This window comes from Ruegeria sp. P10, assembly GCF_056534925.1.
Genome location: NZ_JBQERJ010000009.1, coordinates 110,439 through 165,791, shown reverse-complemented (window position 1 = coordinate 165,791; position 55,353 = coordinate 110,439). Strand labels below are relative to the sequence as shown.

57 protein-coding genes (2 of these 57 running past the window's edge) are annotated in these 55,353 nt (G+C 59.4%); 31 read left to right on the top strand and 26 right to left on the bottom strand.

Annotated features, from left to right (window positions below; genetic code table 11):
- The 6 genes from ACR0FB_RS16050 to ACR0FB_RS16025 all read left to right on the top strand — a co-directional run.
- A protein-coding gene (locus ACR0FB_RS16050; protein WP_171722736.1) for a F0F1 ATP synthase subunit delta crosses the window boundary here: on the top strand, positions 1-518 show its 3' portion. The gene continues 43 nt to the left of window position 1, outside the view; the window shows 518 of its 561 coding nt (coding positions 44-561); its start codon lies beyond the left edge, outside the window; it ends in the stop codon at positions 516-518.
- A complete protein-coding gene (atpA, locus tag ACR0FB_RS16045; protein WP_152459013.1) occupies positions 519-2,057 on the top strand; it encodes a F0F1 ATP synthase subunit alpha in 1,539 nt (512 codons plus the stop codon). It abuts the gene before it with no gap.
- A gap of 15 nt (positions 2,058-2,072) precedes the next feature.
- Positions 2,073-2,951, top strand: coding sequence for a F0F1 ATP synthase subunit gamma (locus ACR0FB_RS16040; RefSeq protein WP_171634503.1), 879 nt, complete (start codon positions 2,073-2,075; stop codon positions 2,949-2,951).
- Positions 2,952-2,969: 18 nt separating this feature from the next.
- Positions 2,970-4,394: a F0F1 ATP synthase subunit beta gene (gene atpD / locus ACR0FB_RS16035; protein WP_152459011.1), complete on the top strand. Its 1,425-nt coding sequence runs from the start codon at positions 2,970-2,972 to the stop codon at positions 4,392-4,394.
- Positions 4,395-4,406: 12 nt separating this feature from the next.
- Entirely contained in the window at positions 4,407-4,817 is a 411-nt protein-coding gene (locus ACR0FB_RS16030; RefSeq protein WP_480621267.1) for a F0F1 ATP synthase subunit epsilon, read from the top strand.
- Between the two features lie 114 nt (positions 4,818-4,931).
- Positions 4,932-5,282 (top strand): H-type lectin domain-containing protein, encoded by a 351-nt coding sequence (locus tag ACR0FB_RS16025; RefSeq protein WP_171634501.1) that lies wholly within the window; start codon positions 4,932-4,934, stop codon positions 5,280-5,282.
- A 44-nt stretch (positions 5,283-5,326) separates the two neighbouring features.
- Here the strand turns inward: ACR0FB_RS16025 and rpiB are convergent, their stop codons facing one another.
- Together rpiB and ACR0FB_RS16015 are read right to left on the bottom strand one after the other, a co-directional pair.
- Complete coding sequence (gene rpiB, locus ACR0FB_RS16020; protein ID WP_171634498.1) at positions 5,327-5,776, bottom strand: ribose 5-phosphate isomerase B; 450 nt, start codon at positions 5,774-5,776, stop codon at positions 5,327-5,329.
- Positions 5,777-5,879: 103 nt separating this feature from the next.
- Entirely contained in the window at positions 5,880-6,899 is a 1,020-nt protein-coding gene (locus ACR0FB_RS16015; RefSeq protein WP_117872500.1) for a ribose-phosphate pyrophosphokinase, read from the bottom strand.
- A gap of 107 nt (positions 6,900-7,006) precedes the next feature.
- On the opposite strand from ACR0FB_RS16015, the gene ACR0FB_RS16010 reads away from it, so the two are divergent.
- Both ACR0FB_RS16010 and ACR0FB_RS16005 read left to right on the top strand, forming a co-directional pair.
- Positions 7,007-7,609: a 2-hydroxychromene-2-carboxylate isomerase gene (locus ACR0FB_RS16010; RefSeq protein WP_171722737.1), complete on the top strand. Its 603-nt coding sequence runs from the start codon at positions 7,007-7,009 to the stop codon at positions 7,607-7,609.
- Positions 7,606-8,439 (top strand): alpha/beta fold hydrolase, encoded by an 834-nt coding sequence (locus tag ACR0FB_RS16005; RefSeq protein WP_480621265.1) that lies wholly within the window; start codon positions 7,606-7,608, stop codon positions 8,437-8,439. The genes ACR0FB_RS16010 and ACR0FB_RS16005 overlap by 4 nt, the downstream gene beginning before the upstream one ends.
- On the opposite strand, the gene ACR0FB_RS16000 is transcribed toward ACR0FB_RS16005, so the two are convergent.
- The 3 genes from ACR0FB_RS16000 to ACR0FB_RS15990 are packed head-to-tail and all read right to left on the bottom strand — an operon-like array spanning position 8,426 to position 10,861.
- Positions 8,426-9,460 (bottom strand): threonine aldolase family protein, encoded by a 1,035-nt coding sequence (locus ACR0FB_RS16000; RefSeq protein ID WP_480621263.1) that lies wholly within the window; start codon positions 9,458-9,460, stop codon positions 8,426-8,428. The genes ACR0FB_RS16005 and ACR0FB_RS16000 overlap by 14 nt on opposite strands.
- Positions 9,460-9,933 (bottom strand): YcgN family cysteine cluster protein, encoded by a 474-nt coding sequence (locus ACR0FB_RS15995; protein ID WP_171206268.1) that lies wholly within the window; start codon positions 9,931-9,933, stop codon positions 9,460-9,462. Before ACR0FB_RS15995 ends, ACR0FB_RS16000 begins: the two co-directional genes overlap by 1 nt.
- Entirely contained in the window at positions 9,914-10,861 is a 948-nt protein-coding gene (locus tag ACR0FB_RS15990) for a bifunctional riboflavin kinase/FAD synthetase (RefSeq protein ID WP_480621261.1), read from the bottom strand. Before ACR0FB_RS15990 ends, ACR0FB_RS15995 begins: the two co-directional genes overlap by 20 nt.
- Positions 10,862-11,121: 260 nt before the next feature.
- On the opposite strand from ACR0FB_RS15990, the gene ACR0FB_RS15985 reads away from it, so the two are divergent.
- Together ACR0FB_RS15985 and ACR0FB_RS15980 are read left to right on the top strand one after the other, a co-directional pair.
- The gene (locus ACR0FB_RS15985; protein WP_171634484.1) at positions 11,122-11,703 is read left to right on the top strand and encodes a methylenetetrahydrofolate reductase C-terminal domain-containing protein; all 582 of its coding nucleotides are present in this window, start codon (positions 11,122-11,124) and stop codon (positions 11,701-11,703) included.
- Entirely contained in the window at positions 11,700-12,689 is a 990-nt protein-coding gene (locus ACR0FB_RS15980) for a methylenetetrahydrofolate reductase (protein ID WP_152459000.1), read from the top strand. Before ACR0FB_RS15985 ends, ACR0FB_RS15980 begins: the two co-directional genes overlap by 4 nt.
- 75 nt (positions 12,690-12,764) lie before the next feature.
- Here ACR0FB_RS15980 and ACR0FB_RS15975 read toward each other — a convergent pair whose 3' ends face one another.
- The 5 genes from ACR0FB_RS15975 to ACR0FB_RS15955 all read right to left on the bottom strand — a co-directional run bounded on the left by ACR0FB_RS15975 (position 12,765) and on the right by ACR0FB_RS15955 (position 17,508).
- A complete protein-coding gene (locus ACR0FB_RS15975) occupies positions 12,765-13,208 on the bottom strand; it encodes a MaoC family dehydratase (RefSeq protein WP_117872517.1) in 444 nt (147 codons plus the stop codon).
- 101 nt (positions 13,209-13,309) lie between these two features.
- Positions 13,310-14,185 carry a TIGR01459 family HAD-type hydrolase gene (locus tag ACR0FB_RS15970; protein ID WP_480492157.1) on the bottom strand — a complete coding sequence of 292 codons (876 nt, stop codon included), beginning with the start codon at positions 14,183-14,185 and terminating at the stop codon, positions 13,310-13,312.
- Between the two features lie 102 nt (positions 14,186-14,287).
- Positions 14,288-15,364, bottom strand: a complete 1,077-nt coding sequence (locus ACR0FB_RS15965) for a DUF389 domain-containing protein (RefSeq protein ID WP_480492155.1) — start codon at positions 15,362-15,364, stop codon at positions 14,288-14,290.
- Between the two features lie 132 nt (positions 15,365-15,496).
- Positions 15,497-16,417, bottom strand: a complete 921-nt coding sequence (locus tag ACR0FB_RS15960) for a manganese-dependent inorganic pyrophosphatase (RefSeq protein WP_171634476.1) — start codon at positions 16,415-16,417, stop codon at positions 15,497-15,499.
- 110 nt (positions 16,418-16,527) lie between these two features.
- Positions 16,528-17,508 (bottom strand): TraB/GumN family protein, encoded by a 981-nt coding sequence (locus tag ACR0FB_RS15955; protein WP_480621259.1) that lies wholly within the window; start codon positions 17,506-17,508, stop codon positions 16,528-16,530.
- Positions 17,509-17,618: 110 nt separating this feature from the next.
- On the opposite strand from ACR0FB_RS15955, the gene ACR0FB_RS15950 reads away from it, so the two are divergent.
- From ACR0FB_RS15950 to ACR0FB_RS15925, 6 genes are all read left to right on the top strand, one after another.
- Positions 17,619-18,293: a DUF2161 domain-containing phosphodiesterase gene (locus tag ACR0FB_RS15950; protein WP_171118784.1), complete on the top strand. Its 675-nt coding sequence runs from the start codon at positions 17,619-17,621 to the stop codon at positions 18,291-18,293.
- A gap of 152 nt (positions 18,294-18,445) precedes the next feature.
- Entirely contained in the window at positions 18,446-18,733 is a 288-nt protein-coding gene (gene groES, locus ACR0FB_RS15945; RefSeq protein WP_010441779.1) for a co-chaperone GroES, read from the top strand.
- Positions 18,734-18,786: 53 nt separating this feature from the next.
- Entirely contained in the window at positions 18,787-20,430 is a 1,644-nt protein-coding gene (gene groL / locus ACR0FB_RS15940) for a chaperonin GroEL (protein ID WP_480621257.1), read from the top strand.
- A 243-nt stretch (positions 20,431-20,673) separates the two neighbouring features.
- Complete coding sequence (locus ACR0FB_RS15935) at positions 20,674-21,516, top strand: DMT family transporter (protein WP_171634468.1); 843 nt, start codon at positions 20,674-20,676, stop codon at positions 21,514-21,516.
- Positions 21,517-21,554: 38 nt separating this feature from the next.
- The gene (locus ACR0FB_RS15930; RefSeq protein WP_480621255.1) at positions 21,555-22,328 is read left to right on the top strand and encodes an esterase/lipase family protein; all 774 of its coding nucleotides are present in this window, start codon (positions 21,555-21,557) and stop codon (positions 22,326-22,328) included.
- Positions 22,325-23,476 carry an alpha-D-ribose 1-methylphosphonate 5-triphosphate diphosphatase gene (locus tag ACR0FB_RS15925; RefSeq protein ID WP_480621253.1) on the top strand — a complete coding sequence of 384 codons (1,152 nt, stop codon included), beginning with the start codon at positions 22,325-22,327 and terminating at the stop codon, positions 23,474-23,476. Before ACR0FB_RS15930 ends, ACR0FB_RS15925 begins: the two co-directional genes overlap by 4 nt.
- Before the next feature lie 67 nt (positions 23,477-23,543).
- On the opposite strand, the gene ACR0FB_RS15920 is transcribed toward ACR0FB_RS15925, so the two are convergent.
- The 4 genes from ACR0FB_RS15920 to ACR0FB_RS15905 all read right to left on the bottom strand — a co-directional run bounded on the left by ACR0FB_RS15920 (position 23,544) and on the right by ACR0FB_RS15905 (position 26,152).
- Entirely contained in the window at positions 23,544-24,611 is a 1,068-nt protein-coding gene (locus ACR0FB_RS15920) for a 5-(carboxyamino)imidazole ribonucleotide synthase (RefSeq protein WP_480621251.1), read from the bottom strand.
- A 2-nt stretch (positions 24,612-24,613) separates the two neighbouring features.
- On the bottom strand, positions 24,614-25,369 hold the full coding sequence (locus tag ACR0FB_RS15915) for an NAD(P)-binding domain-containing protein (protein WP_480621249.1): 756 nt from the start codon (positions 25,367-25,369) through the stop codon (positions 24,614-24,616).
- Entirely contained in the window at positions 25,366-25,851 is a 486-nt protein-coding gene (gene purE, locus ACR0FB_RS15910; RefSeq protein WP_171634452.1) for a 5-(carboxyamino)imidazole ribonucleotide mutase, read from the bottom strand. Before purE ends, ACR0FB_RS15915 begins: the two co-directional genes overlap by 4 nt.
- A gap of 76 nt (positions 25,852-25,927) precedes the next feature.
- Positions 25,928-26,152, bottom strand: coding sequence for a YdcH family protein (locus ACR0FB_RS15905; protein WP_152458986.1), 225 nt, complete (start codon positions 26,150-26,152; stop codon positions 25,928-25,930).
- Between the two features lie 163 nt (positions 26,153-26,315).
- Between ACR0FB_RS15905 and ACR0FB_RS15900 the strand changes: the two genes are divergently transcribed.
- The 3 genes from ACR0FB_RS15900 (at position 26,316) to ACR0FB_RS15890 (ending at position 27,934) form a co-directional block, all read left to right on the top strand.
- The gene (locus ACR0FB_RS15900) at positions 26,316-26,729 is read left to right on the top strand and encodes an Hsp20 family protein (protein WP_058275530.1); all 414 of its coding nucleotides are present in this window, start codon (positions 26,316-26,318) and stop codon (positions 26,727-26,729) included.
- Between the two features lie 5 nt (positions 26,730-26,734).
- Positions 26,735-26,959, top strand: coding sequence for a DUF1150 family protein (locus ACR0FB_RS15895; RefSeq protein WP_171168916.1), 225 nt, complete (start codon positions 26,735-26,737; stop codon positions 26,957-26,959).
- Positions 26,960-27,043: 84 nt separating this feature from the next.
- A complete protein-coding gene (locus ACR0FB_RS15890; RefSeq protein WP_480621247.1) occupies positions 27,044-27,934 on the top strand; it encodes a PhzF family phenazine biosynthesis protein in 891 nt (296 codons plus the stop codon).
- Between the two features lie 51 nt (positions 27,935-27,985).
- On the opposite strand, the gene ACR0FB_RS15885 is transcribed toward ACR0FB_RS15890, so the two are convergent.
- The 4 genes from ACR0FB_RS15885 to trxB all read right to left on the bottom strand — a co-directional run bounded on the left by ACR0FB_RS15885 (position 27,986) and on the right by trxB (position 33,715).
- Positions 27,986-28,822, bottom strand: a complete 837-nt coding sequence (locus tag ACR0FB_RS15885) for a hypothetical protein (RefSeq protein WP_171634446.1) — start codon at positions 28,820-28,822, stop codon at positions 27,986-27,988.
- Between the two features lie 126 nt (positions 28,823-28,948).
- Entirely contained in the window at positions 28,949-30,670 is a 1,722-nt protein-coding gene (locus ACR0FB_RS15880; RefSeq protein ID WP_171634444.1) for a bifunctional sulfate adenylyltransferase/adenylylsulfate kinase, read from the bottom strand.
- 196 nt (positions 30,671-30,866) lie between these two features.
- Positions 30,867-32,558, bottom strand: a complete 1,692-nt coding sequence (locus ACR0FB_RS15875) for an adenylate/guanylate cyclase domain-containing protein (RefSeq protein WP_480621245.1) — start codon at positions 32,556-32,558, stop codon at positions 30,867-30,869.
- A 215-nt stretch (positions 32,559-32,773) separates the two neighbouring features.
- A complete protein-coding gene (gene trxB / locus ACR0FB_RS15870) occupies positions 32,774-33,715 on the bottom strand; it encodes a thioredoxin-disulfide reductase (RefSeq protein WP_210092735.1) in 942 nt (313 codons plus the stop codon).
- 227 nt (positions 33,716-33,942) lie between these two features.
- Here trxB and ACR0FB_RS15865 point away from each other — a divergent pair, with 227 nt between their 5' ends.
- Positions 33,943-34,443 (top strand): Lrp/AsnC family transcriptional regulator, encoded by a 501-nt coding sequence (locus ACR0FB_RS15865; RefSeq protein ID WP_152458979.1) that lies wholly within the window; start codon positions 33,943-33,945, stop codon positions 34,441-34,443.
- A 119-nt stretch (positions 34,444-34,562) separates the two neighbouring features.
- Here the strand turns inward: ACR0FB_RS15865 and ACR0FB_RS15860 are convergent, their stop codons facing one another.
- From ACR0FB_RS15860 to lgt, 5 genes are all read right to left on the bottom strand, one after another.
- Positions 34,563-35,345, bottom strand: coding sequence for a Hint domain-containing protein (locus tag ACR0FB_RS15860; RefSeq protein WP_171722752.1), 783 nt, complete (start codon positions 35,343-35,345; stop codon positions 34,563-34,565).
- Positions 35,346-35,679: 334 nt separating this feature from the next.
- Positions 35,680-35,808: a hypothetical protein gene (locus ACR0FB_RS15855; protein WP_256367481.1), complete on the bottom strand. Its 129-nt coding sequence runs from the start codon at positions 35,806-35,808 to the stop codon at positions 35,680-35,682.
- Positions 35,809-36,075: 267 nt separating this feature from the next.
- Positions 36,076-36,834, bottom strand: coding sequence for a peptidoglycan editing factor PgeF (gene pgeF / locus ACR0FB_RS15850; RefSeq protein ID WP_480621243.1), 759 nt, complete (start codon positions 36,832-36,834; stop codon positions 36,076-36,078).
- Positions 36,831-37,898, bottom strand: coding sequence for a class I SAM-dependent methyltransferase (locus ACR0FB_RS15845; protein WP_480621241.1), 1,068 nt, complete (start codon positions 37,896-37,898; stop codon positions 36,831-36,833). The genes pgeF and ACR0FB_RS15845 overlap by 4 nt, the downstream gene beginning before the upstream one ends.
- Positions 37,895-38,782 (bottom strand): prolipoprotein diacylglyceryl transferase, encoded by an 888-nt coding sequence (gene lgt, locus ACR0FB_RS15840; protein ID WP_480621239.1) that lies wholly within the window; start codon positions 38,780-38,782, stop codon positions 37,895-37,897. Before lgt ends, ACR0FB_RS15845 begins: the two co-directional genes overlap by 4 nt.
- Positions 38,783-38,879: 97 nt before the next feature.
- Here lgt and ACR0FB_RS15835 point away from each other — a divergent pair, with 97 nt between their 5' ends.
- The 5 genes from ACR0FB_RS15835 to ACR0FB_RS15815 all read left to right on the top strand — a co-directional run bounded on the left by ACR0FB_RS15835 (position 38,880) and on the right by ACR0FB_RS15815 (position 42,086).
- On the top strand, positions 38,880-39,128 hold the full coding sequence (locus tag ACR0FB_RS15835; protein WP_152458974.1) for an accessory factor UbiK family protein: 249 nt from the start codon (positions 38,880-38,882) through the stop codon (positions 39,126-39,128).
- A gap of 321 nt (positions 39,129-39,449) precedes the next feature.
- Entirely contained in the window at positions 39,450-39,950 is a 501-nt protein-coding gene (locus ACR0FB_RS15830) for a type III secretion system chaperone family protein (protein WP_152458973.1), read from the top strand.
- Between the two features lie 39 nt (positions 39,951-39,989).
- Positions 39,990-40,805 carry a pyrroline-5-carboxylate reductase gene (gene proC / locus ACR0FB_RS15825; protein WP_171634418.1) on the top strand — a complete coding sequence of 272 codons (816 nt, stop codon included), beginning with the start codon at positions 39,990-39,992 and terminating at the stop codon, positions 40,803-40,805.
- Positions 40,798-41,136, top strand: coding sequence for a tRNA-binding protein (locus ACR0FB_RS15820; protein ID WP_171634415.1), 339 nt, complete (start codon positions 40,798-40,800; stop codon positions 41,134-41,136). The genes proC and ACR0FB_RS15820 overlap by 8 nt, the downstream gene beginning before the upstream one ends.
- On the top strand, positions 41,136-42,086 hold the full coding sequence (locus ACR0FB_RS15815) for a 2-hydroxyacid dehydrogenase (RefSeq protein ID WP_480621237.1): 951 nt from the start codon (positions 41,136-41,138) through the stop codon (positions 42,084-42,086). Before ACR0FB_RS15820 ends, ACR0FB_RS15815 begins: the two co-directional genes overlap by 1 nt.
- Here the strand turns inward: ACR0FB_RS15815 and ACR0FB_RS15810 are convergent.
- On the bottom strand, positions 42,083-42,661 hold the full coding sequence (locus ACR0FB_RS15810; RefSeq protein WP_480621235.1) for a thymidine kinase: 579 nt from the start codon (positions 42,659-42,661) through the stop codon (positions 42,083-42,085). The genes ACR0FB_RS15815 and ACR0FB_RS15810 overlap by 4 nt on opposite strands.
- Before the next feature lie 354 nt (positions 42,662-43,015).
- On the opposite strand from ACR0FB_RS15810, the gene ACR0FB_RS15805 reads away from it, so the two are divergent.
- Both ACR0FB_RS15805 and ACR0FB_RS15800 read left to right on the top strand, forming a co-directional pair.
- Complete coding sequence (locus ACR0FB_RS15805) at positions 43,016-43,477, top strand: hypothetical protein (protein ID WP_152458969.1); 462 nt, start codon at positions 43,016-43,018, stop codon at positions 43,475-43,477.
- A gap of 166 nt (positions 43,478-43,643) precedes the next feature.
- On the top strand, positions 43,644-45,446 hold the full coding sequence (locus ACR0FB_RS15800; protein ID WP_480621233.1) for a hypothetical protein: 1,803 nt from the start codon (positions 43,644-43,646) through the stop codon (positions 45,444-45,446).
- Between the two features lie 18 nt (positions 45,447-45,464).
- Here ACR0FB_RS15800 and ACR0FB_RS15795 read toward each other — a convergent pair whose 3' ends face one another.
- Complete coding sequence (locus ACR0FB_RS15795) at positions 45,465-46,589, bottom strand: beta-ketoacyl-ACP synthase III (RefSeq protein WP_171722760.1); 1,125 nt, start codon at positions 46,587-46,589, stop codon at positions 45,465-45,467.
- Between the two features lie 159 nt (positions 46,590-46,748).
- On the opposite strand from ACR0FB_RS15795, the gene ACR0FB_RS15790 reads away from it, so the two are divergent.
- From ACR0FB_RS15790 to ACR0FB_RS15775, 4 genes are all read left to right on the top strand, one after another.
- Entirely contained in the window at positions 46,749-47,216 is a 468-nt protein-coding gene (locus ACR0FB_RS15790) for a MarR family winged helix-turn-helix transcriptional regulator (protein WP_171634400.1), read from the top strand.
- Positions 47,213-48,250 carry an efflux RND transporter periplasmic adaptor subunit gene (locus tag ACR0FB_RS15785; RefSeq protein ID WP_480621231.1) on the top strand — a complete coding sequence of 346 codons (1,038 nt, stop codon included), beginning with the start codon at positions 47,213-47,215 and terminating at the stop codon, positions 48,248-48,250. Before ACR0FB_RS15790 ends, ACR0FB_RS15785 begins: the two co-directional genes overlap by 4 nt.
- 11 nt (positions 48,251-48,261) lie before the next feature.
- A complete protein-coding gene (locus ACR0FB_RS15780) occupies positions 48,262-51,303 on the top strand; it encodes an efflux RND transporter permease subunit (RefSeq protein WP_480621229.1) in 3,042 nt (1,013 codons plus the stop codon).
- A gap of 248 nt (positions 51,304-51,551) precedes the next feature.
- Positions 51,552-52,412: a hypothetical protein gene (locus tag ACR0FB_RS15775; protein WP_171634393.1), complete on the top strand. Its 861-nt coding sequence runs from the start codon at positions 51,552-51,554 to the stop codon at positions 52,410-52,412.
- Positions 52,413-52,465: 53 nt separating this feature from the next.
- Here ACR0FB_RS15775 and carB read toward each other — a convergent pair whose 3' ends face one another.
- Positions 52,466-55,353, bottom strand: partial view of a carbamoyl-phosphate synthase large subunit gene (carB, locus tag ACR0FB_RS15770; protein ID WP_480621227.1) — the 3' portion only. It continues 457 nt past the right edge of the window; 2,888 of the gene's 3,345 nt are visible here — the last part of the coding sequence; its start codon lies off the right edge, out of view; its stop codon occupies positions 52,466-52,468.

The window sequence follows — 55,353 nt, the reverse complement described above, 5'->3', positions numbered from 1 at the left end:
ATGCCACCGCGGTCTTCGAGATCGCAAAAGAGAACAACGACCTTGCAGGTCTGGAATCCGGCATCAATGATCTGGCAGCCGCGCTGGACGACAGTGCAGAGCTGCGCGACCTGATCGCTTCGCCGCTGGTTTCCCGCGCTGAACAGGAAGGCGCGATCACTGCGATCGCAGACAAGATGGGTCTGAACGCCATCCTGCGCAACACGCTGGGTCTGATGGCGCAGAAGCGTCGCCTGTTCGTCGTGCCGCAACTGCTGAAGGTTCTGCGCGACATGCTGGCTGATGAGCGTGGCGAAGTGACCGCGGATGTCGCCTCGGCCAAGGCGCTGACCAAGACGCAAATGGAAAAACTGTCCAAGACGCTGTCTGAGCGCGTGGGCAAGACCGTAACTATCAATGCGACCGTGGATGAAAGCCTCATCGGCGGTCTTGTCGTTAAAGTGGGCTCGAAAATGATCGACAGTTCGATCCGTTCGAAGCTGAACTCCCTACAGAATGCAATGAAAGAGGTCGGATAAATGGGAATCCAAGCTGCAGAGATTTCTGCAATCCTGAAGGACCAGATCAAGAATTTTGGTCAGGAAGCCGAAGTGGCCGAGATCGGTCGCGTGCTGAGCGTCGGTGACGGGATTGCCCGTGTATACGGTCTGGACAATGTGCAAGCCGGTGAGATGGTCGAATTCCCCGGCGGCATCATGGGCATGGCGCTGAACCTGGAAAGCGACAATGTCGGTGTCGTTATCTTCGGTTCCGACCGTGACATCAAAGAAGGTGACACCGTCAAGCGTACCAACTCGATCGTGGACGTTCCGATCGGTGACGAGCTGCTGGGCCGCGTTGTGGACGGTCTGGGCAACCCGCTGGACGGCAAAGGCCCGATCAACGCAACCAAGCGTGGCGTTGCAGACGTAAAAGCGCCCGGCATCATCCCGCGTAAATCGGTTCACGAGCCGATGGCAACCGGCCTGAAATCGGTTGACGCGATGATCCCGATCGGCCGTGGCCAGCGTGAGCTGATCATTGGTGACCGTCAGACCGGCAAAACCGCCGTTGCTCTGGACGCCATCCTGAACCAGAAAACCTACAACGACGCAGCAGGCGACGACGAGTCGAAGAAACTGTACTGCGTTTACGTAGCGATCGGTCAAAAGCGTTCGACCGTTGCGCAGCTGGTGAAGAAACTGGAAGAGTCCGGTGCGATTGAATACTCGATCGTTGTGGCCGCAACCGCTTCGGACCCGGCACCGATGCAGTTCCTGGCACCCTACGCCGCAACTGCGATGGCTGAATACTTCCGCGACAACGGCCGCCATGCGCTGATCATCTATGATGACCTGTCGAAACAGGCTGTGTCTTATCGTCAGATGTCGCTGCTGCTGCGTCGTCCGCCCGGACGTGAAGCCTATCCTGGCGACGTTTTCTACCTCCACTCCCGTCTGCTGGAACGTTCGGCGAAGCTGAACGAAGACTTCGGCGCGGGTTCGCTGACCGCTCTGCCGGTTATCGAAACTCAGGGTGGTGACGTTTCGGCGTTTATTCCAACCAACGTGATCTCGATCACCGACGGCCAGATCTTCCTGGAAACCGAACTGTTCTATCAGGGCATCCGTCCTGCCGTGAACACCGGTCTGTCGGTTTCGCGTGTGGGCTCTTCGGCCCAGACCAACTCGATGAAGTCGGTTGCGGGTCCGGTTAAACTGGAACTGGCTCAGTACCGCGAAATGGCGGCCTTTGCGCAGTTCGGTTCAGACCTCGACGCCGCAACCCAGCAGCTGCTGAACCGTGGTGCGCGTCTGACCGAGCTGATGAAACAGCCGCAGTACTCGCCGCTGACCAACGCTGAAATCGTCTGCGTCATCTTCGCAGGTACCAATGGTTACCTCGACAAGATCGATGTGTCCGACGTTGGCCGTTACGAAGCTGGCCTGCTGGCGCACCTGCGTGGCAAGCACGCGGATCTGCTTCAGTGGATCACGGACGAAGACCCCAAGATCAAGGGTGACGCTTCCGACAAGATCAAGGCTGCGCTGGACGAATACGCCGCAACCTTCGCTTAAGGGAGAGGCGGGCATATGCCAAATCTTAAGGACCTTAAAAACAGGATCGAGTCGGTCAAATCGACCCGCAAGATCACCAAGGCCATGCAGATGGTCGCGGCTGCAAAACTGCGCCGCGCCCAGGAATCTGCCGAAGCCTCGCGCCCCTATGCCGAGCGGTTCAATGCCGTGATGGCAGGGCTGGCGGCTTCGGTCGGGGGCAGCGACAGCGCCCCCAAGCTGCTCCGTGGTACGGGCAGTGACGATGTCCATCTGCTGGTTGTCATGACAGCTGAACGCGGCCTCTGCGGCGGCTTCAACTCGAACATCGCCAAGCTGGCCCGCCAAAAGGCGGAAGAGCTGCGCCTGAAAGGCAAGACGGTCAAGGTTCTGACTGTCGGCAAGAAGGGCCGCGACGCGCTCAAGCGTGATTTTGGCGATCTGTTCGTTGGACATATCGACCTGAGCGAGGTCAAGCGCATTGGGTACAACAACGCGCAAGACATCGCCAAGGACGTCCTGTCTCGCTTTGACGCGGGTGAGTTCGACGTTGCCACGATCTTCTACTCGAAGTTCGTCAACGTCGTGACCCAGATCCCGACGGCGCAGCAGGTCATCCCCGCCTCGTTCGAGGGCGAAGCGGCGGGTGACGACAGCGGTGCCATCTTCGATTACGAGCCCAGCGAAGAAGCCATTCTGGCCGACCTGCTGCCCAAGGGGGTTGCGACTGCGATCTTCTCGGCTCTGCTCGAAAACGGAGCGTCTGAACAGGGTGCACGGATGTCCGCGATGGACAACGCGACACGCAACGCGGGTGAGATGATCGACAAGCTGACGATCCAGTTCAACCGCTCGCGTCAGGCCGTGATCACCAACGAGCTGATTGAAATTATTTCCGGCGCCGAAGCGCTGTAAGAAAACCGGAGACGAAACATGGCGAATGCAAAAGGCAAAGTCACACAGATCATCGGGGCCGTCGTCGACGTGCACTTCGAAGATCAGCTGCCTGAAATTCTGAACGCGCTGGAAACCACCAACAACGGCAAGCGCCTGGTGTTGGAAGTTGCTCAGCACCTGGGTGAAAACACTGTCCGCACCATCGCGATGGACGCGACCGAAGGTCTGGTCCGCGGCGAGGCCGTGACCGACACCGGCGCACCGATCTCGGTTCCGGTCGGCAACGCCACCCTGGGCCGCATCCTGAACGTGGTCGGCGAACCGATCGACGAAAAGGGCCCGGTCGAAGCCACCGAAACCCGCGCCATCCACCAGCCCGCGCCCGAGTTCGACGAACAGTCGACCGAGTCGGAAATTCTGGTGACCGGCATCAAGGTCGTTGACCTGCTGGCCCCCTACGCCAAAGGCGGTAAGATCGGCCTGTTCGGCGGTGCCGGCGTTGGTAAAACCGTTCTGATCATGGAACTGATCAACAACATCGCAAAAGTGCACTCGGGCTTCTCGGTGTTCGCGGGTGTTGGTGAACGGACCCGTGAAGGGAACGACCTGTACCACGAGATGATCGAATCGAACGTGATCAAGCCCGACAACCTGTCGGAAAGCCAAGTGGCCCTGGTGTACGGTCAGATGAACGAGCCTCCGGGTGCGCGTGCACGTGTCGCTCTGACCGGTCTGACCCTGGCGGAACAGTTCCGTGACCAGTCCGGTACCGACGTTCTGTTCTTCGTCGACAACATCTTCCGCTTTACGCAGGCGGGTTCCGAGGTGTCGGCTCTGCTAGGTCGTATTCCTTCGGCCGTGGGCTACCAGCCAACACTGGCCACCGACATGGGCGCCCTGCAGGAACGCATCACCTCGACCAAGTCGGGCTCGATCACATCCGTGCAAGCGATCTACGTGCCCGCGGACGACCTGACCGACCCTGCGCCGGCAACCTCGTTTGCGCACCTCGACGCGACCACCGTTCTCAACCGTGCGATCTCGGAAAAGGGTATCTACCCGGCGGTTGACCCGCTCGACTCGACCTCGCGTCTGCTTGACCCGGCCATCGTTGGTGAAGAGCACTACAAGGTTGCGACCGACGTTCAGCAGATCCTCCAGCGCTACAAGTCGCTACAGGACATCATCGCCATCCTTGGCATGGACGAACTGTCGGAAGAGGACAAACTGACCGTGGCCCGTGCCCGTAAGATCGAACGCTTCCTGTCGCAGCCGTTCGACGTGGCCGAAGTCTTCACCGGTTCGCCCGGCGTTCAGGTTCCTCTGGATGTGACCATCGCGTCGTTCAAGGCCGTTGTGGCCGGCGAATACGATCACCTGCCCGAAGCGGCCTTCCTGATGGTTGGTGGCATCGACGAAGTGATCGCCAAAGCGGAGAAGATGGCCGCAGAAGCCGCCTAAGGAGTATCCCTGATGGCAAACACGATGCAATTCGACCTCGTCAGCCCCGAGCGGAGCCTTGCTTCGCTTCAGGCGAGCGCGGTCCAGATTCCCGGCGCGGACGGGGACATGACGGCGATGCCCGATCATGCCCCCACCATCACCACGCTGCGCCCCGGTCTGCTCAAGGTCGAGGCACCCGAAGGGTCCAGCGAATACCTGGTCACCGGCGGGTTTGCCCAGATCAACGGCGACAGCCTGTCAGTTCTGGCCGAAAAGGCCATCCCGGTGGCGGAAGTAACCCGCGCGCATCTGGACGAGCTGATCGCCGAGGCACGCGCCTCGCACGAGGTGGCGAAGGAAAACGGCGAACAGACCATTGTCGACGATGCAGCCAAGCTGCTGGCCGACATGGAAGCGCTTGGAGCGCATATGAGCCTGTAACGGGCCCACTAGTGAAAAATTTGAGCGGCCTCGCAATTGCGGGGCCGTTTTTTTGTCGTGCTTTTGCCGAAATGCCGGGGTAAGTTGCGGGAATTCAAGAATAATGATGATAAGATGAAAAAGTTTCTAACCCATCCCATTGGAATTGAGCAGGGTGAAAATGTCCTGTTCTCGGAGTTTGCCGAAGGCGGCGATATGTGGACCGGGCAGGGGCCGCGTGAACGCCGCGCAAACATTCGGTTCAAAGAAGCATTTCGGACCCCGCCTATGGTGCAGATCGGGATCTCGCTGTGGGATGTCGACACGTCCTCGGCGCTGCGCGCAGAGGTTCAGGCCGAACATATCACTGCCGAGGGTTTTGACGCAGTATTCCGGACCTGGTCCGACACTCGGATTGCTCGCATCCGGGCAAGCTGGACCGCGATAGGAGAGGTGGCACACCCGGACGACTGGAATATATCCTGATCCGGGTTCGCCATGTTTTCAGGCGTTTGAACGACTGATTGGGTTCAGTCGTCCTGCGCTTCGATCATGTCCACGCGTGTGGCGTGGCGGCCGCCTTCGAATTCGGCATTCAGAAACGCGTCAACGATGTCCAGCGCCAGACCCTCACCGACAACCCGCGCGCCAATCGACAGCATGTTGGCGTTGTTGTGCTGGCGGATCATGCGGGCCGAGAATGCGTCGGAACAAACGCCACAGCGAATGCCGGGCACTTTGTTCGCAGCCATCATGATACCCTGCCCAGTGCCGCAGAGGACGATACCCAAGCTGCAATCGCCCGAGGCAACGGCCTGCGCCGCAGCCTTGCCGTGCTTGGGGTAATGGGTGCTTTCCGGGGTTGTCGGGCCGATATCAACCACGTCCCAACCTTGCTGTGCGATGTGGTTGGCCACGGACTGGCGCAGCTCGATCGCCGCGTGATCGCTGGAAAGAACAATACGTTTATTGGCAGTCATGGAGGTGATTCCACTTGTGTCGCCGATCGCACCCACTGGTCAGATATCCGCGCAATCGGTATTTCAGATATCAGGGGGCGACATGTTTGGCCGCCCCTGTTGCTCAATCCATCTGATACATGGATTCGTAGATCGGGGTCAGCGTCTTGTCTTCGAACAGCGAAGACACACTGGTTCCGTTCCAGATATTCAGGATCGCCTGGGTGAAGATCGGCGCAGTCGGAACGATGCGGATGTTCTTTGCCTTCAAAATCTCTTTGGTCGGCTGGATCGTGTCGGTCAGCACCAGCGACTTCATGACCGAGTTCGTCACCCGCTCGACCGCGGGGCCGCTCATGACACCATGCGTGATGTAGGAGTGAACTTCCTTGGCGCCATTGTCCAACAGGACCTGCGCGGCCTTGCAAAGTGTTCCGGCGGTGTCACACATATCGTCGACGATCAGGCAGATCTTGTCCTTCACATCTCCGATAACGGTCATTTCAGCGACTTCGCCTGCTTTCTCACGCCGCTTGTCAACGATCGACAAAGGGGCATTGATGCGCTTGGCCAGTTCACGCGCGCGCGCCACGCCGCCCACGTCGGGTGAAACCACCATGATCTCATCCAGATTGTCCTTGAACTGGTTTTTGACATCCAGCGCAAAGATCGGCGAGGCGTACAGATTGTCGACGGGCATATCGAAAAACCCCTGAATCTGCGCGGCATGAAGATCCATCGTCAGAATCCGCTCGATCCCTGCGCCGGTCAGCATATTGGCCACCAGCTTGGCGCTGATGGGCGTGCGGGCCTTGGTGCGGCGATCCTGGCGGGCATAGCCGAAATAGGGGATCACGGCCGTGATCCGTTGCGCCGACGAGCGGCGCAGTGCGTCGGCGATGATCAGCAGCTCCATCAGGTTGTCGTTGGCCGGGTTCGAGGTCGGCTGGATAATGAACATATCCTCGCCGCGTACGTTCTCGAACACTTCGACGAAGATCTCGCCATCGTTGAACCGTTCGACGCGTGCATCGACCAATCCCTGGTCGACACCGCGATACAGGCTCATGCGACGGGCGATGGTTTTGGCAAGTGGAAGGTTGGCGTTCCCAGCGATAAGCTTGGGTTCGTGAAGTGTCGGCATCGGCTGAGGTCCCCGGGCAGCAATGGCAATGTGACAGATTCGTGATGTTGACACCGCTTAGCATGGCCTTACCGTCCCGCAAAGGTAACGCAGCGGAGAAAGTGAACATGACCCGGATTGACTACTTTTTTGCGACAATTTCGCCCTACAGCTATCTTGCGGGGAACCGGCTGGAAGAGATTGCGGCGAAACACGACGCAACGATTAACTACAAGCCGCTGGACATCATGGCCCTGTTCGCACGTACCGGGGGCACGCCGCCGAAAGACCGTCATGTATCGCGCATCGAATACCGCGCTCAAGAGTTGCTGCGCCAATCGAAGAATCTGGGGATGGAGTTCAACCTGCAACCGGCGCACTGGCCGACCAACATGGCGCCGTCCTCCTATGCGATCATCGCCGCGATCAAGGATGGTTCGGGCGACGTGGGCAAGTTGTGCCAGTTGATACTGCGCGCCTGCTGGGCCGAAGAAAAGGACGTCGCTCAGGATGATGTGATCCGGGACTGCCTGGCAAATGCCGGGTTTGACCCGGAACTGGCCAACAGCGGTCTGCTGGTCGGGGCCGAAACCTATGCCGCCAATCTGGAAGAAGCCGTGGATCGCGGCGTGTTCGGCGCGCCGTTCTACATCACGCCGGATGGTCAACGCTTCTGGGGGCAGGATCGCCTGGATGATCTGGATCGGCATCTGTCCGAGATCGATGGATGACAGCCCCGACGGCGATGCAATCCGGTTTCGTGAGACGATTGGGTGACGGAGGGCGCAATTTGCTTGCCCTTCATTGCACCATTGCACATTCCGGCGCGTGGTCCGGCCTGGCCAAGGCATTGGATGGCAGCGTGTGTCTTGTTGCACCGGACATGCTGTCTCATGGGCGCAGTCCGGATTGGGACGGTCAAAGCGATTTCTTTGACGCTGTGACAGAGCTGGCGGCGGTCGAATTGACCGAGCCCACGGATCTGGTCGGCCATTCCTTTGGGGCGATCGTTGCGCTCAGACTGGCCATCGAGCACCCGGACCGTATTCGAAGTTTGACCCTGATTGAGCCTGTGTTCTTTGCGGTGGCAAAACAGGACGCGCCCGGTTTCTACGATCAGCACCTGCGAGAGTCCCAGCCGATTGAAGCAGCGTTCCAAGCAGGCGACGAAGCGCTGGCCGCGCGGTTGTTCAACCGGATGTGGAGCTCTGGCATCAGCCCCAAATGGCATGACCTGCCAGAGCGGACGCGCGCCAGCATGGTACGTGGGATTCATGTTGTTCCCGCGTCTTATCCCGTTCTGTACGATGACCGGGAAGGGTTGCTTGACCCCGACAGATGCAAGCGCGTATCGATGCCAACCCTGTTGCTGAGCGGATCAAAGACCCACCCGACGATCCCCGCAATCTGTAAAGGATTGCAGCGTCGTCTGCCGAACGCACGCCATGAAGTCGTTCAAGATGCGGGGCATATGCTGCCCATTTCGCACCCCCTTGAAACCGCCGTGCTGCTTCAGGAGTTCTGGAAAGCTGGCCACGGGGCGGGTGTTACAACAGGCTGAGAAACTGATCGATCTCGGCTGTTCCGATCGACCAGTCGCAGACCAGTCTGCACGCAAGGCTTTCATCGTCATCGTCACCTTCCAGCTCGGCCCCCCAAAGGTGGTAGATTGCCCCGGCCTCATGCAGCTGTTTGTGCTTCGCGCGTGAAAAAGCGGCAAAGACCATATTGGCCTGCGGTTCGTGCAGGAACTCGGCCCCTTTTGCACGCAAGCCATCGGCCAGCCGGGCACAGTTTGCATTGGCCTGACGCGCCAGCTTCAGCCACAGATCATCATCAAGATAGGCCGCCATCTGAGCGGACAGGTAGCGATGCTTGGAAAACAGATGCGCCCCGCGTTTGCGCCGCAGCTCGAATTCCCAGGCCTTGCTCTCGTCAAAGAACACCACGGCCTCGACGCCCATCAGGCCGTTTTTGGTACCACCGAAGCTGACTGCATCCACCCCGGCTTTCCATGTCATGTCAGCCGGAGAGCAATTCAGGGCTACCAGGGCATTGCTGAACCGGGCCCCATCCAGATGGACGGGCAAGCCATATTCCTTTGCGACCCCGCACAGCGCCTGCAACTCCTCCAGCGAATAGACCGATCCGCGCTCGGTGACCTGGGTGATCGACACCGGCCCGCGCTGCGGCCCGTGAACACCACGGGTTTCTTCGCCCAAGATGGACCCGCGCAGCGCGTCCGGCGCCATCTTGTCACCGCCGGGAACAAGGGTCAGCTTGGCCCCGGTGTAAAACTCGGGCGCGTTGCACTCGTCTTCGTGAATATGGGCAACCGGAGAGCAGAAGATCGTTTCCCAAGGGTTGGACAATGTGGCAAGAGCCAGAGAATTTGCCGCTGTCCCCGTCGCCACCAGATAGACGGCCGCCCCCGGAGCTTCAAAGATGCTGCGAATGCGGTCACGCACCTCGTTCATCATCGTGTCGGCGCCATAGGCCATCTGATAGCCCTTATTGGCCTCGGCCAGTTTGGCCATGACCTGCGGGTGAACCGGCCCGGAATTGTCAGATGCGAAATACATCAGCTAGGCTCCTCGATAATGTAGTCTTCCCACTCTTCCATGGGGGTTTCGAACTCGGACACCGTGCGCCCTCGGACCGACACGCCTGCGGCGTGCACGGTTTCCGGCGTACCAGACAACAATGGGTGCCAGTCGTAAAGCGGTTTGCCCTCCCACAGCAGCCGATAGGCGCAGGTTTGCGGCAACCAATAGGCGTGTTCGTCGATATTGTCGGGCGTCATGACGATGCATTCAGGGACGAATTGATGCCGGATGTCGTATTGCGTGCAGCGGCAGCTTTCATCGTCCAGCAGGCGGCAGGCGACGCAGGTCAGGGCAACTTCGCCCGAGTCTTCATCTTCCAGCTTGTTGAGGCAGCACTTGCCGCAGCCGTCACACAGGGCCTCCCACTCGCGCTGGTTCATCTTGCGCAGCGGTTTGCGTTCCCAGAACCGGGCGGGCAGGCCGGTGCGTTCAATCGGATCGGCGCTCATAGGGTGCCAGAATGCCCCGGGCCTGTTCACAATCGGCATTCATCTGCGCGATCAGACCATCCAGCCCGTCAAATGTCATTTCAGGGCGCAGGAATTCGATCAGCCCCACCGACAAGGTCGCCCCGTACAGGTCGCCGGAAAAGTCGAACAGGAAGGTTTCGATATTTGGCACTTCGCCATGGAACATCGGGCGGACCCCAACCGAGGCCGCGCCGTTATAACTGCCCTGATGCGGGCCATCCAGCACGTCGACCAATACGGCGTAGACACCGAACTTGGGCGGGTGGAGCCCTTCGATGGACATGTTCGCGGTTGGGAAACCCAGCTCCCTCCCGCGCTGCTCGCCCCCGATCACCTCGCCTTCGATCCTGTGCCAATGGCCCAGCATCGCGGCGGCATCCTTTGGGCGACCCTCGCTCAACGCGGTTCGGATGGCGGTTGACGAGACCACGTTTTCCGACCGCTGCATCAAAGGGGCGATCGTCACGCCAAATCCCATCTCTTGCCCGAACCGAACCAGATCGTCAGCCGTCCCGCTGCGGCCCTTGCCAAAACAGAAATCGGCCCCGACCACGACATGGGACAGGCCCAGCCCGTCACAAATCACGTTGCGCGCGAATTCATCGGGGGAAAGCCCGGCCAGCGCCGCGTTGAACGGCAGTTCATACAGTTTCTTCACACCCAGTTTCTCAAGCCGATGCGCCCGCGCATTGCCGCGCATCAGGCGGAACGGAGGAGAGTCCGGCGCAAAGTATTCACGCGGATGCGGCTCGAAGGTCATGACCCCCAGTGGCGCATCCGGGGCCGCGTCGCGGGCCAGTTCGATCACCGACTGGTGCCCCACATGAACGCCATCAAAATTCCCGATCGCAACGCTGGCGCCGCGATCTTCTGGCTCGACAAACTGGAAATCCCGGATGATGTGCATAGGCGATTGCGTAGCGTTGCGTTGCGATTTGTTCAAGCGGCAGTTTGAATTCAAGGCACCGGTCCTGGCGAAACACACCAAAACCATTTGCCGGACATGATTGCACACGGGGCATCCCTGGAATGCTGTACAACATTTGGTCAACTGCTTGATCCAAAAAAAATACTGGGTGTAGACTGGGTTTCCGGCCCTCGGACCACGCTGGGCGGCGGACGATGGCCCGGCCAGGTTCAAATGAACCCAGCACAGGAGGCAGACCCATGTATCGATTGCGACTGTTCGCGATTCGCAACGCCCGTGCGTTCGAGTGGATTTACAAATGTGTCGAACGGGGCATGGTCGCGATGGATCCGGTCTTTGCAAAGATCGGCTACAACCGCGTTGAACGCCCCATTGCGCTGGTCGAAAAAGGCGTCAAAAGTCTTTTGTTTGATTGCAAGATGTGCGGACAATGCGTTTTGTCTTCGACGGGTATGTCTTGCCCGATGAACTGCCCCAAGCAACTGCGCAACGGCCCGTGCGGCGGTGTACGTCCCGGTGAGTTCTGCGAGGTGAAGCCCGATATGAAATGCGTCTGGGCTTTGGCCTGGGACGGCGCCAGCCGCATGCAACACGGGGGCAACAAGATAAAAGAGGTTCTTCCGCCCGTGGAACACACGTTGAAGGGATCATCATCCTGGCTGCGGGTCAGCCGCGAGATCGCCGCACGGGAACGCGAGGCCCGGGACGCTGCCCGCGAAACGCTTGCGCAGGCGTTCCCGGAGGCGCGTGAAAACGAACCCTCTGCGGCACCTCTGGCTGCAGAACCCCCCAACGCGGTGAACCGGGAGCTGAAGAAATGAATGATGCCCATCGCAGCGAGGTCGAGCCGATCGGCTATGTGCCTGTTCCCGAAGGCTATGTCTCGCACAGTCGATTGGAAAGAGTTCTGCGTTCGGGTCGCTTTGCGGTGACTGCTGAACTTAACCCGCCAGACAGTGCTGACCCCGAGGATGTGTTTCAGGCGGCACAGCCGCTGGGCGAAGTGGCGGATGCGATCAATGCAACTGATGCGTCTGGTGCCAACTGCCACATGTCTTCGATAGGGATCTGTGCGTTGTTGACCCGCGCAGGGTATTCTCCGGTCTATCAGATTTCCTGCCGAGACCGGAACCGGATCGCCATTCAGGGGGATGTTCTGGGGGCTGCTGCGCTGGGCGTCAGCAACGTGCTGTGCCTGACGGGCGACGGTGTCGGGGTTGGGGATCAACCGGGCGCAAAACCTGTGTTTGACTTTGATTCCCTGACCTTGCTGCGGACGATCCGAACGATGCGCGATCAGGGAAAGTTTCTTTCCGGCCGCAAGATCACGCGCCCCCCTCAACTGTTTTTGGGTGCAGCGGAAAACCCCTGTATACCGCCCTATGACTGGCGCCCGGAACGTCTTGCAAAGAAGGTCGAGGCGGGGGCCGAGTTTATTCAGACCAACTATATCTACGACATTCCGCTCTTTGAAAGGTTCATGGACCGGGTTCGGGATGCCGGTCTGGACGAAAAAGTATTCATCATCGCGGGTGTCGGCCCAATCGCTTCGGCACGCGCGGCACGCTGGATGCGCAGCAATGTGCCCGGAATTCACATCCCGGATCATGTCATCGAGCGGATGGAAAAGGCCGAAAAGCCCGCGGAAGAGGGCAAGAAGATCTGTATCGAACTGATCCAGCAGATCCGGGACATCGCCGGTGTTTCCGGGGTTCACGTGATGGCCTACAGGCGTGAACACGTGGTGTCGGAAATCATTCTGGAATCAGGTGCGCTGAAAGGGCGAAAACGAACCCGTTCTTCCTGACGACCTTGTGTGCATTTGAGTGCCCAAACAATAAAGGCGCCGGTCCGGCGCCTTTTGCGAGACTGTGTTTGCCAGTCAGTCGAACTTGCGCGACGGGGCAAGCACCATCGCTTCGCCGATCAGGACCTTCTTGCCCTCGACCGAACAATGGCAGTCCAGCTTGACGCGGCGCTTGGCAAAATCGATGTCGATCACTTTCACCTCGGCATAGACCATGTCACCCGGACGCACAGGTGCCAGGAACTTCAGTGACTGACCCATGTAAACGGTGCCATGACCCGGCAGTTGTTCACCAATCACGGCCGAGATCAGACCCGCCGTCAGCATTCCGTGGGCAATACGGCCTTCGAAGATCGTATCGCGGGCATAGTCGTCGTCCAGATGCACCGGATTCCGGTCGGTCGAGACCTGCGCGAACATTTCGATATCTTCATCCGTCACCACTTTGCGCAGGTGGCGGGACATGCCCATTTCGATGTCTTCGATACAGATCGTTCCGCGCGGAAGATTGTCCAACATGTTGCCCTCACTCGAAATCGGCCGTGAAAGAAAAAACCATCATTTGGCCAAGGTTGGCAACTTTATTACTTCGCAGTTGCAGAAAATCAAGTCTTTTCTTATTACCTCAAGCGCCCGATCGTGTAGGTTGGATTGATCTTTTCCATTTCAATATAGGCGGTTAGAGATTCGTGGTGCGGATGATGCGACGTTTTTGTTTCTGCCGCGGCCAATCCGCCCGAGATGAACAGAGAATCAATGCCCTCTCCCATGCCGCCCAGAATGTCCGTGTGGGGGCCGTCGCCGATCACCAGAATGTCGCTGTCGGGGATGTCGTGCCCCAGTTCCTGCAACCTGCGGCGGGCCAGATCATAGATCGGGGGATGCGGTTTGCCGAAATACAGGCTCTCGCCGCCCATTTCGGTGTACAGCCTGGCCAAAGCACCGGCGCACCATTCGCGCACCTCGCCGCGGTCCACGACAATATCAGGGTTCGCACAAAGCAGTTTCATCCCCATCTGCTTGGCGTACAGGAAATCCGGCCGGTTCACATCCGGGTCGGCCATCGGGTCGAACGGACCGCAGCAGACAATACCCTCGGCTTCCTTCAGCGGCACACGCTCGATATGGATGGGGTGATCCAACAGTTTCAGCGGTTCGAAAAAGCCCGCATCGCGCTGCCACTCGCCCATGAAGTAAACCTTGTGCCCCACAGCACCCCGGAACATCGCAGATCGCGCGGAATCCCCGCTGGTGGCGATGGTGTCATACGCGTCGGCAGGGACGTTGAATTGCACGAGCTGCTCTGCCACCCCGGCGCGAGGTTTGGGAGAGTTCGTGACCAAGACCACCAGTCCACCCTTGGCGCGATAGGCCTTCAGCGCTTCGACCGCCTCGGGGTAGGCCGTGATGCCGTTGTGAACACAGCCCCAAAGGTCGACGAACAATGCCTTGTAACGGTCCGAGATCTCGGAAAGCGAGGAAACGATCTGGGTCATGGGTGCCTCTGGGTCTGATATCGCGCTGGCGACAGCTATGGCAAAGCTTGGGCCCGAACACCATCCCGCATTCCCGTTTGCGCCAAGGAATGGGTGAATCTGCTACTCGTCTTCGGTAATTTTCGTGACATCCGGGGCCTGCTGAACGTTTTCCGTTCCCAGGATGATCTGGGCCCCGATACGCGGCTGATACCGGATAATGGCCAAGTATCCGGGTCCTAGTTCCTCCTCCAACACCCCGACCAGAGGGGTCTCACGCAGCTTGGGTGGCAGCAAACCGGCAATGGAAGAAACCTTGAACTGCGCTTCGGCCGGCAGATCGACGATCAGCCAAACCTCGGCCCGCTTGCGCTGAGCGTTGACGTCGATGCGGATGATTTCCACGGAAACCGGATCGGCCCATGCACGAATGGACTCGGCCAGTTGCGCCTCGGTCCGCGTTTCCAGATAACGGTTGTAGGTGGACTTCCCAAGCTGCAGGACGACGACGACCAGAAACGCGATCGCGACAAAGACGCTGGCGGTAAAGTTCAGTTTGCGCTTTCCCTTGCTGAAAACCACGGAGCGCGCGGCATAGACAAGATAAACCGCGCAGGCTGACAGAATGATCGCGCCAAGGTTCGTTGCGAAAAGCAGCCCTGCCTCATAGGCCTCGGCGGGTTCGTCAAAATATAAAAGAATGCCCGAGGCCGACAGCGGGGGAACAAGCGAAACACCGATGGCCGCGCCGGGTAGAAGGCTCAATTCGGACTTGTTGATCTGAACATAGGCCCCGGCCACACCGGCAGCGAGCGCGACGATCAGGTCTTCGGTGCCGGGATCGGTGCGCGCCAGGACCTGGTCGGGGATCAAAATGCCACGGGGAACATCTGCGACATAGACCAGAAACCATGCCATCATCACGCAGACAATGGCAGCCAGGAAAACCGTAAGCGCCAGCGTCACCGCGCGTTTCAACCATCCCATGACCATCGCGGCGGCCACCCCGAGGATCGGGGTCATCAGCGGCGCCACAAGCATGGCCGCGATCACGACAGCGCCTGAGTTGCGCAGCAAACCCATGGTGGCAATCACGACCGACAGCGTCAGCAACATTGCAAAACGTCGCCAATACGCCGCCTTGTCGGTACCTTCAAAAAGAAGGATGCTGCGGGTGGTGCTCAGTTTTCGTACGACCATTGCATTTACCTGACCTGGGATAGGCTTTTGACCCCCGGTCAGACTAACAACCGGCAACGCCTCCGCAAATGGCTGTCAGCAAAGAAAAAAGGCGCCCGAATTGGACGCCTTCATATTTGGGTCGCTTGAGGATCAGACCTTCAGGTTCGGAATGATCTGCTTTTTACGGCTCATGATACCGGGCAGAACTACGGCGTCGCCGTCCACGGTTGCGCCAAAGCTTTTCTCGGCCACGGTTTTGACCAGATCATTGGGGACCAGCAGCGTGGCCTCTTCGTTCAGGATATCAACCACGAACAGCAGCACCTGCTCGACGCCGTCTTCCTTGGCAACGGCCACCATCGAGTCCGCCAGGCTGGCCTTGCGGTCCAGAACGACACCGGGGGCGGTGGTTTCCAGAACCGAGACCCGGAATTTGGTGCCGTCGACCTCGTATTCTTTACTGTCCATGCGGATCAACTCGGCGTCCGAAAAGGACGAGACATCCGATTTCGCCGCGAACATGTCTGCCGCATATGCCGAAATGTCCAGCTCGAGCTCGGCCGCCAGACGTTCTGCAACCTCGCGGTCATGCGCCGTGGTGGTGGGTGAGCGGAATTCCAGAGTATCCGACAGAATGCAGGTAAGCGCGGCGCCCTTGATGGCGTCGGGCATCTTGGCCGCATCTTCGCCCATCAGATCAACCATGATGGTGGCGGTGCAGGCCAGGGGGCGCACTGTGATGTCGATCGGGCCTTTGGTTTCCAGGCCACCGACCAGCTTGTGATGGTCGATGATGGCGCGGATGTCCGCGTCGTTGATGTTGGCCGGCAGTTCGGCGGGGTTGTTGGTGTCGACGATAACCACCGGCGTTTCCGCGGGCAGGTCCTCAAGGATCCGCGGCTTGGGCAGGTCCCAGTTTTCCAGCATGAATGTTGCTTCGGTGTTGGGTTCACCCAGCAGTACGGGTTCGGTCTGCTCACCCTTGACCTCGTTCAGGTACCACGACCACAGGATCGGCGAGCCTGTGGAATCTGTGTCGGGGGATTTGTGGCCAAATACTAGCGTCGTCATGTCAGTGTCCTGCGGAATGGAAATTTGCGCGCCTTATAGGGCGGCTAAAGGCCGTTGTCACGCCGCTGAGCACTGTCTGCGACGCTTGGTCTGAAAACCACTGGGTCCGTTCAGAATTCGGCGCGTGTCAGAACGTATCCGGCCTGCTCCAGCTGATTCAGCAGGCCGTAATCATCGCTCAGGTGTCCCGCGCCGACCGCAATCACAACTGTCTGATCCCTGATGTCCAGAATCTGCGCCATCCAGTTGGCATTTCGCTGCACCAGCAATTGCTGCTCGAAATCCTGCCATTCCGCATCGAAGGCTTCGGGGCTCAGGCCCGACTGCTCCAACCCCTGTAAACGGGCAAGCTGTAAGATCTCGGCGTGCTTTTCTTCAAGATACGCGTTGGCCATGGTGGCCAACTGGTCTGCATTGCCCTGCATCGCCCCGGACAGGCGCACAAGCGACTCGACCTGTTTCTCAAGCGGATAACTGTCGAACATGGCCATAAGGTCTTCGACTCGTTCCAGCGAGTGCTGCGGGATACCTTTTTCAACGGCCAGATCGTTCAGGCGGGCGTCCATTCCATAAGTTGAATTCGGGTCCTCGATCATGCAGGGCGGAATGCTCAGCATCATGGTCAGGAACCACGGACGCATCTTCGCAGCCATCCAGCCGGGGATGCCGCGCTGGGCCAGGGCTGCGGACAGCGCATCCCATTCGTCTTCCTCCATCAGATCGATCAACGTAGGGCCCGAGGTAATCATTACCGCACTCAGGTCGTTGGCCATGGTCTTTTCGAAGGCGTCCATGTCGTGCTGAGTGACTTCGAAATAAAAGGCGTCCGCTTTGCTGAGTTCGGGCGACAGGCGGTCAATCACGTCTTCCATGCGCGGATCGTAACTGTGCAACGTGCCGATGATGTGCAAAACCGTGTCGCCCTTGCGTGCAATCCAGTGATTGCCTTCGGGATAAGCGATCTGGGCCACTGCACTTTGCAATTTTGTCCGGGTTTCCTCGGGCAGTTGTGGCCGCAGGTCCACCCCCTCGCACGCGGCCTGAGCCGAGATCGGAAACAGAAGGAACGCAAGAAACGTGAGCAAACGCATGGGGCCAGCCTGAATGGTGTCAAGAAGTTGAACCCAGACTTAGCCACGCCACCTGCCGATGTTCAAGCCGCCCGTCTGGTATTCCCTGGCAATCTGCGTAGCATGGCCACATGAACCGCGAGCAGGATCTCTATCCCCCGGTCAAGGCGCTGCTGGAGCGTCAGGGATACACCGTCAAGGGTGAAGTCGGCGCAGCCGACATCGTGGCGGTGCGCGATGGGGATGCGCCGGTGATCGTCGAACTGAAACTGCGGTTCACGCTGTCCCTGTTTCATCAGGCGATCACCCGGCTGAAACTCACCGATCTGGTCTATGTTGCCGTCTGCAAACCCACCGGCCGAACGGCCCGGCGGGCGCTGAAAGATAATCTGGCACTGTGTCGTAGGCTCGGCCTGGGCCTGATCACCGTGCGGGCTGATGGTACGGTCGAGGTTCAGTGCGATCCCGGCCCCTACGCGCCCCGAAAGAACAAAGCCAGGGCCGCACGGTTGCTGCGCGAATTCGACCGGCTGCAAGGCGACCCGAACGCCGGGGGCGCGACGCGCCATGGTATCGTGACGGCGTATCGGCAGGATGCGCTGAAATGTGCGGCCTATCTGGCCGAGAATGGCCCGTCAAAGGGGGCGGACGTCGCCAGATCGGTCGCGGTCCCGGTCGCCACCCGGCTTATGCGGGAAAACCACTACGGGTGGTTCGAGAAGGTTGAAAAAGGCATCTATGGGCTTACGTCAGAGGGCGCAGAAGGGTTGAAGCATTGGGCCTATAGCTGGGAACAGGCTGACTGATCCATTTTGCAAAAAAATCTCTCACAAATTGTTGACTCGGACTTTTAGACTCCCTAGCTATGCGTCGTTATCACTCACACACCCCGAGTGCTAACGCCTCGTCGAAAGGCGGGGGGAGGATAGATAAACTTTGAGCCCAAGGAGCTACAAAGATGGCATTGAAACCGCTTCATGACCGTGTGCTGGTTCGCCGCGTAGAGAGCGAAGAGAAAACCGCAGGCGGCCTGATCATTCCTGACAGCGCAAAAGAAAAGCCAAGCGAAGGCGAAGTCGTCGCAACCGGCGAAGGTGCGCGCAAGGACAGCGGCGAACTGATCGCAATGGCTGTCAAGGCTGGCGACAAGATCCTGTTCGGCAAATGGTCGGGCACCGAGGTTCAGGTCAACGGCGAAGAGCTGCTGATGATGAAAGAAAGCGACATCATGGGGATCATCGAGTAAGCGCGCGCTTTCTCTGATCTTCATTTCAAATCAATTTCTCAAGGAGAAACGACATGGCTGCAAAGGACGTCAAATTCGACACCGATGCCCGCAACCGTATGCTGAAGGGTGTGAACATCCTGGCCGACGCGGTTAAAGTGACCCTGGGCCCCAAAGGCCGCAACGTGGTTCTGGACAAATCCTTCGGCGCGCCGCGCATCACCAAAGACGGTGTTTCGGTTGCCAAGGAAATCGAACTGGAAGACAAGTTCGAAAACATGGGCGCGCAGATGGTGAAAGAAGTCGCCAGCCGCACCAATGACGAAGCCGGCGACGGCACCACCACGGCAACCGTTCTGGCACAGGCGATCGTAAAAGAAGGCCTGAAGCAGGTTGCAGCTGGCCTGAACCCGATGGACCTGAAGCGCGGCATCGACCTGGCAACTGCCAAGGTTGTTGAAGGCATTAAAGCTGCGTCGCGCGAAGTCAAAGACTCGGCAGAAGTCGCTCAGGTTGGCACAATCTCGGCCAACGGCGAAGCGGAAATTGGCCAGCAGATCGCAGACGCGATGCAGAAGGTTGGCAACGAAGGCGTTATCACCGTCGAAGAAAACAAAGGTCTGGAAACCGAGACCGACGTTGTCGAAGGTATGCAGTTCGACCGCGGCTACCTGTCGCCTTACTTCGTCACCAACGCAGACAAGATGATCGCAGAGCTCGACGACTGCATGATCCTGCTGCACGAAAAGAAACTGTCCTCGTTGCAGCCGATGGTTCCGCTGCTGGAGCAAGTGATCCAGTCGCAGAAACCGCTGCTGATCATCGCCGAGGATGTTGAAGGCGAAGCGCTGGCAACTCTGGTTGTCAACAAACTGCGCGGCGGCCTGAAAATTGCTGCCGTCAAAGCACCAGGCTTCGGCGATCGCCGCAAGGCCATGTTGCAGGACATCGCAATCCTGACCGGCGGTCAGGTCATCAGCGAAGATCTGGGCATGAAGCTCGAGTCCGTCACCATGGACATGCTGGGCACCGCCAAGAAAATCGAAATCACCAAGGACGAAACCACCATCGTCGACGGTGCTGGCGAGAAGGCCGAGATCGAAGCACGTGTTGCCCAGATCCGCACTCAGATCGAAGAAACCTCGTCGGACTACGACCGTGAGAAGCTGCAAGAGCGCGTTGCCAAACTGGCAGGCGGTGTTGCTGTTATCCGCGTCGGCGGCATGACCGAAGTTGAAGTGAAAGAGCGTAAAGACCGTGTGGACGATGCTCTGAACGCAACACGCGCTGCCGTTCAGGAAGGCGTTGTTGTGGGCGGTGGTGTTGCTCTGGTCCAGGCCGGTAAAGCACTGGAAGCTCTGAAAGGTGCAAACGCCGATCAGGACGCAGGTATCAACATCGTTCGCAAGGCAATCGAAGCGCCGCTGCGTCAGATCGCCGAGAACGCAGGTGTCGACGGCGCGGTTGTAGCCGGCAAGGTCCGCGAATCGTCGGACGCAGCATTCGGCTTCAACGCGCAGACCGAAGAATATGGCGACATGTTCTCGTTCGGTGTGATTGACCCGGCCAAAGTGGTTCGGACTGCTCTGGAAGACGCTGCATCGGTTGCTGGCCTGCTGGTCACCACCGAAGCAATGGTTGCCGACAAGCCGGCCAAGGAAGGCGCGGCGCCTGCCGGCGGCATGCCCGACATGGGCGGTATGGGCGGCATGATGTAAGCACGTCGAATTCGCCCCGGCGAATTCTGACGACCCGACAGGCGCTTGGCGATATCGCCAAGCTGCCGATAGGGAAGCCGTATAGCTTAAGAACGGGGTCGCCTTCGGGCGGCCCCGTTTTGTGTTGACAGTTCTGTTTTCAAGGCGTGTTTAGACGCTGCTTTGTCCGGCGCCGGATGTCTGTTCCCACAACCTTCGCGAAAGTGAGTGTGCAAATCCCGCCCAAACGGCTATGCGGATGGCATGAGATTGTTTTTGCTCACCGCCCTGACCATGTGTGCCTTTGCGGCGAACTCCATTCTGAACCGGTTGGCCATCGACAGCGGAGCCAGCGATCCGACCGGATTTGCCATCGTTCGGGTTTTGGCGGGGGCCGTGGTCCTGGCCGCTCTTGTGTTGGCACGCGGAGGGCGCCTTCCGCTGCGCAATCGAAGGCGGATCATTGGCGCGGGGTCGTTGACGCTCTACATGATCGGATTTTCAATCGCCTACCTGACGCTGGATGCAGGCTTGGGCGCATTGATTCTGTTCGGCGTGGTGCAAATTACGATGTTTTCTGTCGGCGCATTGACGGGTGCTACTCCGACCGCACGGCAGGTGGCAGGGGCAGGGGTCGCGCTTGCTGGTCTTGCCTATGTGCTGTGGCCGACTGGAGCCGTTCAGGTCGACTTGGCTGGCGCGGCTCTGATGGCCGCCGCCGGTATTGGTTGGGCCCTTTACTCGATAGCGGGCCGTTCTGAAACAAACCCGCTGGAGGGAACGGCCGCCAATTTCATCGTCGCATTGCCGTTGACTGCCCTGGCGATGCTTGCCGGCGGCAGCGTCTGGCAGATGAGCGGGGCGGGATATCTGCTGGCCGTCCTGTCCGGCGCGGTAACATCCGGGCTTGGCTATGCTTTGTGGTATCGTGTTTTGCCTCAATTGGCCCCGTCCGTGGCGGCTGTCGTTCAACTCAGCGTGCCGGTGATCGCAATTCTCGGCGGTGTCGTCTTTCTGGGCGAGATTGCCGGAGCACGGCTGATCATCGGCGCCACGCTTGTTTTGGGCGGTATCGCGCTGGCCGTGCTGCGACGTCATCGGGGCTAGGGCTTTTATCAAAGGCTGATAGGCTTTATCTGGCGGTTATGAAACTTTTGATTGCCTTGCTCTTCTGCCTCGTTCCTGCCGCAGCCAGTGCGAAATGTGTGATTCTTCTGCACGGCCTTGCGCGCACCGAGGCCTCGTTTACCGTGATGGAGCAGCTGTTCAAGGCGCATGACTATACCGTAGTGCGCCACGGGTATCCATCGACCGAAATCGGTATTCCGGAACTGGCAAGGCAAACCATACCGGACGCGCTTGCGGCATGTGGCGATGACAAAGCCAATGTCGTTGCGCATTCCATGGGCGGTATCCTGTTGCGCTATTGGCTCAAGGACCATCGGCCCGAAAACCTGGGTCGTGTCGTCATGCTCGGCCCGCCCAATCAGGGCAGCCAGTTGGTCGATGAGCTGAGCGCATGGGAAGTGTTCGGGTATCTGAACGGCCCGGCGGGCCTGCAATTGGGCACAGGTCCCGAAGGCATTCCGCGCCGCCTGCCGCCGGTGGATTTTGAACTGGGGGTGATCGCGGGTGAGAATTCGCTCAACCCGCTGTTTTCATCGCTGATCGACGGGCCGGATGACGGTAAGGTTTCGGTTGAAACCACCAAGGTCGAAGGGACGAAGGATCATCTTGTTCTTCCGGTGACCCACACGTTCATGATGAACAACCCGCGGGTTATGGCACAGGCGCTGCATTTCATCGAATTTGGCCAATTCGATCGGCAGATCACCTGGTTGGACGGCGTGATGGAGATAATCGACGAGATCTGCATCGGGCAGGATTGCTCGGAACCTGACTCGGAGCCCACACAATGACTTTTCTGGATCTGACGTTGACCGGCGCAGAGGTTCTGTTGCCGGAGGATGGTCTGTCGCGCTGCGATCTCTCGATGGCGGAGGGCGTTATTCAGCAAGATCGGACCGGGCGCAGAGTTGACCTGACCGGTTATCTTGTCCTGCCCGGTATCGTCGATCTGCACGGGGACGGGTTCGAACGCCACATCGCCCCGCGCCGGGGCGCAATGAAGCAAATGAACGAAGGTATTCTGGCAGCCGACGCCGAACTGGCCGCCAATGGCATCACCACCGCGGTGCTGGCGCAGTTCTACAGCTGGGAAGGTGGCGTGCGCGGCCCCGAGTTTGCCGCGCAGGTATTTCGGGCCATCGCTGCGGTCAAGAACAGCACCGTCACGGATCTGATCCCGCAATTGCGGTTCGAGACCAACATGCTGGAGGACTACGAAGGTCTGGCCCATCGTATCGCCGAATGGCAGGTGCCCTATGTGGTGTTCAATGATCACCTGCCGCATGATCGTTTGGCGCAGGGCAAAAAGCCGCCGCGCCTGACCGGGCAGGCGTTGAAGGCCGGACGCAATCCGGATGCGCATTTTGAGATGCTGCTCAATATGCATGCCCGCAGGAACGAGGTTCCCGCTGCCGTCGAAGCACTCAGCGCCGAACTTGTCTCAATGAGGGTGCGTTTGGGCAGCCATGATGACGCGACCGCCGAGACTAGGGCATGGTGGCGCGACCGGGGCGTGCGCATTGCCGAATTCCCAGAAACGCTTGAAGCCGCCGAAGCCGCGCGTTCTGCCGGGGATCACGTTATCCTCGGCTCTCCCAACGTTGTGCGGGGGGGATCACACAAGGGGAACGCAAGCGCCGTCGAACTGATCGCCATGGGGCTCTGTGATGCGTTGGCCTCGGATTATCACTATCCCAGCCCGCGCCGCGCGGCGCTGATGCTGGCCAAAACCGGTCTGCTGGATCTGGCCGGTGCCTGGGCGCTGGTCTCGTCCGGCCCCGCGCGGGTGCTGGACATGCAGGACAGGGGCACGCTCGTGCCGGGAAAACGCGCGGATCTGGTCATCCTGGATGCGGACACCCATCGCGTTGCAGCCACCCTGGCCGGTGGGCGCGTCAGTTACATGTCAGGCGACATCGCCGCCCGGTTTCTGGGTTAGGCCCCGCAAAACCTTCACCTTTTCCCAAATACTCTCGCCGAAGGCGTCGCGCGCAGGCGCGATAGCCTCAACGTTTGATGCGGTTGAAGTGCCCCATCTTGCGCCCGGCCTTTACCTCGGCCTTGCCATAGAGATGCAGCGCCACATCCCGCTCGCGCGCCAGCTCAGGCACGCGGTCCATGTCGTCGCCGATCAGGTTCTCCATCACCACGTCCGAATGGCGCTGCCCGTCCCCCAAAGGCCAGCCCGCCACCGCGCGGATGTGCTGTTCGAACTGATCGACAGCACAGCCGTTCTGCGTCCAGTGGCCCGAGTTATGCACGCGCGGAGCGATCTCGTTCACGATCAGTCCGCCGGGTGTCACGAACAGCTCAACGCCCATCACGCCGACATATTCGAGAGCGTTCAGAATATTGGCCGCCAGCAGGATGGCATCGGTGCGCTGGGCGGGGGACAGGCGGGCAGGGATGGTGGTGGTGTGCAGGATACCGTCGCGATGCACATTCTCACCCGGATCGAAACAGGCGACCTGACCGTCCAGACCGCGGGCCGCGATGATCGACACCTCGTGCGAGAAATCCACGAACCCTTCCAGAATGGCCGGTGCCCCGGCCATATCGGCCAGAGCGGCCTCGGCATCCTCAGGCTTGCGTAGCCGGGCCTGCCCCTTGCCGTCATAGCCAAAGCGACGGGTTTTCAGGATGGCGGGTGTCCCGATCTGTTCGATCGCCGCATTCAGGCTGTTCAGGTCGGCGATATCCGCAAACGGGGCCGTCTTCAGGCCCAGCTCTTGCAGAAATGTCTTCTCGGTCAACCTGTCCTGGCTGACCCGCAAGGCCTCGCGCCCGGGGCGGATCGGGCGGTGCGCTTCCAGAATGTCCAGCGCTTCGGTCGGGATGTTCTCGAACTCGTAAGTGATGACATCGACCGCATCGGCAAAGGCTTTCAGCGCGTCTGCATCGTCATAGGCCGCAGTGGTGACGCGATCCGCAACCTGCCCCGCAGGTGGGTTCGCACCCGGCTCATAGATATGGCTGACAAAACCCAGCCTGGCGGCTGCCACGGACAGCATCCGGCCCAGCTGACCACCCCCCAGAATCCCGATCACTGCACCTTGGGCGAGCATTTCCGCCATCTTCAACTCTCCAAACGTTTGCCAATTGCCCCAAGCGCGGAACGCAGCGCCTTGTGCGCGCCCCCGTCTTTCAGGGCGTCCGTCATTTGCAGGCTCAGCGTGCCCTCCGTCGCCAGCGCGTCACGCTCCTGCGCCAACCGCCCGAAAGTGCCTTTTTCCATCGAGGCCAGAAAACCCGCCATCAACTGCGTTGTATAGAACTCGGCCCCGTCCGCATCACCGGTTGCGTCACCCAGCCATTCGGCACCCGTTGCCATCAGGTCCAGAATGCCGGGAACCATGGCACAAATGGCGAAATGCGCGTTCAGCGCGGCTTCATCCGCAACCTTGATCACCGGGTTCTCGGGCTCGAACAGTTCCGCTAGCAGGCGATCATTGCCAAAGGCGGCCATCGGGCAGCCGCCGGTTTCCAGAAAACCCAGCGGGATGGTCTGCACGAAATCCGACGCCGGGGCGCAAAGCGCGGCCAGATGCTCGGCCGAAACCGCCGCCATGACCGACACGATCTGCTGATCGGCGCGGAATGTCAGCGGGTCCAGAGCCTCGGCCGCGATATGCGGGCGCAGGCACAGGAACACGATGTCCGAGGTGTCAATCACGGCCTGAGGCGCAGCGACGGTCACGCCCAGTTCGGCCTTCAAGGCGGCTGAAACCTTGGCGTTGCGCTCGGTCACGCTGATCTGGTGCCCCTTGGCGGCCATCAGCCGCGCAATCGGCGCGGCGATATGGCCGGTGCCGATAAAGCCGATCCGGCTCATCCCTGCGGTTCCTGGGGGATCGAGGCTGACAACGCGTCACGCCATCTGTCCAGCCGTTCGGCCAAAGCATCATCCTGCAATGCAAGAATACCCGCCGCCATCAGGCCGGCATTGGCCCCGCCGGCGGACCCGATCGCCATGGTCGCCACCGGAAATCCCTTGGGCATCTGCACGATGGAATACAGCGAATCCACGCCCGACAAGGCACGGGTCTGCACCGGGACGCCAATCACAGGCACCCGCGTTTTCGACGCCATCATGCCCGGAAGATGCGCAGCCCCACCTGCACCTGCAATGATCACCTGCAACCCACGCGAAACAGCGGTTTTGCCATAGTCCCAAAGCCGGTCCGGCGTGCGGTGAGCCGATACGATGCGTGCTTCGTAGGCGACGCCCAGTTCGTCCAGAATATCCGCGGCCTCCTTCATCGTGGGCCAGTCCGACTGGCTGCCCATGATGATCCCTACTTTCACATCGCTCATCCGCATACGTCCCCGCGCTCAGAAAGAGCGCGCACTATAGCCAAATCCGGTTGGCTGGCAATGCGGTACAGGGCGTTCAGGCGATGATATCGGGCGTCAGGCGGTCTTCGATCAGGCGGATGATGTCTTTCAGGCGCAGTTTCTCTTTTTTCAGGCGCCGCAAGGTCAGTTGGTCGGCCGTTCCCTTGTCATGCAATGCCTGAATCGCCTCGTCCAGATCGCGGTGCTGTCGGCGGAAGACCTCAAGCTCAACACGCAATACTTCATCTGTTTTCATCGAAAGATCGGTAGGCGCGTTCATTGGCGACTCGAGTTGGTTGTGGTGCTTGGCCAACAAGATAGTGTGTCAGACGTTATCGCGCCAGACCTTGTGGACATCCTGGTTTCTTCCCATATTCTATTGCAGGCGGTTGCCAGAACGGGGCCGCACACCACGTCGCTTTTACAAAGAAGGACGAAAATACGTGTCGAAACTTACTCTTGGCTCATACCCGCATCTTTTGGGGTTCGAGCAGTTGGAACGCCTTCTGGAACGGTCTGCAAAGGCCGGAAATGAAGGATACCCGCCCTATAACATCGAACAGACCTCGGATTTTTCCTATCGCATCACTCTTGCGGTGGCCGGGTTTGCCGAGGAGGATTTGTCAATCACGATCGAGGATCGCCAGTTGGTGATCCGGGGCCGTCAGCGCGACGACAGCGAGGGGCGCATCTTCCTGCATCGCGGCATTGCGGCGCGTCAGTTCCAGCGCATGTTCGTGCTGGCCGATGGCGTCGAAGTGGGCGAGGCGATCATGGAAAACGGTCTGCTGCATGTGGATCTGACCCGCGCCGTGCCGGAAACAGTGGTTCAGACGATCAACATACGGAAGGGGTAAGAGCAATGAATACACCGATTGAAATCAACGCCCAGGGCAACCGTATTGTCTATGTCAAAACGGTTGAAGTATCTGAATTGCCTCGGGAAGTTCGTGAACAGGCCGGCGATCTGGATCAGCTTTACGCCGTCCACGATTCCGACGGGCAGCAACTGGCGCTGGTCGCTGACCGCAAGCTGGCCTTTGTGCTGGCGCGCGAACATGACCTGTCTCCGGTGGCGGTTCACTAGGCGGCCTGAAACACTGCTGAAAAAACGTGACATTTTCCGCCTATGCAGTGATCGTGCCACAGATGCTAAAGCGGGAGTGGCTTCATGGGCTGGTTTGACTTTGACTGGGTGGACGCCTTCAGTGATCGCGCCTTCGGTGGCAACGGATGTGCCGTCGTCCATGAAGGTGCGCGCCTGACGCAAGAGGTCTGCATGGCCTATGTGCGCGAAACCTCTCTGGTCGAATGCACCTTTACCGGGCCGTCCGACGTGGCCGACATCCGCGTCCGCTACTTTCTGGCCAGCCGCGAAATTCCCTTTGCGGGGCATCCGACTATCGCCACCGTCGCGGCGATGCGATCCCACGGTATGATCTCGGGCGATGGTCTGACGCTGGAAACCGGTGCCGGCCTGGTGTCGATCCGGTTGCAGGGGGATCAGATCGAAATGACTCAGGTCGCACCGCAATTCGGTACGCGCGTTCCCGCGGAACTGGTGGCGGCAGCGGTCAGTCTGCCAACGGGAGCCATCATTTCTCCGCCTCAAATGGTTTCGACCGGCTTGCCGTTCTGCATCACTGTTCTGCGGGATCATGCGGCCTTGCGGGCCGCTCAACTGGTTGAAGGCCCGTTGCGCAAAGTGGCTGAAACTGCTGGGTATTCCGGCTCGGACATGGCCGAGCCGTTTCTTGTCACGCTGCAAGGGGCAACCGATGAGGGGGATACGTTTTCGCGCCTTCTCATGGCACCGCCCAGCCCGCCCGAAGATCCGTTTACCGGGTCTGCCACCGGTGCGATGGCCGCCTATTTGTGGAAACATGGCTTGATGCAAAAGGAAAGCTTCATCGCCCAGCAGGGTCACGATATGGGCCGCCCCGGGAAGGCCATCGTCACGCGTGTCGGCCCGCCTGATGCGATGACGGGCATCAGGGTTTCTGGTCAAGGGCATATCCTGATGCGCGGGCAGGTCGACCTGCCGGAAACGCCGACACACTAGGCGGGCGTTGACCAAGGGCTGACCCGCGAAACCCTGGCCGGATGCGACGGGCTACATCCAGGCCAACCGCAGAATCGGGGCCGTACTTGGTTCGATCCCATGTCGTTTGCACAACCTGTCCAGATATGACCCTGAAACCGGCAGCCCGCCCATCCGGTTGGCCATCAGTTTCTTTTGGTGGCCGTAGATGTGTACCGAATGCACGGTTTCGGTTTCGATTTCGTTCGTCGCGATGCGCGGATCGTGTAGCTTCCACAATTCCTCCTGCGCCAGCGGATAAAAGGTTTCAGCAGTCATGGCATGGCGGTCCTCTGCCGTCTGGCGCAGGAAATGGCCAAAGGCTTTGGGCCCCGAACTGGCCCAGGGCAGGGCTTCGATGCCCCAGCGTTCCCCTCTTGCGGTTCGTTCCCGATTGTGGCGCTGCAATCTGCGTCCACGCCAGGGTTGGGACGGGTTAGACGACATGACAAATTTCAGCATCTGTTCCAGGGTCGCCGATCTTGTGGGCAGGCGCAGCACACCCGTCGGGAAGTCGCCCCGCCTGGAGCGACCGAACACGAAATCCGTCGAAAAGTCGAACGCCCGTACGCAATAGGCATCCAGATCGACCCAGATCACCTCGCTTTGCCGCATCAAGTGCAGCCGGAAAATATCCGAGAAGACGGCAACGCCCTGCCTATCTTCGGCATCGACCACAAAAGGTGGCGGCCAGAAAACGTCGCTGGCAGGGCGGGTTTCGACACCTGCCGGAATGCCTTTTACCTCGTGCGCGACATAAAGGACGAAGCGGTGGCCATGATCCAGAAAGGACTGAAGGCAGAGTTGCTCCAACCAACTCAGATCGGATCCAAACCAGAAACTGGCAATGGTCGGAGACTTGTTCGTCATCTCAGTTTCACACCCGCCTTGAGGTCCTGAAAAGCATCAGGACCAGCGGCAATTGTCAATTGGCGACCAAAAAAGGAACGGCCCCCGGAATGACCGGGGACCGCCAAACAAGGTCAGATGAGACCGTTATCCGTTTGCTGCGATCAGGCCCATGCTTTCCAGTTTCAGCAGCACCTGATGGGCGCAGTTGTCGACCTCGACATTTTCGGTCTCGACCCGCAGCTCGGGGTTCTCCGGAACATCGTAAGGGTCCGAGATGCCGGTGAACTCTTTGATCTTGCCCTCGCGCGCCAGCTTGTACAGACCCTTGCGGTCGCGGCGTTCGCATTCCTCGATGCTGGTGGCCACATGCACCTCGCAGAAGGCACCGAACTGTTCGATCTCTTCCCGCACGGCACGGCGCGTGGTGGCATAGGGCGCGATCGGGGCGCAGATGGCGATGCCGCCGTTCTTGGTGATCTCGGACGCCACATATCCGATGCGGCGGATGTTCAGGTCGCGGTGTTCCTTCGAGAAGCCCAGTTCCGAGCTGAGATTCTTGCGCACGATGTCGCCATCCAGCAGCGTCACCGGGCGGTCGCCCATCTCCATCAGCTTGACCATCAGCGCGTTTGCGATGGTCGACTTGCCCGAGCCCGAAAAGCCGGTGAAGAACACGGTGAAACCCTGTTTGGAGCGCGGCGGGAAGCGGCGGCGCAGTTCCTCGACCACTTCGGGGAACGAGAACCACTCGGGGATTTCCAGCCCTTCACGCAGGCGGCGGCGCAGTTCGGTGCCCGAGATGTTCAGGATCGTGACGTTGTCCTTGTCGAGAATCTCGTCATTCGGTTCGTACTGGGCGCGTTCCTGCACATAGACCATGTGCTTGAAGTCTACCATTTCAACGCCGATTTCGTCCTGGAACTGTCGGAACAGATCCTGCGCGTCATAGGGGCCGTAGAAATCCTCACCTTTGCTGTTCTTGCCGGGGCCCGCGTGGTCGCGGCCGACGATGAAGTGGGTGCAGCCGTGGTTGGCGCGGATCAGCCCGTGCCAGACGGCTTCGCGCGGGCCAGCCATGCGCATGGCCAGGTTCAACAAGCTCATAGAGGTGGTCGAAGCGGGGTACTTGTCCAGCACCGCCTCGTAACAGCGCACGCGGGTGAAATGATCGACGTCGCCCGGTTTGGTCATGCCCACGACCGGGTGGATCAGCAGGTTGGCCTGTGCCTCTTTGGCGGCGCGGAAGGTCAGCTCCTGATGCGCGCGGTGCAGCGGGTTGCGGGTCTGGAAGGCCACGATGCGGCGCCAGCCCAGCTTGCGGAAATAGGCGCGCAATTCGTTCGGGGTGTCGCGGCGCCCACGAAAATCGTAGTGCACGGGTTGTTGGATTCCGACCACCGGTCCGCCCAGATAGACCTTGCCGGCCACGTTGTGCAGATAGTTCACTGCCGGGTGGGCATCGTCATCGGCGCCAAAGACCTTCTCGGCCTCGCGGGACTTGTCCGGAGTCCAGCGGTCGGTCACGGTCATGGTGCCCAAGATCACGCCTTCCTGATCACGCAGAGCGATATCCTGCCCAAGTTCGATCAGATCCGCGAAGTCTTCGCTGACATCCAATGTGATGGGCATTGGCCAAAGCGTTCCATCGGCCAGGCGCATATTCTCGACCACATTGTCGTAATCCGCTTCGCTCAGAAATCCCTTGAGCGGGTTGAACCCGCCATTCATCAGCAGTTCCAGGTCGCAGATCTGACGCGGGCTCAGATCCCAGCTGGTCAGGTCGGCCGCTTCCACCTTCAGCTTCTGCGCCGAATCGTATGACACATACAGTTCGGGGATCGGGGCCAGATTGCTTAACATCGTCATTGGAATTCTCTTGTCGCAGTGTTGATTTGCCAGTGGATATCAGGCGGTTTCGAGGCGTTTGCACCGACTGACAGGCGAAGTCCACAGGCGCGAATGTAACAAAGGAGGATATGCGCCGAATATTTTTGAATTGGAAGGAATTTCTAATTCACAAGTCAAATCGATGATCTGATCCTAACGATCAGAGGTTATTGCTTCATGCAGAGAATTCCTGTTCCTGTTTTGTGGCGTTCTGCTCAAGTGTGGATGCACGGGTGACGGGCAGGGCGGGAATCGGTTCAGACACGCCGCGCAGCTGGAACAATCTGATATCGCCCTGGGGCACGACGACACCGGCGGCCTCCAGCAACTCTTGCGAGACCAGCAGTTCGACCTTCAGCGCCTTGGTTTCGCTTTCCAGACGACTGGCGACATTGACGGCGTCGCCGATTATGGTTTTTGACGCATGGCCCGCGGCGCCGATCTCACCCACCACCAGATCCCCAAGATGCAGACCCATCCCGATGCGAATGCCGGGGCTGCCTTCGGCCTCGAGCTGTGCGTTGAATTCATCAAGGGCGTGACTGATGTCGATGGCGGCTTGCAACCCGGCACGGGCGGACGCCGCCGCATTCGGCTTTTCAAAAACGGCAAGCAGCCCGTCTCCCATATATTTGTCCACGACACCGCCTTCCTTGGTGATGGCAGGCACGACCGCATCGAAAAACCGGTTCAGCAGGAACACGATGTCATAAGGCAATTGGCCGGTCGTACGCGCAGTAAAGCTGCGCATGTCCAGAAACAAAACAGCCAACTGACGTTCCTGACCCTGGCTGGCATGTCCGCGTATTCGCCCACCATCTGGCCTGAAAACCCGAAAAACGGTGGTGGGTTCCGTAGGGCGTATCTGGCAGGCCAGTCGCGTCTGCGGCGAGGCGCCCACAGCTGCAAGGCTGCGTGCTTCGACGTCGCCGGGCGGGGGCAGGGCGTCGTTGCCATCCTCTACGATGACTCGGCATGTGGTGCAGCGCCCCTTTCCACCGCACAGGGCGGCGTGCGGCACGCCGTTCACCTGCGAAATCTCAAGCAAAGTCATGCCTTTTTCCGCGACCACCTCGGGCCCTTTGGCGTAATTCACGCGCACCGAATGCCTGCGCCGCCACAGTTTGCGCCCGATGTAAACCAGACCCGTCGCCCCCAGAGACAGCCAGAAGATCAAAAGGCCATAGTCTTTTACACTGAACAGGGTCTGGAAGGTCTCGGGCGATGGCCAATTGTAGTGCTCGATATATTGCTCGCGCAGGAATTCATCAGCAAAGTCGGCCCATATGCGTCGACCTTCGGTCAGCAATCCGGCCAACGCGAATAATGGCACGAAAACCGCAACGCCGATCAGATAGGGCACGACCTGCGACCACCACCGGGTCAGCCGCAACCACATATGCAAACCGATGCAGCCGTGTATCCAAACAATCAGCAGCAAGGCGCTTTGCATCCATACGGCGATACTGGGCCACATCAGGATGATGATATATCCCATCTCGTCATTGACGTCATAGACTTCGTGCGCGACCCGCGTCTGAACGATGTGCGAGATCAGTTGCAGCGGAATCAGCAAACCCAGAACGACCTGCAACGCCGTGCTGAATGGCATGCGCAGGGTTCTGCGTTGCGCGATCGATGTCAGGGCCAGACCTGCATGCGTGAACAGGGCAGCATAGAAAAGCACGCTCATGACATCGTGGCGTGTGACGGCCTTTCGACCGTCCTGCATCCCGTGCAGGTAATCCGTGTGAAACAGGCCCAAGCCAATATTTATGAAATGAAAGAATGCGAACACAAACAACACAAGACCACTGACGATCCTGAGTCGGGTTGACCACCCGCCGCGCCAAAGAGCGTTGTTCAAATGTTCACCTGTTTTTCGCTTTTCCCTCAGCAATCCTGATACGCCGCTGGCTGGGGGTCAAGGGATTGGCAGGTGGCATCGGCTGCCGATCAGTGATTGCAGCGCAGCGTATGCTTTGCAGTGCCCCCTTAAACCCCGGGGGCACTGTACTGAAAAGGCTGACGGCCTTCGGATCTGAATTCACCGGGGCAGCCCTGCAAAATTCAGAATTCGCGTTATTCGGTTTCCGCCAGGAACCGTTCGGCATCCAGTGCCGCCATGCAGCCCATACCGGCGCTTGTGACCGCCTGACGATAGACGTGATCGGTCAGATCGCCCGCTGCGAACACGCCCGGAACCGAGGTTTCCGTGCTGCCCGGTTTGGTGACGACATAGCCACCCATATGCGTTTCAAGCGTGTCCTTGACCAGCTCGTTCGCGGGTGCGTGGCCGATGGCAACAAACACGCCTTTACAGGGGATTTCAGTGATCTCTCCGGTTTTGACATGCTTGACGCGAACGCCCTCGACGCCCAGCGGCGCGTCGGTGCCGATCACTGCTTCCAACTCGTGGAACCACAGTGGCTCGATTTTGTCGTTCTTCATCAGCCGGTCTTGCAGGATCTTTTCCGCGCGCAGCTCATCGCGGCGATGGATCAGAGTCACCTTGCTGGCGAAATTGGTCAGGAACAGGGCCTCTTCCACGGCCGTATTGCCGCCGCCGATCACCACGATTTCCTGTCCACGATAGAAGAACCCGTCGCAGGTGGCGCAGGCTGAAACGCCAAAGCCCTTGAACTTCTCTTCCGACGGCAGGCCCAGCCACTTGGCGCGCGCGCCGGTCGCCAGAATGACGGCGTCCGCCGTATAGGTGGTGCCGCTGTCGCCCTTGGCGGTGAAGGGGCGCTGGCTGAGGTCCAGATCGTTGATGATGTCTCCGATCACTTCGCAACCCATGGCCTTGGCATGATCCTGCATCCGGACCATCAGGTCGGGGCCCTGTACCTCGGTGTCGCCGGGCCAGTTCTCGACCTCGGTCGTTGTCGTCAGCTGGCCGCCGGGCTCGATACCCTGCACCAGGATGGGTTCCAGCATGGCGCGGCTTGCGTAAACGCCCGCAGTGTATCCTGCTGGCCCCGATCCGATGATCAGAACCTTGGTGTGTCGTGTGTCGGCCATGGTAACTCCGCTCGAATTGCCTGAATTGGGCTTTTGGCCCGTCGCCCCGATATAGCGACCGACAGACCCGGCTTAAAGCCCCTTACTGTTCAAGCCCATTCAAGCCGCCTTGCGCAGGGTGGGGGCGAAATGAGGGATTTGAAAACAAAGAAAATTGCGCATGTACGAAACATTATTGCGCGCGCGTGGGGGGCTGATATAAGAACCGCAAAAATCAGGAGCATTTGATGGTCACGACTCGGCTGGATGATATCGACCGCAAGATTCTGGCGGAACTACAGGCAGACGGTCGGATGACCAATGTGGAACTTGCCAAACGGGTCGGAATTTCGGCGCCGCCCTGTCTGCGCCGGGTGCGCACCCTGGAAGAATCCGGCTATATCACCGGTTACCACGCCGAGGTGAATTCCCGCGAGCTGGGATTTGAAGTGCAGGTGTTCGCCATGGTCGGTCTTGACAGTCAGGCCGAGACCGAGCTGCGCGCGTTCGAAGAACGCTGCCGCGAATGGCCTCTGGTCCGTGAATGCCACATGCTGAACGGCGAGGTGGACTTCATCCTGAAATGCGTCGCACCCGATCTCAGCAGTTTTCAGCAGTTCTTGACCGGTGAACTGCTGACCACGCCAAATGTGGCCAGCGTCAAGACATCGCTTGTTATCCGCGGCGCAAAAGACGAGCCAGGCGTGCCGTTCGACGTTCTGGAAGAACGAATGAACCGGACGGCGTAACCCCCAGACGTTTTGCAGGTGCGGTGTTCGGTGGCAGCATGGCAGCCACCGCCAAGGATAGAATCCAACTTAGTAACAGCTGCATGATGCCCCCCATAATGCAGTAATCGCTATCGTACTCAGGCTGTCATCGCGTCGATTTCTCCGTCCCCGGCGCGCGGCATCAGCAGCGGACCAAAATCGTTGAGCGACTCGATATGCGCAAACAGGTTCAGATAAACCGACCGCAAAGAGTGGCTGATCATCCGGACCGCGTTCACACCTGGGTGATACGTTTCGAACTGTAAACCATCTACCCGAATAACGGAATGCCGTTTCAGACAAATGTGAAACAGTTCAACTGGCGTCGGCGGCATTGTTTCAATCACACCCGTTCCATCCTGAAATTCGGACACAGGTGTCAGAATCGGGTCATTTCCATACAAATGCCGTAAATGCGTCGGTGTGCCCACGATCCGTGCCGCAGGCCCGGCGATTACACCCGACATCGGCTTTTGGATCCCGAATGTATCTGCCGTGACGCGCGTAAGCGGCCGCGTGCGGCCCCGCGAATCCGGACGTCCCGGGATCAGAGTGACAGATCCCTTCCACAGCACGGTTTCCGACGCGCCATCCTGAGTAAGGACAGTATCCCCCGGCATCAGGTCTTCGATGGCCATGGGCCCATGTTCCGTTTCAACCAGCGATCCGCGCGTGAAGGCACAAAAGGCGTCTTCGAACATTGGCAGGGCAGGCGCTATGTGTCTGGTCTGAACCACGTTTCCGTTTTTCAACAGGGTGCTGACTTCATACCGGCGCAGCTGGGCCTTTGGTTTCGCAACCGGTCGCGGTGCGTCCCGCAGCATGGCTGTCGTTTCGATCGCATTTCTGGCCGCACGGGCCAGTGAACTAGGAATAGTCATAAATATTCCTTCCCCTCAAATTGTCCGGTCAGGCGCGGCGTAACCCCGTACAGGCCAACCTGGCGAACTGGTTCTTTGTCTTGAAACAAATGGGTGACCCATGGGCGGCGGTCGGTCAGACCCCGCATTGCGACAAAATCTCGCTTTCCAATGGTCAACACATTGACCCCCCAGACAAACTCGTACTTCACGGGCGAAAATTGCCCGCACACACACAACTCCTGAATCCGTCTCGACCCCCTCAGATCGCGACGCATCACACATCGGGCAGGAGCAAGCCCGAAGCGCGTTCACCCAATCGAGACCGGCAGCTTGGCCTCGGGGTGTTTCTGTCTCAGCGTCGTGCCGCGATGCGGCTGGCGACCCTGACAGAATGGCTTGATACCCGCTTCCACGGCATTTCCAGCTTCTGGCTCCGCGTGGCGGCAACCATGGCTTTGAGAAAGCGAGATTTGGTTTTCATTTTCTGGTCCTGCTCCGAACGGGTTTGTTTCCCGCATCCGTTATGAACCTTTTGTGACGCACGTTTGCGGCATGGATAAGGCTTATCCGGGATGTTTTGCAGACAAGAAATTTATACTCGGTCCATCCTTCCACTCAACACGCCAGCGTCCGAAACAAGGACGTCAGAAGACCATCTGATAGCTGGCAAAACTCGTTACGATTCTGAGTCCGGTAAACACAACAAATGTGGCGGAAAAGTGGCGCAGCGCCTAAATCTGGGCCAAAATCACAATCTTATGACCGAGATCAACCGCCCGTAATCGGCCTCGTTTGCATGTGTTGTGCGGCGATACGAATAGAACCGGTCTGGGTCGGAATATGTGCAGTGCCGGGTCCATTCCGCCTGCCCGACACCGGCCTGCCGCAATCGGTGCAAACCAAAGGCGGGCAGGTCGAATTGCAGCCGGTCATCCTGTCCGTTCGCAAAGAACCGGGTGTTGTCTGGAGAATCGGCGATAAATGCGTCCAGAAACTCGGGGCCCACTTCGTAGGCGCGTTGTGAAATGCTGGGGCCGATGACGGCGTTGATATTCCGGCGTGTTGCGCCAAGCGCTTCCATGGCGTCCAGAGTCGCCTCAAGCACACCGTCGAGTGCGCCGCGCCAGCCCGCATGGGCTGCTCCGATCACATTGGCTGCGGGATCGGCAAACAGAACTGGCTGGCAATCTGCCGTCAAAATTGTCAGCGCCAGACCAGGTGTCGCCGTCACGACCGCGTCCGCGCGTGGTTTTTCACCTTCCAAGGGCTGTTCAACCGTCAGAACTGTTGGGGAATGAACTTGATGCACGCCGATCATCGCCTCGGGCGCGACGCCCATCGCATCGGCAACCCGCCGACGGTTCAGTGCGACAATTTCGGTTTGATCAGACGATCCATAACCGCAATTCAACCCGTTGAAGATACCAGAGGACGCCCCGCCGCGACGGGTGAAGAACCCGTGACGAAATGGGGAAAGCAAGTCCGAAGTCAGAATTTCCAGTGTCATGGCTCTAATCCCGGCGGTGGTGCAGCATAGGCCGGATAGAGGCCCATCACCTTGAACAGATTTCCCATTTCGGCCGGATGCGTCAACCGGCGATGCGCGGCAGCCAGCGCGTCCAGCTCGGAACCGCTAAGCGACCGGGACAAAGCCTGCGCCCTGGCGGTTATGCCAAGCCGTTCCAGAAACACGCCCTGCGGTGTCAGGCGTGTGTGCCTGGCTCCACAGGCGCGGGTCGCAATGGCCAGAGGCTCAAAATCCACATGTGCCGTCAGGTCTGCCTGACCGGGTGACGCCAGCGGATCGGCGGGCTTGTGGTTTTGCAGGGCTTGCAGTGTATCGCCCAAAGAATGCCAGTCGCCATAATCGACGATCAGCGCGGCACCTCCGTGGCTGGCGATCCGACCGGCAATCACGGTCAGAATGGGGATCGCAGCCGCGCACAGCTCGACCAGATCACCATCCTTGGTGTCCGAAAGCCTGTCCGCCAGCGCCACTTGTGGCCCATTGGGGCCCCGTCCAAACAGCAATTCGCCGTCGCGCTCGCCGACCAGGCGTTCACTCCAGCCGTCACCGTCGCGCAGGAACTGCCGGACAGGCAGCGCGTCGAAGAACTCATTCGCCACCAGCAGCAGTGGCTGGTCCGGCAACTCTGCGACACTGTCAGCCCAGTTCGGTGTGTAACCCTTCAGGGTGTCCGCCTGCACCTGCTTCAGGGCAGGCGAGGCCTCGACCAGCACAATCCGGGCAGCATCGTGAAATCCCTGCACGGTTCGGGTGGCACGCAATATGTCACTCATCAGAGTGCCGCGCCCGGGCCCCAATTCGCACAGGGTGAATGGCGCGGGACGGCCCTGATCCATCCAGCATTGCGCAAGGCACAGCCCGATCAGCTCGCCAAACATCTGGCTGACTTCCGGTGCCGTGGTGAAATCCCCGTCAGCCCCCAACGGATCACGCGTCGTGTAATAGCCCAGCGTGGGATGCAGAAGGCATTCGGCCATGTAGTCGGCCACGCTCATCGGGCCATCCTGTCGGATGCGGGCGATCAGGTGATCGGTCAGGCTCATTTTGCCTGCCCTGCGCGCAAGACAAACCACAGGCCAAGCGCGATCATGGGCAATGACAGGATCTGGCCCATGGTCAGGCCATATCCGCCCACATGCCAGGCCAATCCCAGCGGATTGCCGGGCGACACGAACTGCGCATCCGGCTGGCGGAAGAATTCAACAATAAAGCGCGATGCGCCGTAGCCGGCCAGAAACGTGCCCATGATCAGGCCGGGTTTCTGAAAGGCTCCCCGGCGATAGACCAGCCACAGCAACAACGCGCCCAGCAACACGCCTTCCAACGCCGCTTCGTACAGCTGCGAGGGGTGCCGGGCACACATTCCCGCAACCACGCCGGGGCAGTCCTGCGCGGCAAAACCGGGAAAGATGACGGCCCAGGGCAGCTCGCTCGGGCGGCCCCACAGCTCGGCATTGACGAAATTGGCAAGCCGCCCCAACAGCAGGCCGGGTGGCACCGTGTAGGCAACCAGGTCGCCCAGCGACAGGGCCGGAATCCGATGGTGCCGGGCAAACAGATACGAGGCCAGAATCACGCCCAGCAGCCCCCCATGAAACGCCATACCGCCCTGCCAGACCTTCACGATCTCAAGCGGATGCGACAGGTAATAGCCGGGTTGGTAAAACAGCACGAAACCAAGCCGCCCGCCCAGGATCACGCCCAGAATGATCCAGGTGACCAGATCCTCCAGTTGGCCCGGTTTCATCGGCGGGCCGTCCGCAGGCCACAGGGCAGGGCGGCGCAACGCCACGACTGCCAGCCGCCAAGCAATCAGGATACCCGCGATATAGGCCAGCGCATACCACCTCAACGCGAACTCCATCCCGAACAGCGAGATCGAGAACAATTCGGGCGACAGATCGGGGAAATTCAGAACAGCCTGCATGTGCGTCTCATTGCCCGGGGTTTGCAGGGCAAGTCAACCTTGAGCCTGCGGCAATCTTTCCCCATATAGAGATCAACCGCGATACCGGAGAAAAGATATGCAAACCCGCAACAAGATACTGGACGACATGTCCCAGCTGATGACCAACGCCATGGGTGTCGCGCAGGGCGCGCGGGAAGAGGCCGAGAACGCGATGAAGTCGATGATCGACCGCTGGCTGGCCGACCGTGATTTCGTCACCCGCGAAGAATTCGACGCCGTCCGCGCCATGGCCCAGAAAGCGCGCGAAGAAAACGCCGCACTCGAAGCCCGCATTGCCGCACTCGAGGCGAAACTGGACAAGTAACGCCGCGGGCGTTCCCTGATTTCACAGTTTTGGACAAACTCTGCCGCCGCGCAATCCGACCGGGATTGTGCGGTGTCGTGCATTCTGACGTATTGCGGGATTTAATCAAGACAAAGCTGACCCGACAGCCAATATTTTGATCCACGTTGCCTTCTGTCCACAACTTATTGCTGTTATCCCCAACAAATAGGGTTGCCAGAACCCACGCCACATCGCACCATATTTAGTACAGGCCTATGGGGGAAGCCCGGTTTGTAGAGCAGGCAACTAGCGCTGGGGCGCTGCCAGCCCCAAGATGCTAGAGATTAGTGAGGTGGCATTATGGCCCTTTCCGAGCAGTATCTCGAAGAAGACATTCATCCGATCGACATTGTTGAACATCTGGCCGAACACCACGACTGGGATTTTGACCGCATTGGGGACGATCAGATCGCCATGGCTGTCGAGGGCCAGTGGCGGACGTATTCGATCACCCTCGCCTGGTCCAACTATGACGAAACGCTGCGGATGGTGTGTTCGTTCGAAATGGAACCACCGGCCGAGCGGGAAATGCAGCTCTATGAGCTGCTCAACAAGATGAATGATCAGTGCTGGGCAGGTGCCTTTACCTATTGGGCGAACCAGAAGCTGATGGTGTACCGGTACGGGTTGGTCCTTGCCGGGGGGCAGACAGCCAGCGCCGAACAGATCGACACGATGATCACCGCTGCCGTCATGAGCGCGGAACGGTACTATCCGGCGATTCAACTGGTCACCTGGGGCAATCGAGAGCCAGAAGAAGCCATGCAAGTGGCCATTGCAGAGGCCTACGGCCGGGCGTAAAGCTTTGCCCCGAACCGACATGTAACGCGGGAGGGGCAAATGGACATGACGCGTGTGGCCGAACAGGGGCTTGTGCTTCTGGGGTGCGGAAAGATGGGGTCCGCAATGCTGGCGGGATGGCTGGAACACGGCCTCCCGCCAGCGTCCGTTTGGGTGATCGATCCGCACCCGTCCGACTGGCTGAAGGCGCAGGGCGTCAACATCAACACACCCTTGCCCGAAGCCCCTGCCGTGGTTTTGGTCGCGGTCAAGCCGCAGATGATGGGCGAGGCCTTGCCCGCCATTCAGGCGCTGGGCGGTGGCAGCACGCTGTTTGTTTCGGTCGCGGCGGGCACCTCGATTGCCACGTTCGAATCCGTTCTGGGCAGCGATACGCCGATCATTCGCGCCATGCCCAACACCCCCGCCGCCATCCGTCAGGGCATCACCGCGTTGATCGGCAACAGCCACGCCTCTGCCGAGGATCTGGCTCTGGCCGAAAACCTGCTGTCGGCGGTGGGTGAGACGGTTCGTCTTGAAGATGAGACGCAGATGGATGCGGTCACCGGCCTCAGCGGATCCGGTCCTGCCTATGTGTTCCATCTGATTGAAACACTTGCCAAAGCCGGCGAGGCGCAGGGCCTGCCGCATGACCTTGCGATGAAACTGGCCAAATCGACGGTGGCCGGGGCCGGCGCACTGGCGATGGCCGCTGACGAGGATCCGTCTCAACTGCGGATCAATGTAACGTCGCCGAACGGCACGACCCAGGCCGCGCTTGAGGTGCTGATGCATGAAGAACGGGGCTTCCCCGACCTGCTGCACCGTGCCGTCAAGGCCGCAACCGACCGATCCAAGGAGCTGTCACGTGAGTGAGATTTCTTTCGACGATTTTCTCAAGGTTGATATCCGCGTGGGCGAGGTGATCCGCGCCGAACCCTATCCCGAAGCCCGCAAACCCGCGATCAAGATGTGGATAGACTTTGGTGATGAGATTGGCGAACGCAAGACCTCGGCCCAGATCACCGCGCATTATGATCCGTCGACCTTGGTGGGCAAACAGGTCATGGCAGTGGTCAATTTCCCCCCTCGCCAGATCGGCAAGTTCATGTCCGAGGTTCTGGTGCTTGGCCTGCCCGATGATAGCGGCGAGATCGTTTTGATCGGCCCTGACGGTAAGGTTCCTACAGGCGGGCGGATGCACTGATGAAACTGCTGATCACGCGCCCGATGACTCCGGCAGTCGAATCGCGCGCCCGCGCCGATTTCGATGTGACCATCCGGGAAAACACCCTGCCCATGGCGCGGCAGGAGATGCTGGCCGCTCTGGCCGATTACGACGTGGTTGTCCCGACGCTGGGCGATCAGTTCTCGGCTCAGATCTTTGCCGAGGCCGGTCAGCCGCGCTGCAAGCTGCTGGCCAATTTCGGTGTTGGCTTCAACCATATCGACGTGGATGCTGCACGCACGGCCGGGATTGATGTAACCAACACCCCTGGCGCTGTCACCGACGCCACGGCCGATATCGCCATGACCCTGCTGCTGATCACAGCCCGGCGCGCCGGTGAGGGTGAGCGGCTGGTGCGGTCGGGTCAGTGGCAGGGCTGGCACCCGACGCAGATGTTGGGCCAACATGTGACCGGCAAGCGCGTGGGCATCGTCGGCATGGGCCGCATCGGGCAGGCCATCGCGCGCCGCTGTCATTTCGGGTTTGCCATGCAGGTGGCCTATCAGTCCCGCAATGCAAAAGATCTGGATTTCCCGGCGGAATTAACACCTGACCTTGAAGCCCTTGCCGCCTCGGTCGATTTCCTTGTGCTTGCGGTTCCCGGCGGTGCGGAAACCCGCCACCTGATCAATGCGCAGATTCTTCAGGCGATGAATCCTTCGGCCATTCTGGTCAATATCGCGCGGGGTGAGGTCGTGGACGAAGCGGCCCTGATCGCGGCGCTGCAATCGGGTCAGATTGCCGGGGCCGGGCTGGATGTCTATGAGTTCGAGCCCAAAGTGCCCCGGGCCCTTTGTGAAATGGAAAACGTCACCCTGCTACCCCATCTGGGTACGGCCACCGAAGAGGTGCGCAGCAGCATGGGGCACATGGCACTGGATAACGTGGCGGCATTTGTGGCGGGCGAGGCGTTGCCCAACCCGGTCTAGTCGCCCACCGCCTCGCGCCAGTGTTTGCGGCACAGCGAAACATAGGTCTCGTTGCCGCCGATCTGAACCTGGGCACCTTCGGTGATGGCGTTGCCGTTTTCGTCCTGACGTATCACCATCGTGGCCTTGCGTCCGCATTTGCAGATGGTGCGGACCTCGCGCATCTCATCAGCCAGAGCCAGCAGCGCGGCTGATCCGGGAAACAGCTTGCCCTGAAAATCCACCCGCAGCCCGTAGGCCAGCGCCGGTACGTCCAGATCGTCGACGGCCCGGGCCAGCTGCCAGACCTGCGCTTCGGACAGGAACTGGGCCTCATCGATGAACACGCAGGTTACCGGACCGTCGTCCAGTCTGTTTCGGATCATCGCGAAGACGTCGTCGCCGGGCGTGAAGGTATCGGCCTCCTCCGAGATGCCGATGCGTGATGCGATCCGTCCGGCACCCGCCCTTCCGTCAATGGCCGCGGTCATCAGGTATGTCTGCATCCCACGCTCGCGGTAGTTGTGCGAGGCTTGCAGCAATACGGTCGATTTCCCCGCGTTCATGGTTGAATAGTTGAAATACAGCTTTGCCATGACGCGGGTCTAAAACGCTTGGGGAAAAGGAACAAGATACCAATCTTTTTGATGGAGCGACGTCGCCGTTGCGTTCGCAGAGGCCGAGCTACGCTCTAGGGGATGGAACCCCCACATCTGCAACAGCGACGCCGTCGGCCAACATGTGGCCAAAACGCAGCAAGGCTTAACAATATCACCCCGCAATCACTCATTACCGGCTTGAACTGCCGCCACTCACTCACAAAATCCCCCGCATATCTGAGGGATAGCCAATGTATGACATTTCAATTATGACTTGGTTATGGGAAATTTACCCACGCTTTCCCCCGTTTGGACATCGGGCAGGCGTTTGCAGGTAACAAAGGTAAAACAATGGCAGATATCGGGGCCTATCTGAAAAAACACACAGAAGCGCTGGTCAAGGATGTTGGAATCGAAGCCGCGTGTGAAATTACGGGGAAATCCAAAGCCACTTTGGGACGATACTATTCCGACAATGCTGAGCACGAGGACAGGTTCATGCCTGTGGACGCGGTGGCCCGCCTTGAAAACGCGGCGACTTACCCGCACGTGACGTCGGCTTTGGCGGATCTGAAGAACATCACCTTGTCCTATAGCGACCGCAACACCTCTACCCCCCGCACCGGTGGCGTCAATTCGGATGTCATTGCGCTGAGCCAGCGGTTTGCGATGTTGATGACCGAGTATCAGGCCGCAATCGAAGACGGAATCATCACCGTCAACGAAGCCAAACGGTTGCTGAAAGAAACCAGTTTGCTGCAACAGGTTCTGATCGAGATGAAGCTGCATCTGGAAGAAGAAAGCGTCAGCTAGCCGGGGTCAGGAACCGTTGCGCTCATGACCGGCCAGTTTTCGCCTGTGCGGCTTACCTGTTTTCATGCTCGAAAAGTCAGAAACGCTGACTGTGCCTGTTGCCTCAATTCAGTCACGTCTGTCTTGTAAGGTCCGTCGCGGGCAAGATCGTCAAGGGCAGAGAACCATGCAGAAATCGCAGGGAACATACAGGATTTTCGCAGACCGGGTGGTTCTGCGATTTTTTGTATGCGCCTATGTGGCACTTCTGGTTCTGATGACCCTGAGTGGTCATCAGGATGGCTCTGACGACGTTATGCGCTGGGTGGTTGTGCAGGATCTGTTGCAGGGGCAGGGCTGGTTCGACAGCCATCAGTATCGGCTGGGCCCCGAGGGCGGTACATTGATGCATTGGTCCCGATTGATCGACGCGCCGATCGCCTTGCTCTACGGAACAATCGGTTTGGTTTTGCCGCCCGATACGGCCCTTCAGGTGACGGCATTCGCCTGGCCCTCACTTTTGGCCGGCTTGGCCTTGTGGGCCTTTGCGGTGACGGGAAACGTTTTGGGCGCGCGGGAAGGCGCTGTTTCGGCACTGGTTGTGGGTGTGCTGGCGCTCGAACACTCCAGGAAGTTCGACTATTTTTCGTTTGATCACCACAATGCTCAGATTCTTCTGTTCGCCACGGCCCTGATGCTGTTTGCGTTGCGCAGGGACAAACCATATGCCGGATGGCTGCTGGGTGTCTGCCTGGCGCTTTCGGTGTCGATAGGCACCGAATCGATATTGCAGATCGCACTTGTCGCCGTGTTTTTTGCCATTGACTGGATCGTCAACGGTGAACCGACCCGTCGCCGGACCATGGCATTCGGTATCGGGCTGGTCGTGACGCTTGTACTGACCAGCCTTGCAACAACGGGACACGAGGCCTTTCTGTTTCCAAGCTGTGACGCCCTGACTCTCAGCGTGGCGTTGCCGGCGAGCGTTGCCGCGGCAGGGCTTTGCATTGTGGCCTGGATCGGGTCTGGCTGGTCACTTTGGGGCCGGGTCGGCGCATGTGTTGCAATTGGCGTGGTGACATTGGCCTGCGCTTACGATTTCGCCCCGCATTGTCTCAGCAATCCGATCGAAGCCCTGCCTCAGGACATGCGCGACTATTGGCTGAGCCAGGTGGCGGAAGCCCAGAAAATCAACGTCACTCTGCAACGGCACCGGGGCGAAGCGCTGGCCCTGATCGCGATGTCGATCCTGTGCGTGGCAGCCGCCCTGATCTTTGCAGTCAGGTCGCCCTTCAGACTGGAATACGCCCTGTTTCTGGCCCTGATCGTAACCGGCCTGGTGGTGTTCCTCTATCAGTCCAGAATGATGACATTCCTGGGCGTTTCGCTGGTGGCTGTCCAGGCGCAGATCCTGCGTGTCCTGTACACCTCTTATGCAAGCAGTCGCCGCGCGATGTCAGGGCTTGCGATGGTTGCTTTCATCCTCTGCATCTCGCCGAAAACCGGCGCCAGCATCGATGAGCAGTTGGGGCGCTTTGCCGAGCCGTCCTTTGCCGCATCCGCGATGCCGGCCCGACAGTCACAGCAAAATTCGGGGGCATCCTGCAAAACGCCCGAAGCCTATGCAGCCCTGCATGGCCTGCCAGCCGGCAGAGTTCTTGTTGATTTCGACTTTGCCGCGAACGTGCTGCGCCATACCGACCATTCCGTATTGGCGGGCAATTATCACCGGAATCAGGCTGGAATTCTGGCGCAGATCGAACTGTTCCGATCGGACGCCGACCAGATCGGATCACGCCTGACCGAGCTGGACGTGGATTACGTCATGCTCTGCACGTCCGCACCGCGCGCCGAATTCTGGTCCTGGGCGTCACAGGGCCGTGGTTTGCAACCGCGATTGATTGCGGGGGAAATCCCGGCCTATCTCAGACGGATACAAGCTGCGGAAGGTACAGCCTTTCAGGTCTTTCAGGTGAGTGGGGCAGGCTAGGCCACACAAGATCAACCGTCAGGCGTGGCGCTTCACGATCACCGAACCGACGGAATACCCGGCGCCGAAGGAACAGATCAGGCCCAGATCACCTTCCTGCAAGTCGTCGGAATACTTAGAAAACGCGATGATCGACCCCGCAGAAGACGTGTTGGCATAATCCTGAAGGATGTTGGGTTGCTCGCCCGGCTCGGGTTCGCGGCCCAGAACTTTCTTGCCGATGAAGTCGTTCATCGTCTTGTTGGCCTGATGCAGCCACAGGCGTTTCAGATCAGAGTTTCTGACCCCTTCGGCATCCATGTGGTCGCTGATATGCTTGCTGACCATCGGCAGTACTTCCTTGAATACTTTCCGACCGTTCTGCATGAACTGCATGTCGCGCCGGTCGGTCAGCCCGTCAGGGCGCGAGCGGCGCAGAAAGCCGTTGTTGTTGCGGATATTGTTGGAAAACGCAGTAGCACAGCGGGTCGACAGGATTTCGAAATGCGGGCCTTTGGCGTCTTCGATCCGCTCGATCAGCGTTGCCGTCGCCACATCGCCAAAGATGAAATGACAATCCCGGTCGCGCCATTCCAGATGGCCCGAGCAGATCTCGGGGTTGACCACCAGCGCCGCTCGCACCGATCCAGACCTCACCATATCCGCCGCGGCCTGAATGCCGAACGTGGCCGAAGAACAGGCGACGTTCATGTCAAAGCCGAACCCGTTGATCCCCAGTTCCTGCTGAATTTCGATCGCAATCGCCGGATAGGCGCGCTCGTGGTTCGAGGCCGCGCAGATCACCAGATCGACATCCGCCGCTGTGCGCCCCGCCTGTGCCAGCGCCTTCCTGCAGGCATCCACTGCCATCTCGGTCATGATCCCGGGCTCGTCATCGCTGCGCTGGCGCAGCGTCGGGTGCATCACGTCCGGGTTCAGCACCCCGGCCTTGTCCATCACGTAGCGGTTTTCGATCCCCGACGCCTTGACGATGAACTCTTCCGAGGAATGCTGCATCGCCTCCATCTGCCCGGCGGCGATGGCTTCGGCATTCTTCGCGTTCTGTTTGTCGGCATAAGCGTTGAATGCTTCGACAAGCTCGGCATTGGTGATGACGTTTTCCGGCGTGAAGACACCGGTACCGGTGATGGCGGGGGTATACATGGCGAGCCCTGAGTGTTTCGGATTTGCCCAAAATGCAGTCACGGTGTGATTTGATCAAGGTATGTTGACCTAAGGGAATGTGCATAAAGCTGTAGCTTCATATCTTGAATAGTTCAGAAACTGAAGTATATGACCGCTCCAAACGCGCGGAGATCCCCGATGCCCGACGATATCAGCACCAGGCTTGGCCGCCTCAGCCCCGAGATTCAGGCGATCATGGGCGTCTATGCCCTGTACTGGAAACTGGAAGAGACCTTCGACTGTATCGAAACAGACCTGAGCCACCCCGAATGCCATATGCTGATCAAGCTGGATCAGCCGAAACGCATGGGGGTTCTGGCTGCGGATATGCTGAGTGTACCGTCCACAATCACCGCCACCGCGGATTCGCTGGAAAAAGCCGGCTATCTCATGCGCGAGCGTGACCCCGAAGACCGCCGCGCCTGGTTGCTGGTGCTGACCGAGCGTGGCGAAGAAGCCCGCAACATGCTGGTGGCCGAGGCCGGAGACCTTTTTCACAGGGCCTCGGGCCTGAACGACGAAGAAACAGCCGAATTCGCGCGACTGGCGCGCAAAATCCGTGACAACGTTTTGAAAACGGGAATTCCCGAGGGACTGAAGAAATGAAACTCCTGACCTCTCTGGGCCTTGCACTGGCCGTTCTGGCAACTCCGATTACCGCTCAAGATACTCCGAAACCGGTCAAGCTGATGCAGGTGCACGAAACAACGCCCGGCTTCACCCGCCAGTTCTTCGGTCGTGTTGCCGCGCGGCAGACGGTCGATCTTGCCTTTCAGGTTGCCGGTCAGATCGTCGAAATGCCGGTCAACGAAGGGTTTGTCATCCCCAAAGGCGGCCTGATTGCGCGACTGGATCAGGAGCCGTTCGAACTGCGGCTTGAGCGGGCGCAGCTGCAAAAGGAACAGGCCGACCGAACCGTCGCACGCCTGTCGCGTTTGCGGGGCACCACGGCCAGCCAGGTGGCGGTCGATGACGCAGAGACCGAAGCGCAACTGGCCGCGATCGCACTGCGCGATGCCGAATACGAACTGGAACACGCGACTCTGACCGCACCATTTGACGCGCTGGTCTCCAGCCGCGCGGTCGAGGCTTTCACCACCGTATCGGCGGGCACGCCGATCGTCCGCATCCACGACATGTCCGAACTGCGCATCGAGGTGGACGTGCCCGAGATCCTGTTTCAACGCTCGGGCCAGAACGACGATATCACCATCACCGCCAAATTCCCCGTAAGTGATGAAGTCTTCCCGCTGGAAATCCGTGAATTCGACGCTGAAACCTCAAGTGTCGGGCAGACCTTCCGCATTCAGTTCGGCCTGACCCCGCCCGAGGGGCTGCAAATTCTTCCCGGCTCGTCCGTCACCGTCAACGTAAAGGTCCGGGATGAGCGCACAGGCATTGTCGTGCCGGCGACGGCCGTCATTGCGGATGCAACAGGTGAGCTGAGCGTCATGGTGTTCTCGCCGGCCGGTACGGATGAAGGCACGGTCCGCCGCGTTCCGGTGACAATCGAACCCACGCAGTCGGGCGATGTTCGGGTGTTGAAAGGCTTGTCCGACGGTGACGAAGTTGTTGTGGCTGGCGGTGCTGTGCTGACAGACGGTCAGTCCGTGCGCCGGTTCACCGGCTTCGCGAACTGAGGGGCAGACAGATGAACATCGCGCGCGCCTCGATTGATCGACCGCTTTACACATGGCTGATCATCCTCATTGCCCTCTTTGGTGGCATCTGGGGATTCACGTCGCTTGGTCGTTTGGAAGACCCGGCGTTCACCATCAAGAACGCGGTCATCGCCACCCAATATCCCGGTGCCACGGCGGAACAGGTGGCGCTTGAAGTGTCCGAACCCCTTGAATCCGCGATCCAGCAGATGGGCGAGGTGGATGTCATCACCTCGGTCAACCAACCCGGACAATCGCTGATCGAAGTAGAGATCAAGTCGACCTACGACGGCACGGAACTGCCCGATATCTGGACCCGCCTGCGGGCCAAGGTGCGCGATGCTGCCCGCGGGCTTCCGTCGGGTGTCAGCCAACCCTATGTGAATGACGGGTTCGGTGATGTGTTCGGCCTGTTCTATGCGGTGACTGCCGAAGGGTTTTCGGACGCCGAAAAGCATGAACTGGCAACGTTTCTGCGTCGCGAACTGCTGACCGTGGACGGCGTCGCCGATGTCGAGGTTCAGGGCCTGCCGGACGAGGCGATTTTTGTAGAGCCCGATCTGGCGATCTCGGTGAACCAGAACGTCCCGCTGCAAGCGATCAACGAAGCCATTGCCAACGCGGATTCGGTGAATTCCTCGGGGTCTTTGCGGTCTGAAGATGCCCGCACCACCATTCTGACGGCCGAGGGTTCGGACAGTGTCTCGGCCATTGCGGGCCTGTCTGTCGGTTCGCAAGGGCAGGTGATCAACCTGTTTGACATGTCCGATGTCTATCGCGCCCGTCAGAACGATCCGGACATCATGATCCGCTATAACGGGACCGAAGCCTTTACCCTCGGTATCGCCGGTCTGGCGACGGAAAACATCGTCGAGGTCGGCAAGCGGGCTGACGCCAAATTCGCCGAGCTGGATGCGAATATCCCCTTCGGTGTCGATATTCTGCCGATCTATCAGCAACATGTGGTGGTCGAACAGGCCTCGAACGACTTTCTCGTGAACCTTGCCATGTCGGTGGCCATCGTGGTCGCCGTTCTGGGCATCTTCATGGGCTGGCGCGCGGCCATTGTTGTCGGTTCGACCCTGTTGCTGACCGTAGTCGGCACGCTTCTGTTCATGTCACTATTCTCGATTGAGATGGAACGGATTTCCCTGGGTGCGCTGATCATTGCCATGGGTATGCTTGTGGACAATGCCATCGTGGTGGCCGAAGGGATGCAGATCGCGATGTTGCGTGGCCAATCCTCGCGCGATGCGGCTGAGGATGTGGCGTCCAAAACCCAGATCCCCCTGCTTGGGGCCACCGTGATCGGCATCATGGCCTTTGCCGGGATCGGGCTCAGCCCGGATGCGACGGGCGAGTTTCTGTTTTCTCTGTTTGCGGTGATCGGCATTTCGCTGCTGCTCAGCTGGATACTTGCCATCACGGTCACGCCTTTGCTGGGGCACTATTTCTTCAAGCAGGGCAAGGAGGGTGAGATCGACGCCTACGGGGGCATCCTGTTCCGCACATATGGCGCGATCCTGCGGTTTGCGCTCCGCTTCCGGTGGCTGGTTGTTGCGGGTCTCATCGGCGTAACCGTTGCGTGCTATGCCGGGTTCGGGTTGATGAAACAACAATTCTTCCCCAACTCGAACACGCCTTTGTTCTTTGTGCATTACAAGCTGCCTCAGGGCACGCCGATTGCCCGCACGGCTCAGGACATGGCGGTGTTCGAAGATTGGCTGACCCAACGCGATGACGTGGTTTCGGTCACGACATTCGTCGGTCAGGGGGCAACCCGGTTCATGCTGACCTATTCGGCGGAAAAACCGAACCCGAGCTATGGTCACATGATCATCCGCACGGAAAGTCTGGATAACATCCCGGCCTTGCAGGCGGATCTGGAAGCGTTCGGGTCGGTCCAGTTCCCCGAAGGCGAGTTCGGAACCAAGCGCCTGGTGTTTGGCCCCGGTGGCGGTGATCCGATCCAGGCCCGGTTCTCGGGCAGCGATCCGGTGGTCCTGCGTCAACTTGCGGATGAGGCCGTGCAGCGCATGGCGGCGGCGTCGCCCAACGCGCTGCTCGTTCATCATGACTGGCGCGAACAGGAACTGGCGGTGCAGCCGATCTATGCCACAGAACGGGCCCAGACCGCGGGTGTTACGCGCGAAGACATTGCGGCCACGCTGCAATTTTCGACCGATGGCATCACGGGCGGTGTGCTGCGGGAACGTGACCGCCTGATCCCCATCATCTTGCGTCGTCCGGCGGACGGAGATTATTCCATCGTCGATCAGGTGGTGTATTCGGACCAATCCGGGAAATTTGTACCAATCGAACAGATGGTCGATGGATTCGAGTACAAATCCCTCAATACGCTGGTTCATCGCCGCGATCGTGTTCTGACCATCACCGTCGGCGCGGACATCCCGCCCGACCTGACGGCGGCTCAGGTACACGCCGAAGTTCGGGACGCCATCGAGGCAATCGAATTACCCCCCGGATACAAGATGGAGTGGGGCGGTGAGTTTGAAAACTCGCGTGACGCGCAGGAAAGCCTGGGCAAACAGTTGCCGTTGAGCCTGCTGATCATGGTGCTGATCTCGGTTCTGCTGTTCAACGCGATCCGACAGCCGATCATCATCTGGCTGCTGGTTCCGATGTCGGTCAACGGCGTGGTCATCGGCCTGTTGGGCACAGGGCTGCCCTTTACCTTCACGGCCCTTCTGGGCCTGCTCAGCCTGTCGGGCATGCTGATCAAGAACGGCATCGTTCTGGTGGAAGAGATCGACCTGGTTCGCGCCACGGGCAAACCCTTGCGCGCATCCATCGTCGAAGCCTCGGTCTCGCGTTTGCGTCCTGTGATGCTGGCTGCGATCACCACTATTCTGGGCATGGCGCCGCTGCTGACCGATGCGTTCTTCGTCTCGATGGCGGTGACGATCATGGGCGGGCTGGCTTTTGCGACCGTCCTAACAATGGTCGCCGCGCCGGTGTTCTACCTGCTTTTCTTCGCGGGCGATGAAAAACGCCAACTTGCAACGGTGTGATCCCTTTTCAAGATTGCAATAGAATCCCAGCTAAAACACACCGATCCTTGTGTGCCAGTTTAATCGTACCGAACCATTCAAAGTGACTCAGATCAGAAGGCGTCGGGAGGGTCGTAGAATGGTCGCCTGAGGGGCGGCCTTCATGGAACTCGTTGCTTGACGATGGTCGCCGCTCATCGAGAAACGCAAGGCTTGCCAGGCTCTTCTTCATTTGCTTCAGTGTGTTAGGAATTTGCACGAGGAATTCAATGGATAACAAAATTGGCGTGGCGGGCGTCGCTGGGGGGTTGGTCGGTATAGGGACCTTGTTATACACATACATTGATGGGGAACGAGCCAACGCGCGTGAGCAGGATTTGGGATTTAGCCAGTTTGCTGCAAAAATTTCTCGTCTCGAGGCAGATCTTGAACAAATAGACGAAGAACTCACTTTAAAGGATCAGGAGATATCTTCGTTGCGCGACGCGTTGAGTGCCATCGGCGAACGAGCACCGGTTGATCTTACGTTGCTGGAAAAACGCCTTAGCGATCTTGAGGAACAGCCTGTCGGGCAAGGACAAGCCGCTTCTGTAGAGGCTGTGGCAGCTTTTTTAGTACAGAACCACTTGGATGAGCTGCGCGGACCACAGGGACTGGCAGGTCCGCAAGGCCCGGTGGGTCCAAAGGGGGAAGCCGGGGCTGCTGGTAGCTCGGCGGCACTGAATCCGCGCGCTCCTATCGAAGTCACTGGCGACTTTTCGACAGATTTTGAACCGCAGTATTTCGGGTCGACCAAAGCGAACCTCGTGGGATGTGCAGGAAAGGGCGTGCGGGTTTCCTGCACCATGCTTTTGGAACCGGAAGATGCCGCGTCATATCACTTTCAGGCCAGAGGAGACAAAATTCGCCTGGCATTGCCGACGGCGGAATGGGTCCAGGCGAAAGAATTCAAAGTTGGTTCACAAAAAAACTGGGTTGTCGGGGGCAATTTGTCCGCGGGTATCCCCCAGCGTGTAGATATTGCTTTCGACCTGCCGAGCGGTGGGCACAAAGGATTTCTGGCATTGGAAGTTTTTGAAGGTCAAAGCAGATCAACCGCCGTTTGGAAAGACATCCCTTTGGCAGAATGATGAGGAAGCTCTGGAGCATATCCAGAGCTTCTTAACGCTGATAGCCACGGCGCTTATCCCTGTAGCGACTTCACCTCGACATCCCCTTCGGCCTGCGCCTTGATCGCCAGAGCGGCAGCATGGCTTGCAGCGGCCGTAGTGTAATACGGGATCTTGTCATAAAGCGCGATGGACCGGATGGCCTTGCTGTCCTCGACCGCCTGCGCGCCTTCGGTGGTGTTCATCAGCAGTTGAACCTGACCGTCTTTCAGCATGTCGACCACGTCCGGGCGGCCCTCATAGACCTTGTTTACCACGTCGCATGGCACACCCTGTTCCGCCAGCCAGCTTTGCGTGCCGCGGGTGGCGACCAGCGTGAAGCCTTGTTCGACCAGAACCTGTGCGGCCTCGAGCATCGCCGCGCCCTTGTCGGCATCCTTGATCGAAATAAAGGCCCGGCCCGAAGTCGGCAGCACCATGCCCGCGCCCATCTGCGCCTTGAGGAAGGCGCGCGGGAAATCGCGGTCCCAGCCCATGACCTCGCCGGTCGAGCGCATTTCCGGGCCAAGGATGGTATCGACGCCCGGGAAACGGGCGAAGGGCAGGACCGCCTCTTTCACCGAGAACCATGGCATGTCCGGGTCGGCCAGCGTCATCTGATCCGCGATCTTTGTGTCGTCCACGGTCTTGTATGGCGGACGCTGCGGGAAGCTCGCCAGCTTTTCGCCTGCCATGACGCGCGCGGCGATGGACGCAATCGCGCTGTCGGTGGCCTTTGCCACGAACGGCACGGTGCGCGAGGCGCGCGGGTTGACCTCGATCAGGTAGATCTCGTCATCCTTGATCGCGAACTGAACATTCATCAGGCCGACAACGTTCAGCGCCTTGGCCAGCTTGAACGCCTGATCCTTGATCTGCGCGATGATCTCTTTCGACAGCGAATAGGGCGGCAGCGAACAGGCGCTATCGCCCGAGTGCACGCCGGCCTCTTCGATATGCTGCATGATGCCTGCCACGTGCACATCGGTGCCGTCGCACAGCGCGTCCACGTCCAGCTCGACCGCGCCAGCCAGATAGCTGTCCAGCAGAACGGGGCTGTCGCCCGAGACCACCACGGCCTCGTTGATGTAGCGTCGCAGCTGGTCCATGTCGCGAACGATCTCCATCGCGCGGCCGCCCAGAACGTAGGACGGGCGGATCACCAGCGGAAAACCGATTTCTTCGGCGATTTCCAGCGCCTGCGCGTCGGTCGAGGCGATGCCGTTCTTGGGCTGTTTCAGCCCCAGTTCATTGACCAGCGCCTGAAAACGCTCGCGGTCTTCGGCCAGGTCAATCGCGTCAGGCGTGGTGCCCAGGATCGGGATGCCCTCGGCCTCGAGCGCGTTGGCCAGTTTCAGCGGTGTCTGTCCACCGAACTGAACAATGACGCCGTGCAGCGTGCCGTTTTCCTGTTCCTTCGTCAGGATTTCCATGACGTGTTCAAAGGTCAGCGGCTCGAAATACAAGCGATCCGAAGTGTCATAATCGGTCGAAACCGTCTCGGGGTTGCAGTTGATCATGATGGTTTCATACCCCGCTTCGGTCAGCGCGAAGCAGGCGTGGCAGCAGCAATAGTCGAACTCGATGCCCTGACCAATGCGGTTTGGGCCGCCGCCAAGAATGACGACCTTTTTGCGGTCGCTCGGGCGCGCCTCGCATTCGACCTCGCCCATCATGGGCGCTTCGTAGGTTGAGTACATGTAAGGTGTCTGCGCCTCGAACTCGGCGGCGCAGGTGTCGATGCGTTTGAACACCGCTGAAACGCCCAGATTGCGGCGCGCGCGGCGGACGTTGTCTTCGTCACGGCCCGTCAGCTTGCCCAGACGCGCATCGGTGAATCCCAGCATTTTCAGCTTGCGGATACCATCCTCGGTGACGGGCAGACCGTCCTTGCGGAGCTGACGCTCGGCCTCGACGATCTCGCGGATGCGAGCCAGGAACCAGGGGTCGAACTTGGTGACGCCGAAAATCTCGTCATCGCTCAGGCCATGGCGCATCGCTTGTGCAATGGTGCGCAGGCGGTCGGGTGTCTGCTGGCTGATCGCCTTGATCACGGCGGCCTTGTCGTCGGCCTCGTCCCAGAGGCCTACGTTCAGGCCGGGGATTTCGACCTCATCAAAGCCGGTCAGGCCCGATTCCATCGAGGCCAGTGCCTTCTGCATCGATTCGTGGATCGTACGGCCAATCGACATCGCCTCGCCCACCGACTTCATCGCGGTGGTCAGATAGGGTTCGGAACCGGGGAATTTCTCAAACGCGAATTTCGGAATTTTTGTCACGACATAGTCGATTGTCGGCTCGAACGAGGCGGGGGTGACTTTGGTGATGTCGTTGTCCAGCTCGTCCAGCGTATAGCCCACGGCCAGTTTTGCGGCGATCTTGGCAATCGGGAAACCGGTCGCCTTCGACGCCAGCGCCGACGAGCGCGACACGCGCGGGTTCATCTCGATCACGACCATGCGACCATCGACCGGGTTGATCGCCCATTGCACGTTTGAGCCGCCGGTTTCGACACCGATTTCGCGCAGCACGGCAATCGAGTGATTGCGCATGATCTGGTATTCTTTGTCAGTGAGCGTCAGGGCAGGGGCCACGGTGATCGAGTCACCCGTATGCACGCCCATCGGATCGACGTTTTCGATGGAACACACGATGATGGCGTTGTCGGCAGTGTCGCGCACCACCTCCATTTCGTATTCTTTCCAGCCCAGAAGGCTTTCGTCGATCAGGATTTGACCCACGGGCGAGGCATCCATACCCGAGCGGCAAATATGGATGTAATCCTCACGGTTATACGCCACGCCGCCACCGGTGCCGCCCAGTGTAAAGGCCGGGCGGATGATGGCAGGAAGCCCCACGGTTTCAAGGGTTTCAAGCGCCAGCGCCACGCCAACGTCCAGGTCTTTCTTGCCGCTCTCGTCCT

Bases quoted from the DNA above. Each gene is read 5' to 3' on its own strand.
- ACR0FB_RS15985 (WP_171634484.1), top strand. From the start codon at position 11,122: ATGTATCGATTGCGACTGTTCGCGATTCGCAACGCCCGTGCGTTCGAG.
- ACR0FB_RS15955 (WP_480621259.1), bottom strand. From the start codon at position 17,508: ATGCGTTTGCTCACGTTTCTTGCGTTCCTTCTGTTTCCGATCTCGGCT.
- ACR0FB_RS15780 (WP_480621229.1), top strand. From the start codon at position 48,262: ATGAACATCGCGCGCGCCTCGATTGATCGACCGCTTTACACATGGCTG.
- ACR0FB_RS15835 (WP_152458974.1), top strand. From the start codon at position 38,880: ATGCAAACCCGCAACAAGATACTGGACGACATGTCCCAGCTGATGACC.
- ACR0FB_RS15790 (WP_171634400.1), top strand. From the start codon at position 46,749: ATGCCCGACGATATCAGCACCAGGCTTGGCCGCCTCAGCCCCGAGATT.
- ACR0FB_RS15970 (WP_480492157.1), bottom strand. From the start codon at position 14,185: ATGACCCAGATCGTTTCCTCGCTTTCCGAGATCTCGGACCGTTACAAG.
- ACR0FB_RS15950 (WP_171118784.1), top strand. From the start codon at position 17,619: ATGAACCGCGAGCAGGATCTCTATCCCCCGGTCAAGGCGCTGCTGGAG.
- ACR0FB_RS15865 (WP_152458979.1), top strand. From the start codon at position 33,943: ATGGTCACGACTCGGCTGGATGATATCGACCGCAAGATTCTGGCGGAA.
- ACR0FB_RS15775 (WP_171634393.1), top strand. From the start codon at position 51,552: ATGGATAACAAAATTGGCGTGGCGGGCGTCGCTGGGGGGTTGGTCGGT.
- ACR0FB_RS15805 (WP_152458969.1), top strand. From the start codon at position 43,016: ATGGCAGATATCGGGGCCTATCTGAAAAAACACACAGAAGCGCTGGTC.
- ACR0FB_RS15800 (WP_480621233.1), top strand. From the start codon at position 43,644: ATGCAGAAATCGCAGGGAACATACAGGATTTTCGCAGACCGGGTGGTT.
- ACR0FB_RS15980 (WP_152459000.1), top strand. From the start codon at position 11,700: ATGAATGATGCCCATCGCAGCGAGGTCGAGCCGATCGGCTATGTGCCT.
- ACR0FB_RS16015 (WP_117872500.1), bottom strand. From the start codon at position 6,899: ATGCCGACACTTCACGAACCCAAGCTTATCGCTGGGAACGCCAACCTT.
- atpA (WP_152459013.1), top strand. From the start codon at position 519: ATGGGAATCCAAGCTGCAGAGATTTCTGCAATCCTGAAGGACCAGATC.
- ACR0FB_RS15995 (WP_171206268.1), bottom strand. From the start codon at position 9,933: ATGAGCGCCGATCCGATTGAACGCACCGGCCTGCCCGCCCGGTTCTGG.
- ACR0FB_RS15895 (WP_171168916.1), top strand. From the start codon at position 26,735: ATGAATACACCGATTGAAATCAACGCCCAGGGCAACCGTATTGTCTAT.
- purE (WP_171634452.1), bottom strand. From the start codon at position 25,851: ATGAGCGATGTGAAAGTAGGGATCATCATGGGCAGCCAGTCGGACTGG.
- ACR0FB_RS15905 (WP_152458986.1), bottom strand. From the start codon at position 26,152: ATGAACGCGCCTACCGATCTTTCGATGAAAACAGATGAAGTATTGCGT.
- ACR0FB_RS15880 (WP_171634444.1), bottom strand. From the start codon at position 30,670: ATGACGATGTTAAGCAATCTGGCCCCGATCCCCGAACTGTATGTGTCA.
- proC (WP_171634418.1), top strand. From the start codon at position 39,990: ATGGACATGACGCGTGTGGCCGAACAGGGGCTTGTGCTTCTGGGGTGC.
- ACR0FB_RS16030 (WP_480621267.1), top strand. From the start codon at position 4,407: ATGGCAAACACGATGCAATTCGACCTCGTCAGCCCCGAGCGGAGCCTT.
- ACR0FB_RS15890 (WP_480621247.1), top strand. From the start codon at position 27,044: ATGGGCTGGTTTGACTTTGACTGGGTGGACGCCTTCAGTGATCGCGCC.
- groL (WP_480621257.1), top strand. From the start codon at position 18,787: ATGGCTGCAAAGGACGTCAAATTCGACACCGATGCCCGCAACCGTATG.
- ACR0FB_RS16000 (WP_480621263.1), bottom strand. From the start codon at position 9,460: ATGTATTTCGCATCTGACAATTCCGGGCCGGTTCACCCGCAGGTCATG.
- ACR0FB_RS15830 (WP_152458973.1), top strand. From the start codon at position 39,450: ATGGCCCTTTCCGAGCAGTATCTCGAAGAAGACATTCATCCGATCGAC.
- ACR0FB_RS15845 (WP_480621241.1), bottom strand. From the start codon at position 37,898: ATGAGCCTGACCGATCACCTGATCGCCCGCATCCGACAGGATGGCCCG.
- ACR0FB_RS15885 (WP_171634446.1), bottom strand. From the start codon at position 28,822: ATGACGAACAAGTCTCCGACCATTGCCAGTTTCTGGTTTGGATCCGAT.
- ACR0FB_RS15915 (WP_480621249.1), bottom strand. From the start codon at position 25,369: ATGAGCCGGATCGGCTTTATCGGCACCGGCCATATCGCCGCGCCGATT.
- ACR0FB_RS15795 (WP_171722760.1), bottom strand. From the start codon at position 46,589: ATGTATACCCCCGCCATCACCGGTACCGGTGTCTTCACGCCGGAAAAC.
- trxB (WP_210092735.1), bottom strand. From the start codon at position 33,715: ATGGCCGACACACGACACACCAAGGTTCTGATCATCGGATCGGGGCCA.
- ACR0FB_RS15930 (WP_480621255.1), top strand. From the start codon at position 21,555: ATGAAACTTTTGATTGCCTTGCTCTTCTGCCTCGTTCCTGCCGCAGCC.
- ACR0FB_RS15935 (WP_171634468.1), top strand. From the start codon at position 20,674: ATGAGATTGTTTTTGCTCACCGCCCTGACCATGTGTGCCTTTGCGGCG.
- atpD (WP_152459011.1), top strand. From the start codon at position 2,970: ATGGCGAATGCAAAAGGCAAAGTCACACAGATCATCGGGGCCGTCGTC.
- groES (WP_010441779.1), top strand. From the start codon at position 18,446: ATGGCATTGAAACCGCTTCATGACCGTGTGCTGGTTCGCCGCGTAGAG.
- ACR0FB_RS15965 (WP_480492155.1), bottom strand. From the start codon at position 15,364: ATGGTCGTACGAAAACTGAGCACCACCCGCAGCATCCTTCTTTTTGAA.
- ACR0FB_RS15810 (WP_480621235.1), bottom strand. From the start codon at position 42,661: ATGGCAAAGCTGTATTTCAACTATTCAACCATGAACGCGGGGAAATCG.
- ACR0FB_RS15925 (WP_480621253.1), top strand. From the start codon at position 22,325: ATGACTTTTCTGGATCTGACGTTGACCGGCGCAGAGGTTCTGTTGCCG.
- ACR0FB_RS15975 (WP_117872517.1), bottom strand. From the start codon at position 13,208: ATGTTGGACAATCTTCCGCGCGGAACGATCTGTATCGAAGACATCGAA.
- ACR0FB_RS15855 (WP_256367481.1), bottom strand. From the start codon at position 35,808: ATGAAAACCAAATCTCGCTTTCTCAAAGCCATGGTTGCCGCCACGCGG.
- ACR0FB_RS15920 (WP_480621251.1), bottom strand. From the start codon at position 24,611: ATGGCGGAAATGCTCGCCCAAGGTGCAGTGATCGGGATTCTGGGGGGT.
- ACR0FB_RS16025 (WP_171634501.1), top strand. From the start codon at position 4,932: ATGAAAAAGTTTCTAACCCATCCCATTGGAATTGAGCAGGGTGAAAAT.
- ACR0FB_RS16010 (WP_171722737.1), top strand. From the start codon at position 7,007: ATGACCCGGATTGACTACTTTTTTGCGACAATTTCGCCCTACAGCTAT.
- ACR0FB_RS15785 (WP_480621231.1), top strand. From the start codon at position 47,213: ATGAAACTCCTGACCTCTCTGGGCCTTGCACTGGCCGTTCTGGCAACT.
- ACR0FB_RS15860 (WP_171722752.1), bottom strand. From the start codon at position 35,345: ATGACTATTCCTAGTTCACTGGCCCGTGCGGCCAGAAATGCGATCGAA.
- ACR0FB_RS16005 (WP_480621265.1), top strand. From the start codon at position 7,606: ATGACAGCCCCGACGGCGATGCAATCCGGTTTCGTGAGACGATTGGGT.
- ACR0FB_RS16040 (WP_171634503.1), top strand. From the start codon at position 2,073: ATGCCAAATCTTAAGGACCTTAAAAACAGGATCGAGTCGGTCAAATCG.
- lgt (WP_480621239.1), bottom strand. From the start codon at position 38,782: ATGCAGGCTGTTCTGAATTTCCCCGATCTGTCGCCCGAATTGTTCTCG.
- ACR0FB_RS15960 (WP_171634476.1), bottom strand. From the start codon at position 16,417: ATGACGACGCTAGTATTTGGCCACAAATCCCCCGACACAGATTCCACA.
- pgeF (WP_480621243.1), bottom strand. From the start codon at position 36,834: ATGACACTGGAAATTCTGACTTCGGACTTGCTTTCCCCATTTCGTCAC.
- ACR0FB_RS15990 (WP_480621261.1), bottom strand. From the start codon at position 10,861: ATGCACATCATCCGGGATTTCCAGTTTGTCGAGCCAGAAGATCGCGGC.
- rpiB (WP_171634498.1), bottom strand. From the start codon at position 5,776: ATGACTGCCAATAAACGTATTGTTCTTTCCAGCGATCACGCGGCGATC.
- ACR0FB_RS15815 (WP_480621237.1), top strand. From the start codon at position 41,136: ATGAAACTGCTGATCACGCGCCCGATGACTCCGGCAGTCGAATCGCGC.